53 protein-coding genes and 1 tRNA gene (2 of these 54 cut by a window edge) are annotated in these 55,889 nt (G+C 64.3%); 31 read left to right on the forward strand and 23 right to left on the reverse strand.

The genetic code is table 11. The annotated features are described in order from the left end of the window. The 7 genes from PQR02_RS16965 to PQR02_RS16995 form a co-directional block, all read left to right on the forward strand. On the forward strand, positions 1-504 hold the 3' portion of the coding sequence (locus PQR02_RS16965) for a VOC family protein (protein ID WP_408232977.1). It extends 201 nt beyond the left edge of the window; the window shows 504 of its 705 coding nt (coding positions 202-705); the start codon falls outside the window, past its left edge; it ends in the stop codon at positions 502-504. A 76-nt stretch (positions 505-580) separates the two neighbouring features. Then, positions 581-1,777 (forward strand): aminotransferase-like domain-containing protein, encoded by a 1,197-nt coding sequence (locus tag PQR02_RS16970; RefSeq protein ID WP_408232980.1) that lies wholly within the window; start codon positions 581-583, stop codon positions 1,775-1,777. A 66-nt stretch (positions 1,778-1,843) separates the two neighbouring features. Further along, positions 1,844-2,308 carry a RidA family protein gene (locus PQR02_RS16975; RefSeq protein ID WP_121316893.1) on the forward strand — a complete coding sequence of 155 codons (465 nt, stop codon included), beginning with the start codon at positions 1,844-1,846 and terminating at the stop codon, positions 2,306-2,308. A gap of 212 nt (positions 2,309-2,520) precedes the next feature. Beyond that, the gene (locus tag PQR02_RS16980; RefSeq protein WP_408232983.1) at positions 2,521-3,441 is read left to right on the forward strand and encodes a PhzF family phenazine biosynthesis protein; all 921 of its coding nucleotides are present in this window, start codon (positions 2,521-2,523) and stop codon (positions 3,439-3,441) included. 63 nt (positions 3,442-3,504) lie between these two features. Continuing rightward, entirely contained in the window at positions 3,505-3,963 is a 459-nt protein-coding gene (locus PQR02_RS16985) for a hypothetical protein (protein ID WP_408232986.1), read from the forward strand. Continuing rightward, a complete protein-coding gene (locus PQR02_RS16990; protein WP_408232989.1) occupies positions 3,960-6,317 on the forward strand; it encodes a bifunctional diguanylate cyclase/phosphodiesterase in 2,358 nt (785 codons plus the stop codon). Before PQR02_RS16985 ends, PQR02_RS16990 begins: the two co-directional genes overlap by 4 nt. A 144-nt stretch (positions 6,318-6,461) precedes the next feature. Next, positions 6,462-7,670: a chromate transporter gene (locus PQR02_RS16995; protein WP_408232992.1), complete on the forward strand. Its 1,209-nt coding sequence runs from the start codon at positions 6,462-6,464 to the stop codon at positions 7,668-7,670. Positions 7,671-7,752: 82 nt separating this feature from the next. Here PQR02_RS16995 and PQR02_RS17000 read toward each other — a convergent pair whose 3' ends face one another. From PQR02_RS17000 to PQR02_RS17010, 3 genes are all read right to left on the reverse strand, one after another. Further along, entirely contained in the window at positions 7,753-8,211 is a 459-nt protein-coding gene (locus PQR02_RS17000; RefSeq protein ID WP_408232995.1) for a CopD family protein, read from the reverse strand. Between the two features lie 267 nt (positions 8,212-8,478). Next, positions 8,479-10,803 (reverse strand): DNA topoisomerase IV subunit A, encoded by a 2,325-nt coding sequence (gene parC, locus PQR02_RS17005; RefSeq protein ID WP_408232998.1) that lies wholly within the window; start codon positions 10,801-10,803, stop codon positions 8,479-8,481. Between the two features lie 60 nt (positions 10,804-10,863). Next, a complete protein-coding gene (locus tag PQR02_RS17010; protein ID WP_408233001.1) occupies positions 10,864-12,849 on the reverse strand; it encodes a DNA topoisomerase IV subunit B in 1,986 nt (661 codons plus the stop codon). A gap of 54 nt (positions 12,850-12,903) precedes the next feature. Between PQR02_RS17010 and PQR02_RS17015 the strand changes: the two genes are divergently transcribed. Then, positions 12,904-13,107, forward strand: coding sequence for a hypothetical protein (locus PQR02_RS17015; protein ID WP_408233004.1), 204 nt, complete (start codon positions 12,904-12,906; stop codon positions 13,105-13,107). Between the two features lie 175 nt (positions 13,108-13,282). Here PQR02_RS17015 and PQR02_RS17020 read toward each other — a convergent pair whose 3' ends face one another. Next, complete coding sequence (locus tag PQR02_RS17020) at positions 13,283-15,223, reverse strand: ATP-binding cassette domain-containing protein (RefSeq protein WP_408233007.1); 1,941 nt, start codon at positions 15,221-15,223, stop codon at positions 13,283-13,285. A gap of 256 nt (positions 15,224-15,479) precedes the next feature. Continuing rightward, a complete protein-coding gene (locus PQR02_RS17025) occupies positions 15,480-15,881 on the reverse strand; it encodes a DUF4399 domain-containing protein (RefSeq protein WP_408233010.1) in 402 nt (133 codons plus the stop codon). Positions 15,882-16,217: 336 nt separating this feature from the next. Between PQR02_RS17025 and PQR02_RS17030 the strand changes: the two genes are divergently transcribed. Together PQR02_RS17030 and PQR02_RS17035 are read left to right on the forward strand one after the other, a co-directional pair. Then, the gene (locus PQR02_RS17030; protein ID WP_408233014.1) at positions 16,218-16,409 is read left to right on the forward strand and encodes a rubredoxin; all 192 of its coding nucleotides are present in this window, start codon (positions 16,218-16,220) and stop codon (positions 16,407-16,409) included. Between the two features lie 185 nt (positions 16,410-16,594). Continuing rightward, positions 16,595-16,669, forward strand: a tRNA-Arg gene (locus PQR02_RS17035). 246 nt (positions 16,670-16,915) lie between these two features. Here PQR02_RS17035 and PQR02_RS17040 read toward each other — a convergent pair. The 3 genes from PQR02_RS17040 to PQR02_RS17050 all read right to left on the reverse strand — a co-directional run bounded on the left by PQR02_RS17040 (position 16,916) and on the right by PQR02_RS17050 (position 18,696). Next, positions 16,916-17,623: a glutathione S-transferase C-terminal domain-containing protein gene (locus tag PQR02_RS17040; RefSeq protein ID WP_408233017.1), complete on the reverse strand. Its 708-nt coding sequence runs from the start codon at positions 17,621-17,623 to the stop codon at positions 16,916-16,918. Positions 17,624-18,005: 382 nt separating this feature from the next. Continuing rightward, a complete protein-coding gene (locus PQR02_RS17045; protein ID WP_149671461.1) occupies positions 18,006-18,227 on the reverse strand; it encodes a hypothetical protein in 222 nt (73 codons plus the stop codon). Between the two features lie 277 nt (positions 18,228-18,504). Then, entirely contained in the window at positions 18,505-18,696 is a 192-nt protein-coding gene (locus PQR02_RS17050; protein WP_408233020.1) for a CsbD family protein, read from the reverse strand. On the opposite strand from PQR02_RS17050, the gene PQR02_RS17055 reads away from it, so the two are divergent. The 6 genes from PQR02_RS17055 (at position 18,695) to PQR02_RS17080 (ending at position 23,531) form a co-directional block, all read left to right on the forward strand. Then, a complete protein-coding gene (locus tag PQR02_RS17055) occupies positions 18,695-18,835 on the forward strand; it encodes a hypothetical protein (protein WP_408233023.1) in 141 nt (46 codons plus the stop codon). The genes PQR02_RS17050 and PQR02_RS17055 overlap by 2 nt on opposite strands. A 35-nt stretch (positions 18,836-18,870) precedes the next feature. Beyond that, on the forward strand, positions 18,871-19,185 hold the full coding sequence (locus tag PQR02_RS17060; RefSeq protein WP_408233026.1) for a hypothetical protein: 315 nt from the start codon (positions 18,871-18,873) through the stop codon (positions 19,183-19,185). Positions 19,186-19,452: 267 nt separating this feature from the next. Continuing rightward, positions 19,453-20,733 (forward strand): DNA (cytosine-5-)-methyltransferase, encoded by a 1,281-nt coding sequence (gene dcm / locus PQR02_RS17065; RefSeq protein WP_408233029.1) that lies wholly within the window; start codon positions 19,453-19,455, stop codon positions 20,731-20,733. Positions 20,734-20,791: 58 nt separating this feature from the next. Beyond that, the gene (locus PQR02_RS17070) at positions 20,792-21,238 is read left to right on the forward strand and encodes a very short patch repair endonuclease (RefSeq protein WP_408233032.1); all 447 of its coding nucleotides are present in this window, start codon (positions 20,792-20,794) and stop codon (positions 21,236-21,238) included. Positions 21,239-21,410: 172 nt separating this feature from the next. Then, positions 21,411-21,914, forward strand: a complete 504-nt coding sequence (locus tag PQR02_RS17075) for a YbhB/YbcL family Raf kinase inhibitor-like protein (RefSeq protein ID WP_149671466.1) — start codon at positions 21,411-21,413, stop codon at positions 21,912-21,914. Between the two features lie 171 nt (positions 21,915-22,085). After that, the gene (locus tag PQR02_RS17080) at positions 22,086-23,531 is read left to right on the forward strand and encodes an MFS transporter (protein WP_408233035.1); all 1,446 of its coding nucleotides are present in this window, start codon (positions 22,086-22,088) and stop codon (positions 23,529-23,531) included. 139 nt (positions 23,532-23,670) lie between these two features. On the opposite strand, the gene otsA is transcribed toward PQR02_RS17080, so the two are convergent. The 6 genes from otsA to PQR02_RS17110 all read right to left on the reverse strand — a co-directional run bounded on the left by otsA (position 23,671) and on the right by PQR02_RS17110 (position 28,365). Continuing rightward, positions 23,671-25,104, reverse strand: a complete 1,434-nt coding sequence (otsA, locus tag PQR02_RS17085) for an alpha,alpha-trehalose-phosphate synthase (UDP-forming) (protein ID WP_408233038.1) — start codon at positions 25,102-25,104, stop codon at positions 23,671-23,673. A 231-nt stretch (positions 25,105-25,335) separates the two neighbouring features. After that, on the reverse strand, positions 25,336-25,548 hold the full coding sequence (locus PQR02_RS17090; protein ID WP_408233041.1) for a hypothetical protein: 213 nt from the start codon (positions 25,546-25,548) through the stop codon (positions 25,336-25,338). Between the two features lie 151 nt (positions 25,549-25,699). Next, positions 25,700-25,936 (reverse strand): hypothetical protein, encoded by a 237-nt coding sequence (locus PQR02_RS17095; RefSeq protein WP_408233044.1) that lies wholly within the window; start codon positions 25,934-25,936, stop codon positions 25,700-25,702. An 89-nt stretch (positions 25,937-26,025) separates the two neighbouring features. Beyond that, positions 26,026-27,426, reverse strand: a complete 1,401-nt coding sequence (locus PQR02_RS17100; protein WP_408233047.1) for a sigma-54-dependent transcriptional regulator — start codon at positions 27,424-27,426, stop codon at positions 26,026-26,028. A 302-nt stretch (positions 27,427-27,728) separates the two neighbouring features. Then, positions 27,729-27,992 (reverse strand): hypothetical protein, encoded by a 264-nt coding sequence (locus PQR02_RS17105; protein ID WP_408233050.1) that lies wholly within the window; start codon positions 27,990-27,992, stop codon positions 27,729-27,731. A 55-nt stretch (positions 27,993-28,047) separates the two neighbouring features. Then, positions 28,048-28,365, reverse strand: a complete 318-nt coding sequence (locus PQR02_RS17110; RefSeq protein ID WP_408233053.1) for an ElaB/YgaM/YqjD family protein — start codon at positions 28,363-28,365, stop codon at positions 28,048-28,050. Between the two features lie 352 nt (positions 28,366-28,717). On the opposite strand from PQR02_RS17110, the gene PQR02_RS17115 reads away from it, so the two are divergent. The 3 genes from PQR02_RS17115 to PQR02_RS17125 all read left to right on the forward strand — a co-directional run bounded on the left by PQR02_RS17115 (position 28,718) and on the right by PQR02_RS17125 (position 31,280). Continuing rightward, positions 28,718-29,776, forward strand: coding sequence for a sigma-54 interaction domain-containing protein (locus PQR02_RS17115; RefSeq protein WP_408233056.1), 1,059 nt, complete (start codon positions 28,718-28,720; stop codon positions 29,774-29,776). Positions 29,777-30,135: 359 nt separating this feature from the next. Next, positions 30,136-30,714 carry a hypothetical protein gene (locus PQR02_RS17120; protein WP_408233059.1) on the forward strand — a complete coding sequence of 193 codons (579 nt, stop codon included), beginning with the start codon at positions 30,136-30,138 and terminating at the stop codon, positions 30,712-30,714. Further along, positions 30,711-31,280 carry a hypothetical protein gene (locus PQR02_RS17125; RefSeq protein ID WP_408233062.1) on the forward strand — a complete coding sequence of 190 codons (570 nt, stop codon included), beginning with the start codon at positions 30,711-30,713 and terminating at the stop codon, positions 31,278-31,280. The genes PQR02_RS17120 and PQR02_RS17125 overlap by 4 nt, the downstream gene beginning before the upstream one ends. Before the next feature lie 75 nt (positions 31,281-31,355). On the opposite strand, the gene PQR02_RS17130 is transcribed toward PQR02_RS17125, so the two are convergent. After that, on the reverse strand, positions 31,356-32,702 hold the full coding sequence (locus PQR02_RS17130; RefSeq protein WP_408233065.1) for an ABC transporter ATP-binding protein: 1,347 nt from the start codon (positions 32,700-32,702) through the stop codon (positions 31,356-31,358). A gap of 18 nt (positions 32,703-32,720) precedes the next feature. Continuing rightward, positions 32,721-34,472 (reverse strand): ABC transporter permease, encoded by a 1,752-nt coding sequence (locus tag PQR02_RS17135; RefSeq protein ID WP_408233068.1) that lies wholly within the window; start codon positions 34,470-34,472, stop codon positions 32,721-32,723. A gap of 724 nt (positions 34,473-35,196) precedes the next feature. On the opposite strand from PQR02_RS17135, the gene PQR02_RS17140 reads away from it, so the two are divergent. Both PQR02_RS17140 and PQR02_RS17145 read left to right on the forward strand, forming a co-directional pair. Continuing rightward, on the forward strand, positions 35,197-36,888 hold the full coding sequence (locus PQR02_RS17140) for a sensor domain-containing diguanylate cyclase (RefSeq protein ID WP_408233071.1): 1,692 nt from the start codon (positions 35,197-35,199) through the stop codon (positions 36,886-36,888). A 185-nt stretch (positions 36,889-37,073) separates the two neighbouring features. After that, positions 37,074-37,340 (forward strand): double-stranded DNA-specific endonuclease, encoded by a 267-nt coding sequence (locus tag PQR02_RS17145; RefSeq protein ID WP_149671481.1) that lies wholly within the window; start codon positions 37,074-37,076, stop codon positions 37,338-37,340. A 90-nt stretch (positions 37,341-37,430) separates the two neighbouring features. Here PQR02_RS17145 and PQR02_RS17150 read toward each other — a convergent pair whose 3' ends face one another. Then, positions 37,431-38,747 (reverse strand): ATP-binding protein, encoded by a 1,317-nt coding sequence (locus PQR02_RS17150; RefSeq protein WP_408233075.1) that lies wholly within the window; start codon positions 38,745-38,747, stop codon positions 37,431-37,433. Further along, positions 38,731-39,456 (reverse strand): response regulator, encoded by a 726-nt coding sequence (locus tag PQR02_RS17155; protein WP_012432166.1) that lies wholly within the window; start codon positions 39,454-39,456, stop codon positions 38,731-38,733. Before PQR02_RS17155 ends, PQR02_RS17150 begins: the two co-directional genes overlap by 17 nt. A gap of 219 nt (positions 39,457-39,675) precedes the next feature. Between PQR02_RS17155 and PQR02_RS17160 the strand changes: the two genes are divergently transcribed. After that, on the forward strand, positions 39,676-40,203 hold the full coding sequence (locus PQR02_RS17160; protein WP_408233078.1) for a Spy/CpxP family protein refolding chaperone: 528 nt from the start codon (positions 39,676-39,678) through the stop codon (positions 40,201-40,203). A 201-nt stretch (positions 40,204-40,404) separates the two neighbouring features. Here PQR02_RS17160 and PQR02_RS17165 read toward each other — a convergent pair whose 3' ends face one another. Continuing rightward, positions 40,405-41,115: a pirin family protein gene (locus PQR02_RS17165; RefSeq protein WP_408233081.1), complete on the reverse strand. Its 711-nt coding sequence runs from the start codon at positions 41,113-41,115 to the stop codon at positions 40,405-40,407. A gap of 606 nt (positions 41,116-41,721) precedes the next feature. On the opposite strand from PQR02_RS17165, the gene PQR02_RS17170 reads away from it, so the two are divergent. From PQR02_RS17170 to PQR02_RS17190, 5 genes are all read left to right on the forward strand, one after another. After that, positions 41,722-42,510 (forward strand): ABC transporter substrate-binding protein, encoded by a 789-nt coding sequence (locus tag PQR02_RS17170; RefSeq protein ID WP_408233084.1) that lies wholly within the window; start codon positions 41,722-41,724, stop codon positions 42,508-42,510. Between the two features lie 343 nt (positions 42,511-42,853). After that, positions 42,854-43,543, forward strand: a complete 690-nt coding sequence (locus PQR02_RS17175; protein ID WP_408233087.1) for an ABC transporter permease — start codon at positions 42,854-42,856, stop codon at positions 43,541-43,543. Then, complete coding sequence (locus PQR02_RS17180) at positions 43,540-44,253, forward strand: ABC transporter permease (RefSeq protein ID WP_408233090.1); 714 nt, start codon at positions 43,540-43,542, stop codon at positions 44,251-44,253. The genes PQR02_RS17175 and PQR02_RS17180 overlap by 4 nt, the downstream gene beginning before the upstream one ends. A 48-nt stretch (positions 44,254-44,301) precedes the next feature. Continuing rightward, a complete protein-coding gene (locus PQR02_RS17185) occupies positions 44,302-45,081 on the forward strand; it encodes an ABC transporter ATP-binding protein (protein ID WP_408233093.1) in 780 nt (259 codons plus the stop codon). 591 nt (positions 45,082-45,672) lie between these two features. Continuing rightward, the gene (locus tag PQR02_RS17190; protein WP_408233096.1) at positions 45,673-46,824 is read left to right on the forward strand and encodes a porin; all 1,152 of its coding nucleotides are present in this window, start codon (positions 45,673-45,675) and stop codon (positions 46,822-46,824) included. Positions 46,825-47,081: 257 nt separating this feature from the next. Here the strand turns inward: PQR02_RS17190 and glnK are convergent, their stop codons facing one another. Next, positions 47,082-47,420 (reverse strand): P-II family nitrogen regulator, encoded by a 339-nt coding sequence (gene glnK / locus PQR02_RS17195; protein ID WP_149671490.1) that lies wholly within the window; start codon positions 47,418-47,420, stop codon positions 47,082-47,084. A 134-nt stretch (positions 47,421-47,554) separates the two neighbouring features. After that, on the reverse strand, positions 47,555-49,243 hold the full coding sequence (locus tag PQR02_RS17200; protein WP_408233100.1) for an NAD+ synthase: 1,689 nt from the start codon (positions 49,241-49,243) through the stop codon (positions 47,555-47,557). A gap of 133 nt (positions 49,244-49,376) precedes the next feature. On the opposite strand from PQR02_RS17200, the gene PQR02_RS17205 reads away from it, so the two are divergent. Beyond that, positions 49,377-50,546, forward strand: a complete 1,170-nt coding sequence (locus PQR02_RS17205; protein WP_408233103.1) for a GNAT family N-acetyltransferase — start codon at positions 49,377-49,379, stop codon at positions 50,544-50,546. Between the two features lie 9 nt (positions 50,547-50,555). Continuing rightward, positions 50,556-50,876, forward strand: a complete 321-nt coding sequence (locus PQR02_RS17210; protein ID WP_408233106.1) for a GIY-YIG nuclease family protein — start codon at positions 50,556-50,558, stop codon at positions 50,874-50,876. 22 nt (positions 50,877-50,898) lie between these two features. Here the strand turns inward: PQR02_RS17210 and PQR02_RS17215 are convergent, their stop codons facing one another. Both PQR02_RS17215 and ppa read right to left on the reverse strand, forming a co-directional pair. Further along, the gene (locus PQR02_RS17215; protein WP_408233109.1) at positions 50,899-52,989 is read right to left on the reverse strand and encodes an FUSC family protein; all 2,091 of its coding nucleotides are present in this window, start codon (positions 52,987-52,989) and stop codon (positions 50,899-50,901) included. A 322-nt stretch (positions 52,990-53,311) separates the two neighbouring features. Then, positions 53,312-53,839 carry an inorganic diphosphatase gene (gene ppa, locus PQR02_RS17220; protein ID WP_408233112.1) on the reverse strand — a complete coding sequence of 176 codons (528 nt, stop codon included), beginning with the start codon at positions 53,837-53,839 and terminating at the stop codon, positions 53,312-53,314. A 270-nt stretch (positions 53,840-54,109) separates the two neighbouring features. On the opposite strand from ppa, the gene PQR02_RS17225 reads away from it, so the two are divergent. Both PQR02_RS17225 and PQR02_RS17230 read left to right on the forward strand, forming a co-directional pair. After that, positions 54,110-55,549 carry an aldehyde dehydrogenase family protein gene (locus PQR02_RS17225; RefSeq protein WP_408233116.1) on the forward strand — a complete coding sequence of 480 codons (1,440 nt, stop codon included), beginning with the start codon at positions 54,110-54,112 and terminating at the stop codon, positions 55,547-55,549. Between the two features lie 59 nt (positions 55,550-55,608). Next, on the forward strand, positions 55,609-55,889 hold the beginning of the coding sequence (locus PQR02_RS17230) for an SDR family oxidoreductase (RefSeq protein ID WP_408233119.1). 478 nt of this gene lie beyond the right edge of the window; only the first 281 of its 759 coding nucleotides appear in the window; it begins with the start codon at positions 55,609-55,611; its stop codon lies beyond the right edge, outside the window.

A 55,889-nucleotide genomic window follows, 5' to 3' on the forward strand; every position in this document is an offset into this window, starting at 1 on the left:
GCCATGCCGGACGCCGCCGCCGCCGACGGCGGCACGCCGCGCCCGCGCCTGTTCGCCCTCGACGACCCGGCGACGCACGCGCGGCTCGAAAACGGCCCGTACCTGTCGCATTGGGTCGCACGCGTCGAGCGGCCGAAGCGGCTGTCGCTGTGGCAGGCGCAGTACCCGCAGCGCATTGCGCCGATCGTGCCGATGGCGCGCGGCGATTTCACGTGGGGCCTGTCGGTGCCCGACGACGGCGCTTTCCCCGGCTGGGAAGGCGCGGGCGACGGCGTGCTGCCCTCGCTGATCCAGTGGGACTCACCCCGCCATCCATCGGACGCGCTGCCGGCCACCGGCATCGCGCTGAAAGCGTTGAAAGCCGTGCATCCGCAAGCCGCGCGGATCGGTGCGCAATTGCAGTGGCTCGGCGCGGCGCATCTGCTCGATTTGCAGGCCACCGAGGGCGCCCCGGCGCTCGTCGCCGAGTTTGAAACACCTGATGGTCTACGGACCCTCAAATAAGCCAGCGCGCGCGGGTCGCCGACTCGCGCGATAATTACAGTTTTGCCCAGTTCCACAGATACCAGCCGAGGAGACCATGGACCAAAGCGACTTGAAAGCCCCTACGTGGCAATTGTCCGAACGCGCGCGCAAGCTCACCAGCTCTGCGATCCGCGAGATTCTGAAGGTCACGGAGCGGCCCGAAGTCATTTCGTTCGCCGGCGGCCTGCCTTCGCCGGCCACCTTCCCGGCCGAGCGCATGCGCGAAGCCGCCGACCGGATTCTGCGCGACAGCCCCGCCGCGGCGCTGCAATACAGCGCGACCGAAGGCTATGTGCCGCTGCGCGAATGGATCGCGCAGCGCTATTCGGTGCAGGGCGCGCAGATTCGCGCAAGCCAGGTGCTGATCACCACTGGCTCGCAGCAGGCGCTCGATCTGCTCGGCAAAGTGCTGGTGTGCCCGGACAGCGCGGTGCTGGTCGAAACCCCGACGTACCTCGGCGCGCTGCAATCCTTCTCGATGTACGAGCCGCGCTACGTGCAGGTGGCGACCGACGACCAGGGCCTGATCCCCGCCGCGCTCACGCCGGAGCTGACAAAGGGCGCGCGCCTCTTGTACGCGCAGCCGAACTTCCAGAATCCGACCGGCCGCCGTCTGCCGATCGAACGCCGTCGCGCGCTCGCCGAATTTGCGAAGACCGCGCCGTTCCCGGTGATCGAAGACGACCCGTACGGCGCGCTCGACTACGCGGGCGAACCGCTGCCCACCATGCTGTCGATGGCGCCGGATCACATCGTCTATCTCGGTTCGTTTTCGAAGGTGCTCGCGCCGGGCCTGCGCGTCGGCTTCATCATCGCGCCCGAGGAGCTGATCTTCAAACTCGTGCAGGCGAAGCAGGCCACCGACCTGCACACGCCGAGCTTTACGCAGCGCATCGTGCACGAGGTGATCAAGGACGGCTTCCTCGACACGCACGTGCCGACCATTCGCGAGCTGTACCGCGATCAATGCGCGGCAATGCTGGCTTCGCTCGAACGCTACATGCCCGAAGGCGTAAGCTGGAACCGTCCGGAAGGCGGCATGTTCATCTGGGTGAAGCTGCCCGCGCAGATCGACAGCATGAAACTGCTGGAAGAGGCTGTCGCGCAGAACGTCGCGTTCGTGCCGGGCGGTCCGTTCTTCGCGGACCAAGCGCAACACAACACGCTGCGTCTGTCGTTCGTCACGGTGCCGCCGGCGAAGATCGATGAAGGCGTCGCGCGTCTGGGCGCGCTGATCCGCGCGAAGATCTGAGCGCTCGTCGCGCGATCTTCACGCGGCTCGCGTGAGCGAATTCCACTACTGAATCGAGGACACACCATGGCTCAAACGAATGTGTACGACAAGCTCAAGGAACTGGGCATCGAACTGCCCGTCGCCGGCGCGCCCGCAGCCGCCTATGTGATGAGCGCGCAAAGCGGCAACACGGTGTACCTGTCCGGTCACATCGCGAAGAAGGACGGCAAGGTGTGGACGGGCAAGCTCGGCGCCACGCTCGGCACCGACGAAGGCAAGGCCGCGGCGCGCTCGATCGCCATCGACCTGCTCGCCACCCTGCACGCGCATGTAGGCGATCTGAACCGCGTGACCCGCATCGTCAAGCTGATGAGCCTCGTCAACTCGACACCCGAGTTCACCGAACAGCATCTGGTCACCAACGGCGCGTCCGAACTGGTCGCCGACGTGTTCGGCGAACGTGGCAAGCACGCGCGCTCGGCGTTCGGCGTCGCGCAGATCCCGCTCGGCGCGTGCGTCGAGATCGAGATGATCGCTGAAGTCGAGTAACGGACTCGCAACAGCAAAACGCATAGAAGAATCGGCGCCGGCAACTCAATCAGCATCGCTGGCGGTGTAACCCGGCAGTTCGTTCAGAACGCGTCGCGAAGTGTTGGCCACTCGCGGCGCGTTTTGCATTTGTGCAAAGGTGGATCGTTGCCGCGCCAGCGGATAGAATCCGCGAATCCCGTTCAACCGTTTGATTCGCTGGACCGAGCCCCATGCCTGCACGCACTGTTCGCTTCAAACAAGTCGACGTGTTCACGTCGGTGCCGCTCAAAGGCAATCCGCTTGCCGTCGTATTCGACGCCGACGCGCTCGATGCGCAACAGATGCAGGCCATCGCACACTGGACCAATCTGTCCGAAACGACTTTTCTCCTGAAGCCGACCGACCCGGCCGCCGACTATCGTGTGCGGATCTTCACCACGCACGGCGAATTGCCGTTCGCGGGTCATCCGACGCTCGGCACAGCGCATGCATTGCTCGAAAGCGGCTATCAGCCGAAACAGTACGGCAAGATGGTCCAGCAATGCGGCGTGGGACTCGTCGAACTCGAAGCGCTGACCGAAGCGGCCAATACGACCAACACGGCCGATCAGGCACACGGCACGTGGGCCTTCGCCGCGCCGCCCGCACGGGTCACGCCGCTCGCGGCGGATCGCTACGCGGCGCTGTCTACGGCTTTGCGTAGCGACGCGATCGACTTCAGCGCCGCGCCCTGCGCGGTCGACAATGGTGCGCCCTGGCTCGTGGTCCGTCTGAATTCGGCGCGCGATTGCCTCGCGCTCCAACCCGACAGCGCGGCGCTCGCCGAACTCGTGTACTCGGTCGACACGCATGGGCTCGCGGTATACGGCCCGCACGACGCCGATGGCCCCGCGACCTTCGAGGTGCGCTGCCTGATGGCGGGCGGCAGCTTCGGCATGGGTGAGGACCCTGTCACCGGCAGTGCCAATGCCGCGCTCGCCGGCCTTCTGAGCGCGCAGCAGCGGCGTCCGGGCAAACGCTACACCGCGCGTCAGGGCACCGTGCTGGGCCGTGCCGGACAGGTCTCGGTGCATTACGACGACGCACGCGGCAAGACGTGGATCGGTGGCTCGTCGGTGACGATTATCGACGGCACGTTTTTGCTGCCGTGACTGCGAAGAATCGCAAACAGCATCGATGAGATGCAATCAGCGCGGCGCGCGCAATGAATGCATATGCGCCCGCTGCTTGAGCCTGCGGATTCGAATACCGCGCGCCGCATCTCGCCGCGCTTGACCACAAAAAGCCGCATCGATTTAACGATTGATGCAACCGGCATTACAGCGGACCTTCGAGACTTGGCACACCTGAACACCGAACCCGATGAAATATTCAAAACGAGTGTCATGTCGCGAGCGCAAGACAGCTCGCGCCGCCTGCAAATCCAATCGCAGCGGGCGATCCGCCGCGCCAGCGTATACCCGATGCCCGGACCCTTCCTTAATCCAGTGGCATTAAGTAATATCGAAACGTACCCGATGACCTGTGGACGGTCAGGCCAGGCATGGCACCACGCCTGCTCCTTGCGCAGCAGTTCCGGCACCTTGGTCACCATGCAGCCATCCATGAAATCAGCGCAGTCGCAACACGTGTGTTTGCAGCCTGCTGGCACTCAGGTACGGACCGCCCAATGAGCCCATCCCCCCGCTTCGCCGACCAGCGCGAGGTCAAACCTCGCCGCGATCCGGTCGTGACGCGCCGGCGGGCTTTGCTCGTCATTCCCGCACTCGGCGTGCTTGTCCTGATCCTGCTTTGGACCGTGATCTTCGCGCGCCTGTCGGTCGAAAAAGAAGCGACCTATCGTGAAGCAATGGCCTCCGCTGCCATTCTGTCCGCGGCGCTGGAGCAACACACGATCAAGGCCATTCACCAGGTCGACCAGATCACCCGCTTTGTCAAATACGAGTTCGAGAAAACGCCGGATCAATTCGATCTGTCCAGCACGGTCGAAAAAGGCGTCGTGCAAAGCGAGACTCTGGTGCAGGTTTCGTTGATCGATGAGCACGGCAAGCTGATCGCCAACACGGCCGAACTCAACCCCAAGCACATCGACCTGTCCGACCGCGAACACTTCAAGGTCCACGAACACGAGAACGACGACCAGCTGTTCATCAGCAAGCCGGTGCTCGGCCGTGTGTCCGGCCACTGGACCTTGCAGATGACGCGGCGTCTGAATCATCCGGACGGCTCCTTCGCCGGCGTCGTGGTGGTCTCCGAAGACCCGAGCTACTTCACCTCCGACTTCTACAACAACGCGGCGATCGGCCGCGAAGGCGTGATCGCGGTGATCTCGGACAACGGCACCGTGCTCGCGCGGCGCACCGGCAGCGCTGAAATGGCCCACGGCACATTCTCGGCGAGCGGCTCGTATCCGACCTCGGAACATGTATCGGGCACCTATGTCGATTCGATCGACAACGTCGCGCGCATCGTCTCGTACCGGCACATCGATGGCTATCCGCTCGGCGTGCTGGTCGGTCTTTCGCAAGCCGAAGAATTCGCGGACTACAACCACACGCGCAACGTCTATCTGCTGATGGCGGGCTTCATCTCGCTCGCGATGCTGAGTTTCTTCGCGGTCGCGACCGGCTTGATCGGCAAACTGCTCGGGCGCGAGCGCGAGATGACGCATCTGGTCGAATACGATCTGCTCACCGGCTTGCGCAATCGCTATGCGACGCTGCAATCGCTGCGGCACGACGTGGCGCAACCGGCCAACCTCGGCCACCTCGCGATCCTCTTCATCGATCTCGACAACTTCAAGACCGTCAACGACACGCTCGGCCACAACGCCGGCGACATCGTGCTGCAAATGACCGCCTCGCGGCTCGCCACCGCGGTTGGCGACGGCGGTGCGTTAAGCCGCATCGGCGGCGACGAGTTCGTCGTCGTGATCAAGGGCGATGACGTCGAGAAGCGCGCGGTCACGCTGGCCGAGGCCGCCGCCGAAGCCTTCGCGAAACCCTTCGAAGTACGCGGCAGTTCGTTCGTCCTGCATGCGAGCATCGGCATCGCGCTGTATTCGGTGGCCAACGAGAGCGAGATCGACCTGCTGAAAAAAGCCGACCTGGCGATGTACAGCGCGAAGGACGCGGGCAAGAACTGTTACCAGTTCTATTCGCCGCACCTGTCGCATCGCGCGGATCATTTGATGAAGTGGGAGCAGCAGCTGCGCGTGGCGCTCGCCGAAGGGCAACTGTTCCTCGCCTATCAGCCCAAGATCGATCTGACCGCGCGCTGCATCACCGGCTTCGAGGCACTGGTGCGCTGGAATCATCCGCAACACGGCCTGATTCCGGCGAACGAATTCATTCCGGTTGCTGAATCGACCGGCCTGATCGTGCCGATCGGCGACTTCGTGATCGACACCGCCTGCCGCCAGCTGGCGCTCTGGCAACAGCAGGGCTACGATACATTGTCGCTCGCCGTGAACATCTCGGCGGTGCAGTTCTGGCGCGGCGATCTGTACGAAACCATCTCGCATGCGATCGAGGAAACCGGCATCTCCGCGCGCCGCCTCGAACTCGAAATCACCGAGACGGCGATGATGGAATATCCCGAACTGGTGTCGGAGAAAATCTTCGCGTTGAAGCGCCTCGGCGTGCGTATCGCGCTCGACGACTTCGGCACCGGCTATTCGTCGCTGTCCTATCTGAACCGCTTTTCAGTGGACACGCTGAAGGTGGATCGTTCGTTTGTCCAGGCAATTCCCGGCGACCGCAGCGTCTGCGTGATGGTCACCGCAATCGTCAATCTGGCGCGTTCGCTCGGACTGACAGTGGTGGTCGAAGGCACCGAAACCGAGGAGCAGATCGCATGGCTCGCCGCGCTGGGTCATATCGAGGCGCAGGGTTTCCTGTTTTCGCGCCCGGTGCCGGTGGAAGCGATCCCCGCGCTGCTCGACCGCTTCGGTGTATGCGGGATGACGGGCCGCCGCGCCGCGCATGAAACCGACCGCACCCGTAGCGTCTCGAGCACCAACGACTAGCGCGGCCCCGCTCGCCCTTGCGCCGGAAAACCGGCTACGTTCGCGCTGTACTACGTCACAGTGTGATGCCGGCCGCGAGCCGCATCATGCCAGACACCAATCATCCAGAAGGCGGGCGCCCGCGTGCCGGGCCCCCGTGGCGCCATGCAGACGATCACGAGCCAGGATGCTGTCAGACGAGGAGAACGAGAACCGCTATGGACGCTGTTTCGGGTCGTGTTCGGCCTGTCGGCGTTGTCGTGGGGCGGTCTCGCGCTGATGGCGCAACTCGAACATCACTACGTCGAACGGGAGGGGCGGCTCTCGCGGGTCGCGTTCTCCGATCTGATCGCGCTGGCGTGGATGGTGCCCGGCCCGGTAGGATGCAACGTCGCCGTGCAACTGGGACACGCGCTGCGCGGACGTTCCGGCGCATGGGTCTCGGGCATCGCCAGCGTGCTGCCCTTCTTCATGCTGATGACGCTGTTCGCGATCTTCTACCGCTCGCCGCTCGTACGCGTAGCCGCTTCGCAAACGCTGCTCAATCACTTCAGCGTGGTGCTGGCCACGCTGATCGCGATCACCTGGTACAAGCAGACGCGCGCGCTGGTGCGCGGCAAGCTCGAATGGATCGCGGCGGTGCTGGGCTGCGTGGCGCTCTTTTATGCGCACAGCGCCGCCGCTTATGTCGTGATGCTGGGCGCGGCCTTCGGCGCCGGATGGTTCGTGAGCCCGGTGCGCGACAGCCGCCTCGTGGTATCGCTGCGGCGCGGCGACTGGCAGATGCTGAGCGCGCTATGCGTGTTGCTGATGCTGTTCGCGCTGCCGTTGCCGAATCGCTATGAACTGGCGCTATTGTGGCCGCGCCTCGCCGGTGCCGGCATGACCTTGTTCGGCGGCGGCTTCTCGGCGTTGCCGGTGCTCAAGACGCTGTTCGTCACGCCGGCGGTCGGCATATCGGATAACGACTTCACGCTGGCGTTTTCTCTGTCACCGCTCTCGCCCGGACCGCTGTTGAACGTGGTGCCGTTCTTTGGCTACCTGGTGGACGGCTGGGCCGGCGCGGTGCTTGCGACGCTCGCGCTGTTCGTGCCGTCGGGCTGCCTCGTCGTGCTGGCGCAGCGGCATCTGCATCAGTTAAAGGCGAATCCGCGCTTCGAGCACGGCATGAGAGTTCTGCGTGCGATGACCACCGCGTTCCTCGTGGTCGCGGTGCTGCGCCTTGCCGCGCATGTGCCGTTCAAACCGGTTTATCTGCTGACCGCGCTGTTCTCCGCGATGTGCTTCGGCAAGCTCAAGGTGCCGGTGTACATCGTGTATGGAACGGTGGCGGTGGTGTGCGGGCTGTGGCTGGCCTATGGCGCGCTGCCGTGAATAGCAGCGGCGTTAGCAGTGACAGAGACAGCGGCAGCCAAAGCCAAAGCGGCAATGGCAACGCCCCCGCACAACCCCAGCCTCAGAACCCGCGCGACAGCACCGCGACGCCGATCGTCACGACGCCGAGCACGATATTGATCAGCACCAGACGCCGCACCGTGCCCACCGCCCGCGCGCCGTCGGGCCATTTCTGCGCCTGCACCGCGCGGCGAATGCGCGGGAAAACCGCAAAGCGGATATGCCCGAAGATCAGCATCATCACGATGCCGAGGCCAGCCATGGCGTGCAACGGCCAGGTGGCGTGACCGCCGCCGAACTGCATCAGCAGAAAGCCGCCGCTGAGGAGAATCACCAGCACCGCCGCGGCGACCCAATTGAAGAAACGGCCGAACACCGACTCCCACAACGGCAGGCGCAACTGCGGCGAAAGATCGGCAATGGCCGGGCGCAAGCAGAAATGCGCGAACACCATGCCGCCCACCCACACCGCAACCGCGAGCAGATGCAGAAAGAGTGCGAGTTCGATAGCCTTGATCATGTTGTTTTCCTCTCCCGACGACGCCGCACCGCCTCGGCGATTGCTATGGATTGGCAGCGGCTGTTGAGCGCGTTCGACCGCGCACTGTGCACGCAGTTCCGGGCGCCCGCGGCTTTCCCGTCGATTTGTAGTTGTTATTGCAGCGCGCCCGATGCCGCGACGCCACCGCCCCCCGCTCTTTTACTACGCACCACGCTCTTTATCTACCGCGCATGACGAGCGCCTTGCATGCTATCAGACGCTCGCCGCGCACCAGCATCAATTTCGTCAAGCCGCCGGTACCGGACGCATGCCGTCGAGCTTCATCTTGCTCTCCGGCGCACGACCCTTGCGCGCGCGCTTACCGACATGCGGCGCGAGCGCGGCGCCGCTCAGCTTCTCTTCGTCCACGCGGCCGCCGCGGCGCGTGCCGATCAGCATTACGCCCGCCTGGTTGATCGCCAGCGCCTGCAGCAGCGTTTCGTTGTCGTCGAGCGCCATCAGCGTGACGCCGCGTCCGCCGCCCGACAGCGTCTTCATCTCGTCGAGGCCGAACACCAGCAAACGCCCGCCCGACGACAGACACGCGATCTGCACGGCGTCGGGCAGCATCGGCATCGGCGCGAGCGGCGCGGCGCCGGCGTCGATCGTCATGAACGACTTGCCGGCCTTCACACGGCTCACCATGTCGCCGACCTTCGCGACAAAGCCGAAACCGTTGCTCGACGCGAGCAGCAGCGCCTGCTCCGACGAGGCCGCGTAGTAGTGCATCAGGTGGCTGCCCGACTCCAGTTCGATCAGCGACGTGACCGGCACCCCGTCGCCACGTCCGCCCGGCAGCAAGGCCACCGCGACCGAATAGACGCGCCCATTGCTGCCCCACGCGACCAGCGTGTCCGGCGTGCGGCACTGAAACGCCGCGTACAGCCCGTCGCCGGCCTTGAACGTGAAGCCCGCCGTATCGAGCCCGTGGCCCTTCAACGCGCGCACCCAGCCCTTTTGCGACACCACCACCGTGACCGCTTCGTCGACCACGCGCGCTTCGAAGGTCGCGCGCTTTTCCTGCTGGATCAGCGTGCGGCGCTCGTCGCCGTATTGCTTCGCGTCGCCCTCGATTTCCTTGATGAGCAGGCGCTTCATCGCCGATTCGCTGCCGAGCAGTTCTTCGAGCCTGGCTTTCTCGTCGCGCAGTTCGGCCAGTTCCTTCTCGATCTTGATCTTTTCGAGCCGCGCCAACTGACGCAGGCGAATTTCGAGAATATCCTCGGCCTGGCGATCGGACAGCCCGAACGCGGCCATCAACGCCACTTTCGGCTCGTCCGACTCGCGAATGATGCGGATGACTTCGTCGATATTCAAAAAGACGATCATCCGGCCTTCGAGGATGTGAATCCGGTCGTCGACCTTCGACAGACGATGACGCGTGCGGCGCGTGACCGTGGCGAAACGGAACGCGATCCACTCGTGCAGGATTTCGCTCAAGCCCTTCTGACGCGGACGGCCGTCGCCGCCGACCATCACCATGTTCAGCGACGCGTTCGACTCCAGGCTCGTATACGCGAGCAGCGAATTGACGAACTCGGTCTGATCGATGCGGCTCGACTTCGGCTCGAACACGAGACGCACCGGCGCGTCCTTGCCGGACTCGTCGCGCACCGCGTCGAGGAGGGCCAGCATGGTCTGCTTGGTCTGCAACTGCTCGGGCGTCAGCGTCTTCTTGCCGAGTTTGATCTTCGGATTGGTCTGCTCTTCGATTTCCTCGAGCACCTTCTGCGCGGCCGTATTCGGCGGCAGTTCGGTGATCACCAGTTGCCACTGGCCGCGCGCGAGGTCTTCGATCTTCCAGCGCGCGCGCACTTTCAGACTGCCGCGGCCGGATTCGTAGGCCGCGGAGATTTCCGCCTCGCTCGAAATGATCTGGCCGCCGCCGGGGAAATCCGGCCCCGGAATGTGTTGCATCACCTCGGCATGCGAGAGCTTCGGATTGCGGATCAACGCAACCGCCGCCGCGGCGACTTCGCGCAGATTGTGCGACGGGATTTCCGTCGCCAGCCCGACCGCGATGCCCGACGCGCCGTTCAGCAGCACGAACGGCAAGCGCGCCGGCAGCGTCTTCGGCTCCTGGAACGAGCCGTCGTAGTTCGCCATGAAATCGACCGTGCCCTGGTCGATCTCATTGAGCAGCAGTTTCGCGATCGGCGTAAGACGCGCTTCCGTGTACCGCATGGCCGCCGCGCCGTCGCCGTCGCGCGAGCCGAAGTTGCCCTGGCCGTCGATCAGCGGATAGCGCATCGAAAAGTCCTGCGCGAGACGCACCAGCGCGTCGTATGCCGACTGATCGCCGTGCGGGTGATACTTGCCCAGCACGTCGCCGACCACGCGCGCGGACTTGACCGGCTTCGCGTTGTCGCCGAGACCCATCTCGTTCATCGCGAACAGGATGCGGCGCTGCACCGGCTTCTGGCCGTCGCAGACGTCGGGCAACGCGCGGCCCTTGACCACGCTGACCGCGTATTCGAGGTACGCGCGTTCCGCGTAGTTGCCGAGCGTCAGAAAGTCGCCTTCCGGGGGGGGCGGCTCGGTGAAAAGGTCGAGAGTGTTGTCGTCGTCCATCTAGATTCCGTATCCGTGTTTGGCTTGAAGTGTGTGCGGAGGCAGAGCGCGATGGCGCGCTCAGATGTCCGCTTCCACCTCGTTGCCCTTTTCTTCCAGCCAGCTGCGCCGCGACGCCGCTTCACCCTTGCCCATCAGCATCGTCATGCGCGCGACCGTGGCGTCGTAGTCGAGCTCGCCCAGCGCGACCGGCTGCAAGCGCCGCGTGTCGGGGTTCATCGTGGTGTCCCACAGTTGCTCCGCGCTCATTTCGCCGAGGCCCTTGAAGCGGCTGATCGACCATTGCGTGTCGCGCACGCCGTCCTTGCTCAGCTTGTCGAGAATCGCTTCGAGTTCGCCTTCGTCGAGCGCGTACAGCTTCTGCGCCGGCTTCTTGCCGCGCGCGGGCGCGTCGACGCGAAAGAGCGGCGGACGCGCGACGCACACATGGCCGCGCTCGATCAGTTGCGGAAAATGTTTGAAGAACAGCGTGAGCAGCAACACCTGGATGTGCGAACCATCGACGTCCGCGTCCGACAGAATGCAGATCTTGCCGTAACGCAGATTCGACAGGTCGACCTTGTCGTCCGGGCTGTGCGGATCGACGCCGATCGCCACCGAGATGTCGTGCACCTCGTTGTTCGCGAACAGGCGGTCGCGCTCGGTTTCCCACGTGTTCAGCACCTTGCCGCGCAGCGGCAGGATCGCCTGGTATTCCTTATCGCGGCCCATCTTCGCGGAGCCGCCCGCCGAGTCGCCCTCGACGAGGAACAGTTCGTTGCGGCCGATTTCCGTCGACTCGCAATCGGTCAGCTTGCCCGGCAGGACGGCGACGCCGGAGCTCTTGCGTTTCTCGACCTTCTGCCCGGCGCGCGTGCGCGCCTGCGCCTGCTTGATGACCAGGTCCGCGAGTTTCTTGCCGTGCTCGACGTGCTGATTGAGCCACAGCTCGAGCGCCGGCCGCGCGAACGACGACACCAGCTTGACCGCGTCGCGGCTATTCAACCGCTCCTTGATCTGCCCTTGGAATTGCGGATCGAGCACCTTCGCCGACAGCACGAACGACACGCGCGCGAACACGTCTTCCGCGAGCAGCTTCACGCCCTTCGGCTGGAGGTTGTGCAACTCGACGAAGCTCTTGACCGCCTGATACAGACCGTCGCGCAAACCCGACTCGTGCGTGCCGCCCGCGGGCGTCGGAATCAGGTTCACATACGACTCGCGCATCAGCGTGCCTTCCTCGCTCCACGCGACCACCCAGGCGGCGCCCTCACCTTCGGCAAACGTCTCTTCGCTCGCGCGGGAGTTTTCGACGTAACGCTCCCCCTCGAACAGCGGGATCAGCAGGTCGCTGCCGTTCATCCCTTCGAGCAGATAGCCGCGCAGGCCGTCCTCGTATTTCCAGCTTTGCTGCTCGCCGGTTTTCTCGTTGATCAGCGTGACTTCGACGCCCGGCAGCAGCACCGCCTTCGAGCGCAGCAGACGTTGCAGTTCGCCGAGCGGCAGGTTCGGCGAGTCGAAGTATTTCGGGTCGGCCCACGCGGTGACGCGCGTGCCGGATTTCTTGTCGCCCTTCGCGGCGGCCCGCACTTCGAGCTGCTTCGCGACGTCGCCGTGGGCGAAGCTCAGTTCGGCGACCTTGCCGTCGCGCCACACGGTGACGTCGAGGCGCGTGGACAGCGCGTTGGTGACCGACACGCCGACACCGTGCAAGCCGCCCGAGAACGTGTATGCGCCGCCGGCGGCCTTGTCGAACTTGCCGCCCGCGTGCAGGCGCGTGAACACGATCTCGACGACCGGCACGCCCTCTTCCGGATGCAGGCCGAACGGAATGCCGCGGCCGTCGTCTTCGACCGAAACCGAATGGTCCGCGTGCAGCGTGACCGTGATTTGCCGGCCGTAGCCGCCGAGGGCTTCGTCCGACGCGTTGTCGATGACTTCCTGAATGATGTGCAGCGGATTCTCGGTGCGGGTGTACATCCCGGGCCGTTGCTTGACCGGCTCCAGGCCCTTCAACACCTTGATCGACGCTTCGCTATACGCGGCGTTTGGCTTTTTCGTAGACATGGTTGACTCGGGTGCGTCGGTTCATCGTTGTCCACAGGTCCTGTGGACAGGTCCGTGGACAATGCGTTGAGTTTTCAAAAAAAGCGAAACGAAACAACGGGGTTAGGTGGAGTGCCCGCAGTGCGGGCAAGCTGTTTTGTCGCGCGGCTTCCCGTTGGCGCGCCCGACGGCGCTCACTGCCACCACAAGGCCGTTGCGAACGCGGGGGGAAGCCTGTTCGCGGGGTATTTTACTGATTTCGATAACGGCGGCAATTGACCATTCGGGGGATTGGCCGTCTGGATAAGGTTCGGCGGGCGCTATGCACGGACGGGCGGCGGCCGGCGCGACACGACTCGTTACCTGCCGCGCCGCTATGCTGCCCGATGCTCCGCATGGCTTTTGTACCTGTGATTCAGCTTGCTGTCGCGGCGCGCCGAGCCCGCGCCGCGCTTCACTTGCGCCGGTTTTCCAGCTCGTCCCAACGCTCGAGCGCGATCAGCAGCTCTTCTTCGATCTCGGCGTAGCGCTCGGTTAGACGGGTACCTTCGCGCGGGTCTTTCGCGAACACCGAACCGTCTTCGAGTTGCGCGCCGATGGCTTTCTGCTCGGCTTCGAGCTCGGCAATCGCCTTCGGCAGCGCATCCAGTTCGCGCTGCTCCTTGAACGACAGCTTGGCCGCGCGTTGCTGTGGGTTGCGGGCCGCGGAATTGTCTTTGGCCAGCGCCGCGTCTTTGGCCGCTTCCTTGCCGGCCGCTTTCTGCGCGTCCAGCGCGAACTGCTGCGAGCGGTCGCGCTGGATCTGCCAATCCGTAAAGCCGCCGACGTACTCGCGCCACTTGCCCTCGCCCTCCGACGCGATCACCGAGGTCGCGACGTTGTCGAGAAACGCGCGGTCGTGGCTGACCAGCAGCACCGTGCCGTCGTATTCGGTCAGCAGTTCTTCGAGCAGTTCGAGCGTGGGAATGTCGAGGTCGTTGGTCGGTTCGTCGAGCACCAGCACGTTGGCCGGACGCGCGAACAGACGCGCGAGCAGCAGGCGGTTGCGCTCGCCGCCCGACAGCGACTTGACCGGCGAACGCGCACGCTCCGGCGCGAACAGGAAGTCGCCGAGGTAGCTCATCACGTGCTTCTTCTGGCCGTTGACTTCGACCCACTCGCTGCCCGGGCTGATGGTGTCGGCAAGGCTCTTTTCCAGATCGAGCTGCGCGCGCATCTGATCGAAATACGCGACCTGCAGATTGGTGCCGACGCGCACCGTGCCCTCGTCCGGCGCGAGTTCGCCGAGGATCATCTTGAGCAGCGTGGTCTTGCCGGCGCCGTTAGGACCGACGAAGCCGATCTTGTCGCCGCGCATGACCGTGGCCGTGAAGCTGTCGACCACCGTGCGCGAGCCGTAGCGCTTGGTCACGTCGGTCAGCTCCGCGACGATCTTGCCGGACTTCTCGCCCTGGCCGACGTCGAGCTTGACGTTGCCCTGCACGTTGCGGCGCTCGGCGCGCTCGTTGCGCATCTGCACGAGCCGCGCGATCCGGCCGACGCTGCGGGTGCGGCGCGCTTCGACGCCCTTGCGGATCCACACTTCTTCCTGCGCGAGCAGCTTGTCGGCCTTGTCGTTTTCGACGCGTTCAATTTCCAGTTGCTGCGCCTTGCGCGTCTGGTACGCGGAGAAATTGCCCGGATACGACAGCAGACGCGCGCGATCCAGTTCGACGATGCGCGTCGCGACGCGGTCGAGGAACGCGCGGTCGTGGGTGATGAACAGCAGGCCCGCGCGCAGCGAGACGAGCAGTTCTTCGAGCCAGCGGATGCCGTCGAAGTCGAGGTGGTTGGTCGGCTCGTCGAGCAGCAGCACGTCCGGCTGCACGACCAGCGCGCGCGCCAGCGCGACGCGTTTTTGCATGCCGCCCGACAGCGAGCCGACCCGCGCCTCGCCGTTCAGGCCGATCTGCTGCAGCGTGGTGGCCACGCGGGTGCTCCAGTTCCACGCGTCCGACGTGTCCAGCGACGATTGCAGCGTGTTCATGCGCGCCATCAGCGCGTCGTGCTGCGCGCCTTCGGGCTCATCGGCGAGCTGGTTGGCGACCGCGTCGTATTCGTCCAGCAGCGCGCGCGCGTGCGTGAGGCCGGCGGCGACCGCATCGAACACCGTGTCGTCAGTGTCGAACTCGGGCTCCTGCGGCACGTAGACCGTGCTCAGATTCTGCTGACGCGAGATGAGGCCGTCGTCGGGCTTCGTGAGGTCGGCGACGATCTTCAGCAGCGACGACTTGCCCGCGCCATTGCGTCCGATCAGCCCAACGCGTTCGCCCGCTTCGAGAGAGAAATCCGCGTGATCGAGCAACGCGACGTGACCGAACGCCAGTTGGGCGCCGGTAATGGTGTAGAGCGACATGGAGAATTGGAGAAGACAGCGATGAGTCGGAACTGCCCATTGTACCGGGCGCGCGGCCGGGTGCCTGTCTGCCGGAAGAGATAGGCCGAATGGTCGGCTTGTGCGGCACGCACGCGGCAGTGGTGAACGTCGGCGGCGGGCTCGGCGGCGGACTGAGGGCGAACCTCGCGCCAGCCGCCCGGGACGCCGACTGGCCTAACGGACGGCTGGCTGTCGCCGCGCGCGCCCGGTTGGTGATCCAGGGCAGCGAGGCAGCTTACTTCACGTGCACCGTGATGGTCTTGCTCATTTCCGGACCGTACGACCGATGCGCGCCGTCGCCGAATTGCAGCGTCAACGTATGGTCGCCCGGCGGCAGGGTTAGATCGGTCGCGGTCTGGCCCTTGCCGAAGTGCAGCGACTTGTCGTTGGCGGGAATCACCTCGCCCTTGGGCAGCGGCTTGCCGTCGATCAGCAGATGATGATGGCCCGTGCCTTCCGTCATCGTGCCCGCCGGAGCGATCTTCATGCCCTCCACGCCGAACACGACGTGCACCGGATTGCTGACGCTCGCGCCATCCGCCGGCTGCACGAAGGACACGCTCGCGGCCTGTGCCACGCCCGATACGGCGAGCAATCCGGCCAATGCGGCACCAGCCAGCCACTTGTGGTTGAACATCGTTGTTCTCCTTTCAGGAAACGGGAGCCAGACGCGGGATCTGCCGGTGATGGCAAGCGCGACGCGCCTGTTGCGGTCGACTGAGACCGATCGTCGCATTTCATGCCGGATGCGATGCGCGCCTGTCTATTCACTTAGCTGCGGATCACAGCATACATCCTGTATGCGACGTGGTCCGTCCAGTGGGTGCCGGAGGGTTCCAGACCCGTTGCGGCGGCGCCGCAACGGTCGCTCAAGGGCGGATTGACAAACTCCGGTAATATTGCAGGTTGCCGCGCTGCCTAAAAAAGGGGCAGATTGAGCGGAACATTGCATTGAATTATAGAAGAGTGCGTCGTGAACGAAGTAATTGAAGTGACAGAGTACAAGAGCTGGGTCTGCCTGATTTGCGGCTGGATCTACAACGAGGAAGAAGGCCTGCCCGAAGAAGGCATCGCGCCGGGCACGCGCTTCGCCGCGATTCCGGAAGACTGGCGCTGCCCGTTGTGCGATGTCGGCAAGGCCGAGTTTACGGTTGTGGAGTTTTGAGGTGGGTTGATTGGAATGGGAGTGGCAATGCCGCCGGGCCGTTTGCCCGGTAGAACGGCCTCGCCGCCCTCCTCGCGGGCGGGCGTGTTTGATATACTCTGCGCTCGCTGGCGAATTTGGGCTCGCCCAATCTGCGCGGACCTCGTCCGGTTGCAGGGTTGCCGCGAATAGTCCGGTTCGGTCCTCTCCCTGTAGTTCAATGGATAGAACAAGTGCCTCCTAAGCGCTAGATACAGGTTCGATTCCTGTCAGGGGGACCAACCCACCACCCTCTCAACGTGCGCTGACGCATCTAAGCCTTGCGCCATGCCGTGTCGCGATCGGCGCAACCCAAAAATCTCACCAAAAACCGGTCCGCACACGTAGACCGCGCCGCGAATGCAAGACTCGCAACAGGTCAGCGCAGTTCAGGCAAGAACGCCTCAGCTTCCTTGAGCAACTTGCAAGCAGCGCGACCGGCCCTACCAAGTCACCTCATCCGGCCACGCCACCCCGTCAGGACATCATCAAGACGGCCGCTTCGGAATATTCAGCCCCCTCTCCACCGCCGGACGCGCAACGAATGCAGCCAGCGCGCGCGTCACATTCGGAAAGTTCTGAATGCCGACGAGTTCACCCGCTTCATAGAAGCCGGTTAGGTTGCGCACCCACGGAAAAGTGGCGATATCCGCAATCGAATACGAGTCGCCGAGAATCCAGTCACGCCCTTCGAGCTGCTGTTCCAACACACCTAGCAGCCGCCTCGCTTCGGCGACGTAGCGGTCGCGCGGACGCTTGTCTTCGTATTCCTTGCCGGCGAACTTATGGAAGAAGCCCACCTGGCCGAACATCGGGCCGATGCCGCCCATCTGGAACATCACCCACTGGATCGCTTCATAACGGCCCGCGGCGTCGTGCGGAATGAACTGGCCGCTCTTGTCCGCGAGGTAAATCAGAATCGCGCCGGACTCGAACAGCGGCAGCGGTTTGCCCTCCGGGCCATGCGGATCGAGGATCGCCGGGATCTTGTTGTTCGGATTGAGCGACCGGAACTCCGCCGTCATCTGATCGTCGCTGTCGAAGCGCACGAGATGCGGTTCATACGGCAGACCGGTCTCTTCGAGCATGATCGAAATTTTCACGCCATTGGGTGTCGGCAGCGAATAGAGCTGGATCCGGTCAGGATGCTCGGCGGGCCATTTCCTGGTGATCGGAAAAGCGGATAAATCGGTCATGGAACGGTGTCACCCTTGTGCGTGAGTCGTGCGAGTTGGAACGCGGAACGGGCGCGAGGCAAACGTCGTCGTGGGACGACCGGACTCGCAGAGCCGAACGCGGGACCGCCCAATATAAACCGACTCGCGTTCGCGCGTGCGAGGCCGCGTCAGCGGGCGCGAGGCGCGCACGCGAGCAGGTTGTGCTTCGCCGCCGCCTTCCGTCGAGGCCGATGAACGGGCCTCACAAAGGCAGCCCATTGACGCGATTGGACGACTCAGCAGTTCACCCAATCCGGCGCCTGAATCCGGCGCCTAACCCAGGCGGCTCAGCTACACCCCTCGCCCACACGGCCGAAAATCCCGCCTCGCTCGGCCGCAAATCGCACCCGGCCAAAAACGCTCACCACAGATCCTTGGTCGCCGTGCCGGCGCGCAAGTTATACCCTTCACGCCACAATGCCGCGCCGACCGTCAACAGCAACGTCTTCTGCTCACCGTCGAGCAATTCCCACGCGGTCGCGAGCCAGGTGGCAAAACTCGCGCAGGTGGGTTCGAGGTCGGCGGGTGTTTTGCCTTCCAGGTACTGCCGTTCGAACATCGAAAGTATCTTTTCGGGTGTCATTGGCGCTACCTCCGTGTGGGATGCGCCAAGTCTAAAGGCGACACCCGACACACGGAATGCCTTACAACGCCGATCGCGGGTTACTCCCAGGCGAAAACCGCCAGGCATCCACCGCTAGGCACCGCAAGCGACAGTAGTGTCCTCATGCATCCGCCACCCGCCCACAGAAAGCGGAAAGACAACCGGAAAACGAAAATGCCAAACAGAAAGAGGCGCCGAAGCGCCTCCTTCCGCCACCGGGCAACCAACACGCCGGCAGCAGCAATCGCGACCGCCCTTACGGCATGTTGCGCTTGGCATTGTCCTTGGCGTCTTCCTTGGCATCGCCATAGGCCTTCTGCACCTTGCCCGCGCCTTGCTGCAGGTCGCCCTTCGCTTCTCTCGCCGGGTTATTGGTAGCCTTGCCAACGGCCTCGTTGATCTTGCCCTTGACCTGTTCGCCCACACCCTTCACCTGGTCCTTGTTCATGTTCGGCTCCACTTTTCGGAATGCCGGCGCGACATTACGCCAGTATCCGTATTCAGCAACGGGTATGCCCGAGGTCGTCGGCGGCCCGATTGGCAACCGCAGCCGTCGAAAAAAAATTAATAAAACACCTAAAGTCTGACGAAACGGTGCCGTAAACGGTCCCATGGAGGAGCCATGGACCGCACACCCACTATGCTTTCCGGATCATCTCAAGCCACGCTGCACGATCGCGACATCGCGCATATTGCGCGTGTGATGGGGATATCTTTACGCGGCGACCTTGCCGGGCCGATTTTGCCGCCCGGATATTGGCGCAAGCGGCTGCACCAGTTGCTCGACAGCGGCCATCTTTCCAACGCGCAGCTCTGCACAGTCGACAGCCTCCTGCTGCAGCTCCACCAGTTCGAGATCGCGGCGCAACCCGCATTGGACGAGCCGGCGCCGAGCGCCACCGCGCTCGCGTCGCCGTACCCTTCCCGCGCCGGCTGACGCTCGCCGGGCATTTGCGCGCCGGGCTGACCGGCTGCCATTGCATCGGTCAAAAAAAGCCGCGAATGACATCGCGGCCTCAAACACACGTCGCAACGCGGAGAATTCGCGTCACGCCGACAGTCTCACATTCCGCTGTGACAAACAGATTTACCTGCCGAAATGCCCGATGCGGCGGGAAATATTCCGCCCGTGCGCGGTGAAAAACAGGAAATACGGGACGACCTTAGGTCATAATGTCCGCAAAAATTCCCAGCAAGGACGCCTGTGACACTCGCCGCATCGCTCAACCTGCTCCGGCAGGCGCGCGCCCGCTTCACTCAACGCGAAATCGCCGCGCATGTCGGCAAGGACATCAAGACGGTGCGCCGCTGGGAAAAAGGCGAAACACCCTGTCCGGCCATGCTGGAGCCGGCCTTGCGCGATCTGCTGCAGCAAGGCGCGCGGGCGACGGGCGGCGCCGCGGCCGACGCGCAGTTTCGCTTCACCGATCTGTTCGCCGGAATCGGCGGAATCCGGATGGGCTTCGAAGCGTACGGCGGCGATTGCGTGTTCACGAGCGAGTGGAACGATTTCTCCATCAAGACGTATCGCGAAAACTATCCCGGCGGCGACGCGCACACGATGATCGGCGACATCGTCTCCTTCCCCGCCGAAGACGTGCCGAATCACGACGTGCTGCTGGGCGGCTTCCCGTGCCAGCCGTTTTCGATCGCCGGCGTCAGCAAGAAGAACGCGCTGGGGCGGCCGCACGGTTTCGAATGCGCGACGCAAGGCACGCTCTTTTTCGACGTCGCGCGGATCATCGCGGCCAAGCGCCCCGCCGCGTTCCTGCTGGAGAACGTGAAAAATCTGCTGTCGCACGACAAGGGCCGCACGTTCGACGTGATCCTGCAAACCTTGCGCGACGAACTCGGCTACGAGGTGCATTACCGCGTTGTCGATGGCCAGCATTTCACGCCGCAGCATCGGGAGCGCATCATCATCGTCGGCTTTCGCGGCAAGACGGCGTTCTCTTGGGACGACCTGCGGCTGCCCGAACAGGGCCCGCGGCTCGGCACGATCCTGCATCGCACGGACGGCAGCGAACCGGTGCTGCCGTGGGACCACGACCGCTTCTTCGACCACACCGCCCAACGCGTGCAGCCGAAGTACACGCTCACACCGAAGCTGTGGGCCTATCTGCAAAACTACGCGGCGAAACACCGCGCGGCGGGCAACGGCTTCGGCTTTGGCATGGCATATCCGGATAGCGTCACGCGCACGCTGTCGGCGCGTTATCACAAGGACGGCTCCGAGATTCTGGTCTATCAGGGCGAGGCGCTGCGCCCGCGCCGCCTCACGCCGCGCGAATGCGCGCGGCTGATGGGCTTTCCCGACACCTTCAGGATTCCGGTCAGCGATACCCAGGCCTACCGGCAATTCGGCAATAGCGTCGTCATGCCGGTGATGCGCGAAGTGGCGCGCATCATGCTGCCGCATGTGCAGACTTTGCTCGCCGAGGACAACCACCATGGTTCGAAGCAGGCCGTTTCCCTGTACGCGTGAGCGGCGCCGCGCGATGGCCGCCCGGCGTCGCGGCCACCGCGCATTGCGGCACTGACACATGGTCGATATCGTCGATAGCGCGACGCGCAGCCGGATGATGTCCGGCATCCGGGGCCGCAATACCAAGCCGGAGATCCTGATCCGCAGCCTGCTGCATCGGCAGGGCTTTCGCTTCCGTCTGGACGCGCGCGATCTGCCGGGGCGCCCCGACATCGTGTTGCCGCGTTATCGCGCGGTGGTGCTGGTGCACGGCTGCTTCTGGCACGGCCATGACTGCCATCTCTTCAAATGGCCACAAACCCGGCCCGAGTTCTGGCGCGAGAAGATCGGCCGCAATCGCAGCAATGACGACAAGGTTCGCGACGCGCTGCTCGCCGGCGGATGGCGCGTGGCCGTGGTATGGGAATGCGCATTGCGCGGCGCCAATCGCGACATCGGCGGCGTGTTGGAGCGGCTTGTCGAGTGGTTGAAGAGCGACGCGCCGAGCTTCGAGGAACGCGGCTGAAAGGCGCTGGTAGCGTTGCCCGGCGCGAACGAATCCGACAGCCGCTGGTGATACACTCGACGAGCTAACCCGGAGTCTCTTTGCGTGCGGTCACGCCCGCGCAGGCCGCATGGTCCGCAGCGAAATCACCCGCTGCGACGATCCCAGAACCAATCAACAAGGGAGGCACATCATGGCTGATTTCCGTCTCTGGTCCGACGACTTTCCCACCAACGGCTTCATGCCGAAAGCTCACGAATATAACGACAAGGCGTTCGGCGTGGACGGCGAAAACATCTCGCCCGCGTTGCAGTGGGACGCGCCGCCGTCCGACACTCAAAGCTTCGCGCTCACCGTGCACGATCCCGACGCGCCGACCGGCAGCGGCTTCTGGCATTGGGTGGTGGTGAACATCCCGGCCGACGCCCGCTCGCTGCCGCGCAACGCCGGCAAGGCGGACGGCTCGCTGCTGCCGCAAGGCGCGCTGCAGGTGCGCAACGACTACGGCACGGTCGGCTTCGGCGGCGCCGCGCCGCCGCGCGGCGACCGCACGCATCGCTACATCTTCCGGCTGCATGCGCTGAAGGTGCCGCATCTGCCCATCAACGCGGACACCACCAACGCGGTCGCGCGCTTCATGACGCATCTGAACGAGATCGACTCGACGACCCACACGGGACTATACGAACTCAAATAGACGATCGGCAGCGCTGCCGGCGCGCGGTCCGGCGCCGGCGGCTTCGCCGGTCCGGTTCGCCGGTTGGCGGTTCGAGAGCGCCCAACGCAGTCTTTCGACTACGGCTTGCAGCGCGCGTGAGCCATCTCATCACCCGAGCGTCGCGCCGTCCCCCTACAAATCAAACAAGCGATGCACGTCAAACCCTCGCGCAACGACAACCCCAAGCCGGCCGAAACAGCCGGAGCGGTTCCCCCCGACGCCCCCGCGCACGCGGCCGAACAAGGCCTGCCGATTCCGCAGCGCTACTGGGCGATGCTGGTCATCGCGCTCGCGCTCACGCTCGCGGTGCTCGACAGCGCGATCGCCAACGTGGCCTTGCCGACCATCGCGCGCAACCTGCGCGCGAGCGCGGCCGGCTCGATCTGGGTCGTCAACGCGTATCAGCTCGCGATCACCATTTCGCTGCTGCCGCTCGCCTCGCTCGGCGACCGCATCGGCTACCGGCGCATCTATCTGAGCGGGCTGATTCTGTTCACGGTGGCTTCGTTCGGCTGCGCGCTGGCCACGTCGCTGCCGACGCTCGCGCTGGCTCGCGTGATCCAGGGCTTCGGCGCGGCGGGCATCATGAGCGTGAATACCGCGCTGGTGCGCATGATCTATCCGCCCACCCAACTCGGGCGCGGTGTCGCGATCAATGCGATGGTGGTCGCGGTGTCGTCGGCGGTCGGTCCCACGGTAGCCTCCGGCGTGCTCGCGGTCGCGTCGTGGCCGTGGCTGTTCGCGATCAATGTGCCGATCGGCATCGCGGCGATCATCGGCGGCTTCAAGGCGCTGCCGATGAACCCCGGCCACGAGTCGCCGTACGACTACCTGAGCGCGGTGATGAACGCATTCGTGTTCGGCCTGCTGATTTTCGCGGTCGACGGCCTCGGACACGGCGAGCGGTTCGGCTATATCGCGCTCGAAGCGATCGGCGCGCTGGTGATCGGTTACTTCTTCGTGCGCCGCCAGTTGACGCAGCCCGCGCCGCTGCTGCCGATCGATTTGCTGAGGATCCCGGTGTTCGCGCTGTCGGTCGGCACGTCGATCTGCTCGTTCTGCGCGCAGATGCTGGCCTTCGTGTCGCTGCCGTTTCTGCTGCAGGAAACCCTAGGCCTGTCGCAAGTCGAAACCGGTCTGCTGATGACACCGTGGCCCGCGGTCATCATCATCGCGGCGCCGCTTTCGGGCGTGCTGTCGGACAAGGTATCGGCGGGATGGCTGGGCGGCGCCGGACTCGCCGCGCTGACGGTCGGCCTGCTGCTGCTCGCCACGCTCGGCGCGCATCCTGAACCCATGCAGATCGCGTGGCGCATGGCCTTGTGCGGCGTGGGCTTCGGCATCTTCCAGTCGCCGAACAACCGCACCATGCTGTCCGCCGCGCCGCGCGAGCGCAGCGGAGGCGCGAGCGGCATGCTCGGCACCGCGCGCCTGACCGGGCAGACGCTCGGTGCGGCGCTGGTCGCGCTGATCTTCGGCGTTGCGCCGCAGAATGGGCCGACCGTTGCGCTATATGTCGCCGCGGGATTTTCGGCGGTCGCGGCGGTGATCAGCACGATGCGGGTGATGCAGCGAGTGACCACGCAAGCGGCCTGAGGCACCCCGCCACGCAAAGACACGAAGGGCGCGCATCGCATGATGCGATCCGCGCCCTTCGTGCTTCATTATCTACTCGACGCTGCGCAGACGTGACAGCAAGCGCGCCTCTCGCCACCTGGCAACAGGCGCTGACCGGCTACGACGACGATGACGCCGTCACGTCAGCGAGCTTTACCGCTTTGGCCGTCACCGAAGATGCCGTCGCGACATTGCGCAGATCGGCGAGGAAGGTATCGCGCCACACTGACAGATTGTTCTCGCGCATCGGCGCCATCATGTCGGCATGGCGCGCCTGGCGCTCGGCGAGCGGCATCGACAGTGCACGCTCCAGCGCTTCGGCCATCTGCGACAGATCGAACGGATTGACGACCAGCGCGCCCGGCAATTGCTCGGCGGCGCCGGCGAACTGCGACAGCACCAGCACGCCTGGATCGGCCGGATCCTGCGACGCCACATACTCCTTCGCGACGAGATTCATGCCGTCGCGCAGCGGCGTCACGTAGCCAACCTGCGATTGACGGAACAGCGCCATCAGCAGATTGCGTTCGTACTTGCGGTTCAGGTACTGAATCGGTGTCCAGTCGAGCTGCGCGAACCGGCCGTTGATGCGGCCCGCCTCGCCCTCCAGCGTCTGACGAATCCGTTGATAAGTCTGAACGTCCGCGCGCGTCGGTGGCGCGATCTGCACTAGCGAGACGCGTCCGTGCCATCCCGGCGCATTCAGCAGCAAACGCTCGAATGCCTGGAAGCGCTCCACCAGCCCCTTCGAATAGTCGAGCCGGTCGACGCTCATGATCAGCTTGCGCCCGCGCATTCCGTCACGCAGGCTGCGCACCGGCTTGCGGTCGGTGAACTGCTCGGCGGCTTTGGCGATCGCGTCCGGATAGATGCCGATCGGATATGCGCCGACTTTGAGGAAGCGGTTGAACGCATGCACCATACCGTCTTCGCTCGACGTGCCATGCTGGCCGCGTTCGACATAGTCGACGAACGACTGGCGATCGGCCTCGGTCTGAAAACCGATCACGTCGTAGCTGCACATCGCCTTGACCAGTTCGTCGTGCGGCGGAATCGTGCGCAGCACTTCCGGCACCGGAAACGGAATATGCAGGAAAAAGCCGATCGGATTCTTCACGCCAAGCTCGCGCAGGCAGCGCGCAAACGGCAGCAGGTGGTAGTCATGCACCCAGATGATGTCGTCGGGTTTGAGCAGTTCCTTCAGCTGCTTGGCGAGCGTCGCATTGACACGCTGATAGCCCGCGTATTCCTGCCGGTCGTAGCGCGAGAGATCGTTGCGATAGTGGAACGTCGGCCATAGCGTCGCGTTGGAAAAGCCGCGGTAATACTGGTCATAGTCGCGCTTGGTGAGGCCCACCGTCGCGTAGGTCACGTTGCCCTGCTTCTCGATGACCGGCGCGGACGGCTCGCTCACCGTCTCGCCGTTCCAGCCGAACCAGACGCCGCCGGTTTCCTTCAGCGCGTCCAGCACGCCGATCGCGAGGCCGCCCGCTGCGGGACGCCCTTCCTGGATTGGTGCGACACGGTTCGATACCACGATCAGTCTGCTCATTGGGTCTCCACCTAGTTCAGTTGTTTCGTTGCATCCGGATATGTGCCGAAAAGGTGCACGCAAGTCGCGTGCCGTTTTTTGAGATGCTGGAAATAAAAATGTATGTAAATGTGACAGGCGAGTAAAAACCCGCGATGAACTCGCATCGCGAAGGACTTTCTACTGCCTCATGCGACAAAACCGGAATAGATGCTACGGCCGTCAAATTGCTCGAATGGGGTTCGAACGAACTCAGGCATCCTGTTCCGAACCCAGATCGCGCTGGTATTCCAGCCCTTCCTGGCGCACGCCGCCCTGGTTGTGCTCGCCATCGGGCGGCGCATCGGGGGCTACGCGATTTTGCGCCGCCGGGTCCGGCGAGGCCGCCGGTTCGGCCTTGCTGCTGCCCGGCCGGGCATCGCGCTTCGAATGGCGCGCGGAACGTCGCAATGCGGGATGTCTCATGATCGATGCCTCCGGAGGAAGCCCGCCGCCAACCGGCGGCATCCCTACAGTCTAGGGTTCGTGAAGGTAAATTGCCGGTAAAAGATGCGCCGGCTTTGTAACAAATACATCAATTCGCTGCACCGGACCGCGGTGCGGCGCACAGCGGAGGTCAGAGTTGCATTCGCCGCTGCGCGCGCTCCCCCGCTTGCGGTGTTTGGGTGGGCTGGGGCGGCGGATCGCCGATCGGCGGCGCCACCGGCTCCACCGGTTCGATTGGCTGCGGAGCTGGACTGGGGATGGTGTCGGGCTCCGCAGGGTTCGGCGGAGGCGAAGGCGGCTCGATCGGCTCGGGACGGTGAGCGTGCCGCGGTGGCGGAAGATCGGAAGCGGCGGCGTATCGCGGCATGTCGGTTATCCTCGTATGCGTTCCGGCGGATAGCAGCAAGGCTTGTGCCGTTGCGCGTTACACCGCGCCCCCTTTGCTCGCGCGCGGCGTCAAACGCCGGCGTCGCCCAGCGCGCGCGATTCGTCGGCGGCGTCGCTCTCTTCACGCGCGTCGTTGCCGTACTCCACCAGGCGGTTGTACAACGTCTTCAAACTAATGCCGAGAATCTCGGCGGCGCGGGTCTTCACACCGCCGCATTGCTCGAGCGTGGCCAGAATCAATTGACGGTCTGCTTCGGCGAGCGACGTGCCGAACGGAATGGTGATGGCCGTGCCGGCGGCGGGCTTCGACAGCGTGATCTGCAACGGCACCGTCGCGGTGCTGTCGGAATCCGTACCGGACATGATGTGCGCGCGCTGCACGTAGTTCTTCAGTTCGCGCACATTGCCCGGCCACGGATACGACATCAGCATTTCCTTCACGGCGCCCGGGAAATGCTTCTTCGTGCTGTGGCGCTCGTTGAGTTCGTCGAGGAACGCCTGCGCAAGCAGCTCCACGTCCTTGCCGCGGTCGCGCAGCGGCGGCAGGCTGATCGGGAACACGTTCAGCCGATGGTACAGGTCGAGCCGCAGCTTGCCTTCCAGCACCGCCTGCTCGGGGTCGCGGTTGGTGGCCGCGATCAGGCGCACGTCGGTCTCGATTTCCTTGGTCGTGCCGACCCGCATGAACATGCCGGTTTCCAGCACGCGCAGCAGTTTCACCTGCAACTCGATCGGCATTTCGGTGATTTCGTCGAGGAACAGCGTGCCGCCGTTCGCCCGTTCGAAATAGCCCTTGTGCTGACGGTCCGCGCCGGTAAACGAGCCGCGCTCGTGGCCGAACATTTCCGATTCGATCAGATTCGGCGAGATCGCCCCGCAATTGACCGCGAGGAACGCGTGCTTGCGGCGCAAGCTCAGTTGGTGCAGCGTCTGCGCGGCGACTTCCTTGCCGGTGCCCGACTCGCCGACCAGCATCACCGAGGCCGCCGTCGGCGCGACCCGGCCGATCTGGTCATAGACCTCCTGCATCGCGGGCGAATTGCCGAGCATCAGGCCGAAGCGGCCCATGCGGCGCAACTCGCCACGCAGCGTGCCGATTTCCGCCTTGAGGTCACCGGCGCGCGGCAGGCGCGACAGGATCGCCTTCACGCGCTGCATGTTGATCGGCTTCACGAGATAGTCGGTGGCGCCCATTTTCAGCGCGTTGACCGCCGATTCCACCGTCGCGTGGCCGGTAATCACGATCACTTCCACGCCCGAGCGGGGATCGAGATCTTCGAACAGGTCGACCCCGCTGCCATCGGGCAGCTTCAGGTCGGTAAAGACGACATCCGGCATCTGCCGGACCAGTTGAATACGCGCTTCGCGCAAATCGCCCGCGGTGGCGGTGGTCAGGCCGTCTTCCCCGATGATGGCGGAAAGCGCCTCGCGGGTACCGGCATCGTCATCGACTATCAGTACATGTGGCATCGCGTCTCGAAAGCCTGCAAGCGTGGTGGGGAAACATGCGAACGCGCATGCGGAAAAGCGAAACCGGCGGCATCGTGCGGTGCTGCGGCGCGCCCGGTTATGGAAGCGCATCTCACTGCTCGCAAACGCGATCCGCCGGTCACTTCATACAATATTGCAACAATGCCCGGTTAATCACCGGCCATTACCGCGCCATTGTTGTGCATTTACCTATTATACGGCCATCCAAACACAAAATTAACAATCGAGGCCAACCGGTGCCCGCCAACGCGCTGCATCAGCGGCGCGCCCCCGGCCGTGCTTCAGCTACGCGGAAACGGCCACGCGCGCCCATCGCCATTCGAGTGTGCAGAGCCGTTGGTCCCCTGCGCGCCCGGGCTTGCGCCGCCCGCGCCAAGCGCGCCGGCCGGCGCGGCGGGGGTTGCCACGGCGCCGCCCTCGCCTTCCCAGCGGCTCAATTCGCGCGCCGTTGGAAGCTGGGTCGCGCGCTTGTTCTGCACGTAACGGACCGCCAGAAAGCCGCCGAGTGCCATCAAGACACCGAAGATGCCAATTGGTCGTGCCATCGTGAACTCCTTATCGTCGTGAAGCGGATGGGATGCCGGATCGCGCGCCTACCTCTCAGCGCGCGCTCAGGACGCCCAGCAGAAAGCCTATACCCGCGGCGATCGCGATCGAACTCCACGGGTTGTGCCGCACGTAGCGCTCCGTGCTGGCGGTGGCCGCCCGATAACGCCGCTGCGCGTTCTGCTGCGCGTCGCCGAGTGCCGATTGCAGGCTTTCGACATGCGTGCCCAGCTTGTCGCGCAAGGCGTCGACGCCTTCGCCCGGCACGCTGGCGGCGAGCCTCAGCATTTCTTCCGAGTCTCTCAGCAGCACTCGCAGGTCCTCGACGATCTTCTGGCCGCCCAGTGCAATTTGTTGCGTGGTGTCAGTCATCATTCACTCCTCATCCAGGTTCGGCGTTCGCGTGTGTTCGGGTGCCCCCTCGGTGCGGCTTTCGCTCCAGTCTAGACTCGCCGACGCTGACCGCGCGAAAACCACATGCGTGTCGGGCTTGTGGCGCAAACGGCATGCCCGGTAAATTCGCCGCATTTACTCAACAGAGCGCCCCTGCGCGGCACTTTCGACCGATCGTGCGCCCGCGCAATTAGCCGCCCGTCACTTCGATTGCCGCAAACCGCGCCGAAGTGGTTAAATCGAGATTTGTGGGATGTTGGCGCACCAGCCAATATCGCTCCCAAGGCCTGCGCGCCGCAACAACACACTCATTTGCACAGGACCCCCGCATATGGCGTCAATCGATCTGGACTCGCCCACCGTCTCCGCCGGCGGCACCGCTTCGGCTCAGGCGAAGCAGCGCGTCGCAGACGGCATCGCGGGACTGAATTCGTATGGGCTGCTGTACGGCTCGTCGCCCGTGATGCTGGATCTGTACGAGCAGATCGAGCGCGTCGCCAGCACTGATGCGACCGCGCTGATCATCGGAGAATCGGGCACCGGCAAGGAGCTGATCGCCCGCACGATTCATGATCAAAGCAGCCGCAAGGACGCCGCGTTCGTCGCGGTGAACTGCGGCGCGATTCCCGACGAACTGATCGAAGCCGAGCTGTTCGGCCACGAAAAAGGCAGCTTCACCGGCGCGGTCCAGGGCCGCGTCGGCTACTTCGAACATGCGAACGGCGGCACGCTGTTTCTCGACGAAATCACCGAAATGGCGCCGGTGCGCCAGGTCAAACTGCTGCGCGCGCTCGAAACCGGCACCTTCTATCGGGTCGGCGGCAACGAGCTGATCAGCGGCAACGTGCGCGTGATCGCCGCGACCAATCGCGATCCCGCGGTGGCCGTGAAGGAAAACGGCTTGCGCGAAGATCTGATGTACCGGCTCGCGGTTTTTCCGTTGCGCGCGCCGCCGCTGCGCGAGCGCGAGAACGATCGCGAGCTGCTCGCGCAACACTTTCTCGCGCAGCTCAACCAGCAGGAAGGCACGAGCAAGAGCTTCAGCAAGCGGTCGCTCGAAACCCTGCGCACCTGGTCGTGGCCGGGCAATGTGCGCGAGCTGAAGAACGCGGTGTATCGCGCGTTCATTCTCGCGGAGAAGACCGTCGAGCTGCCGCATCCACATCTCGCGTCGCGGGTCAAGAAAGCGGTCACGCAAGGCGATGCGATGAGCGTCTGGATCGGCACGCCGCTCGCCGACGCGCAAAAGCAGATCATTCTGGGCACCCTCAAGTATTGCGGCGGCGACAAGCGGCGCGCGGCCAAAGCGCTCGGCGTGAGTCTGAAAACGCTGTACAACCGCTTGAGCGCGTACGGCGACGAAGGCGCGGAAGAAGAAGCGGAACAGTAGGCGCAACACACTCGAAACCGGACGGTCAGTTTTACTTCACGCTCACGCGAGGTCTTCGCGTGCGCGCATCGCACCCTCCCGCTATCGCGACAGTGCGCGCTCCGCTGCGAGAATCGGCTCACACGAGATGCTTCGCGCATTGCTTCGCGAATTACCTGGCATTGCCAAGCAAATGCAACGTGCCGTCAAACAGAAACCGATTTGCGACGCATCATGTTTTGCAATTTCTTGCATTTTTTCGCTGCCAATTACAAAACGCATGCTGCAAAATGCGGCAGCGTATTGGGAAGACGCGGCGCTTGTTCACAAGCTCGCTGCACGCGTGAACGAGCGGTATCGGCAAGAGCAGAGAAAGGGAAATGCAAAAAAACAGGGTGTGGGCCGACATGACAAAACAACCGGCCAGATGTGGACGTCACGGTGCAACGGCGCTCGTCGCATTCGCGCTAGTCGTGTCGTCGGCGTTGAGCGGCTGCAGCTCGCTTTACTCCGAAGGCGCCGTGGCCGGCGCCGGTATCGCGGGCGCGGCGGTCGCGACGAAAGTCACCAGCAATGCGGCGGTCGCCACCGGCATCGGCCTTGGCGCGGTAGCCGCGGCCCGCGCCGGCGTGCAGTACTCGGAGCGCGTGGTCCATAGAAATACGCAGGACAGCATCGCCAGAGTGGCCGGCCCGCTCGAGGTGGGCGCGGTCGCGCCGTGGAGCGTGACCCACTCGTTCCCGATCGAAGACGACGAGCATGGCCGCGTCACCGTCAGCCGCGCGATCAGCACGGGCGCGCTCGACTGCAAGGAAATCGTTTTCTCCGTCGACCAGACCGCCACCAAAAACGTCCCGGCGAGCAGCGCGTTTTTCGTCGCGTCGGTCTGCCGTGACGGCGACAACTGGAAATGGGCGTCGGCCGAACCGGCCACCGAACGCTGGGGCGCGCTGCAATGAAGACGCTTTGGCTTGGCGTCTCTCGTGCGGCGGCTCGCACACGTGTCGTGCGATTTTCCGGCAACCGTCTGCGGCTCCTCGCGGCCGGCGCGCTATGCGTCGGCGCGAGCCTGCTGACGAGCGGCTGTTCGTCGGTCGGCGCAGCGAGTGGCGCGGCGGCGGGCATTGCATCGGGACTCGTGACCTCGAATCCGGCTGTCGCGATCGGCGTCGGCATTGCCGTGCAGGCCGCGACCGACGAAGCCGTCGGCCGCTACATGCGCAGCATGCACAAGGACCAGCAGGATCTGATCGCCGCGCTGGCGGGTGCGATGCCGGTCGGCGAGACGCGCCCGTGGTCGGTCAAGCACACGCTGCCCATCGAGAACGGCCACGGCCAGGTGCGCGTGACGCGCGCGTTCGGTTCGACGCTGGCGCTGTGCAAGGAATTCGTGTTCTCCGTGCAGGACGGCGACGGCCCGAACGCACCGACGGCCTGGTTCACGGCGAGCGCGTGCCAGCAGGACAAAGGCTGGAAGTGGGCTTCCGCCGAGCCGGCCGTCGCACGCTGGGGCAATCTGCAATAAAAAAGCGGCAGGGTCTGCCCTGCCGCTTGATGCCTGAACGGTCTGTCCTGGCTAGCCAAACCACCCGGCTACGCTTTAAGACTCAACGTCTTCCAGGCTGAAGATTTCGGTCTGGTCGTTATACGAGAAAATCTCGCCATAGCGGCCCCAGTTGATGACCGCGTCGAGCGTCTCTTCCGCCGCGCTGTCCGACAGAAAATCCTCCAGTTCCTGCTCGAAGCGCACGCGCGGCGCGCGATGTCCCGGCCGCTCGTTCAGCACTTTCTTGATCCGCGCCGCGAGCGGCACGTGCCGCAGCAGATGCTCGGCGAACATCATCTTGCGCTCCTGAGTACCGAATTCGGAGAACACGCGCGCCGGCGGCGTCAGGAAAATATCGCCTTCGCGCACGTCGGCGAACCCCAGATGCTGCAGCACTTCGGCCACCGGGAACAGGTCGTCCACCTCCAGATGCAGCGAGCGGGCGATTTCCGGCATGTCGGCGCGGCCGTGGTACGGCGCCGCGGCCAGCGTCTCGATCAGACCCGCCATCAGGTTGGTCGACACATGCGGCAACCAGCTGTGCAGCTCCAGCCCCTTCTTGGTCTTTTCGTCGGTCTGACGCGCGGTCATCTTCGCGTAGATCTCGTCGACGAGGCGCCGGAACGCCGGGTCCAGCCGGTTGCGCGGATGCTTGAACGGCACCTTGATCTCGGCGATCACGCGGCCCGGATTCGACGACAGCACCAGGATCCGGTCGCACATGAACACCGCTTCCTCGATGTTGTGCGTGACGATCAGCACCGCCTTGATCGGCATGCGGCCTTGCGTCCACAGGTCGAGCAGGTCGGTACGCAAGGTTTCGGCGGTCAGCACGTCGAGCGCGGAGAACGGCTCGTCCATCAGCAACAGCGTGGGGTCGACCACCAGTGCGCGCGCAAAGCCGACACGCTGACGCATGCCGCCCGACAGCTCGCGCGGATAGGCGTTTTCGAAACCGTCCAGACCGATCAGGTCGATTGCCGCGAGCGCGCGCGTGCGCCGCTCGCTCGCGCCGACACCTTGCGCTTCGAGTCCCGCTTCCACGTTTTGCAGCACGGTCAGCCACGGGAACAGCGCGAAAGTCTGGAACACCATCGCGACGCCCTTCGCGGGGCCGTCGAGCGGCTTGCCCATATACGTGACTTCGCCATCGGTCGGCTCGATCAGACCGGCGATGATGCGCAAAAGCGTCGACTTGCCCGAGCCCGAACGGCCCAACAAACCGACGATCTCGCCTTCGCGCAACGACAGATTCGCGTCGTCGAGGACGAGCAGCTCGCCCTGCGACTTGTTGAAACCGCGGCACACGTCCTTGACGCGCAAGATCTCTTCGCCGAGGCGCGGCGGCTTCGGCGGTGTCTGGATCGGCGCGGCGGTCATAGCAGCTTTCGGATTTTGCATCGCTTAGGCCTTCATTTCTCAATCGAGCCGGAGCTTGGCTTCGGCGTAGGCGTACATCGGACGCCACAGCAGGCGGTTGAACAGGGTGACGAACAGGGACATCACGGCGATGCCCACGATGATCTTCGGATAGTCGCCCGCCGCGGTGGTCTGCGCGATGTACGCGCCCAGTCCGTGCGCCGCCACCTTCGTATCGCCCCACTGAACGAACTCAGCCACGATACTTGCATTCCACGCGCCGCCCGACGCAGTGATCGCGCCGGTCACGTAATACGGGAAGATGCCCGGCAGCATCGCCTGACGCCACCATTGCCAGCCGCGGATGTGGAAATTCTTGGCCGCCTCGCGGTAGTCGTTCGGGTAGGAACTCGCGCCGGCGATCACATTGAACAGGATATACCACTGCGTGCCGAGCACGATCAGCGGCGACAGCCAGATATCCGGGTTCAGATGGAAGCGCACGATCACGATCACGAACACCGGGAACAGCAGGTTCGCCGGAAACGCGGCGAGGAACTGCGCGAGCGGCTGGATCTTTTCCGCCAGTGCCGGCCGCAGGCCGATCAGCACGCCGACCGGCACCCAGATCACCGAGGCGATCGCGATCAGCACCACCACGCGCAGCAGCGTGATGAGCCCGAGCACCAGCACGTGGCCGACCTCGTCGAGCGTCACGCCGGTGCGCACATACAGAAACACGCGATACACCACGTAGACCGTGGCGACCAGCACCAGCGCGGCCCACAAGGTGTCGCCGAGCTTCGAGTTCTTCTCGCGCTGAGGAATCTGGAAGCGCGGCGCGCTGAATGCCGGCAACTGGAAGCGCACCCGCGCCGCCCTCGCGAACATCCAGCCGATCGGCACCAGCAGCCGGTGAATCAGACGCGTGCGGCGAATCAGATCGAGCAGCCAGGACTCGGGCGCGTCGCCCGAACTGGTGGTTTCCATGCGGAACTTGTCGGCCCATGCGACGAGCGGGCGGAACAGGAACTGGTCGTACGCGAGGATCACGACCGTCATCGCGAGGATTACCCAGCCGATTGCGTGCAGGTTCTTCTCCGAGATCGCCTGCGCCAGAAACGCGCCGATGCCCGGCAGCGTGATGGTGTTGTTGCCGACCGTGATCGCTTCGGAGGCGACCACGAAGAACCAGCCGCCCGACATCGACATCATCATGTTCCAGATGAGGCCCGGCATCGAGAACGGCACTTCGAGCTTCCAGAAGCGCTGCCATGAAGTGAGATGGAAACCGCGCGACACTTCGTCGAGATCGCGCGGCACCGTGCGCAGCGACTGATAGAAGCTGAACGTCATGTTCCACGCCTGGCTCGTGAAGATCGCGAAGATCGCCGCGAGTTCGGCGCCGAGCACGCGGCCCGGGAACAGCGCGAGGAAGAACGTCACCGTAAACGAAATGTAGCCGAGCACCGGCACGGACTGCAGAATGTCCAGGATCGGCACCAGCACGAGCCCAGCGCGCCGGCTCTTGGCCGCCATCGTGCCGTAAACCAGCGTAAAGATCAGCGAGGCGACCATCGCCGCGAGCATGCGCAACGTGGTGCGCATCGCATATTCAGGCAGGTTCGCCGGGTCGAGCGAGATCGCCTGGGTCTTGAGCGTCGACATCGGCGCGAGCGTCTCGTGAAAGCCGATCGCCGCCATCGCGATGATGCAGATGATCAGCGGAAAGGCCACGAAGTCCCAGCGGTTGGGCAGCACCCGCCATGCGGACGCATTGGCGGTGCGCTTCAGGTCGAAACTGAAATCCATTAGATACCCTCCCCTTCGACGCGGATGTGGGTTTGCTCGAAGGAGGCCGCGGCTTCGGCGCTGCGGTCGGAAGATCGGTCCGGAAAGCGGAAATCAGACATGGCAAAACGCGTGTGCGCGGTAAATCGTTAGCGTTGGAAACACGTGGACCGGCAACGGAGGTGTCCGCGGACGCGCCGTCCAGGACCACCACCATCACGCCGGACTCCTGTCGCCGCAGGCGCCGCCCGAAGGCTGGCGAGCTTTCCTCGTTTTGGACGGCACGACACTACACCATCCTATGTTTCAGGCACAACCTTTCGCGCCAAATCGCGATAATCAGCGGCGCGGGCACGACGAATCGGACCGCAGCGGCGTCGCCGCCAGACTACGCGAGTCGCGGAGCGTGGCGCATGAACCACAACGCCGCTGTTCGCGACAGCGGCCGGGATCGTGAAAAACCGCCGGAAAAACCCGTATAGCTATCAAGAATTCCGGCTAGCTTGCCGTTAAGAACCCGATGGGCGCGGCACATGCAGTTCGCATTCCCGCAATAACGGTGGCGTCTGGCCCCATGCCGGTTAAAATCAGGGAACGACGCGCATGTTTGTGCATGTTTGTTAGCGGTTTATCCCGGGCCACAGCGGCGGCAAATCGTCAGCCGCTTCGAAACGGTCGGCACAGCGCCGGTGCGCTGCCACGAATGAGCTAGTTGCATGTCACAGCCAGACGGATCAGAGGGTCGATGAACAGGACAACCTTGCGCCAGGCAACCTTGCCGATCAGCTTCTTGCTGATCGTGCTGGTTTGCTGGTTCGTGGCGGGCATCGTCGCGGACCGGATGGTACAGCAAGAGCTGGACGCGGCGCTGCGCGCGCAGCGTCAAATGTCTGCGTCGATCGTCGACAACATGGCGGAAGTGATCGCCAGCGACCTCGCCATGTCCCGCGCCATCCCCGCAACCATGGCCGAACTGGACGTGGTCCAGCGCGCCCTGGTGCAATCGCAGAATTATGCCGCGAACAGCGAGGCGGCGGAACCCGCCCTGCGCGCCGCGTTGCTGAAAGACGCGCAAATGCGCTCGGTGAGCAACTTCCTGCACGACGCCCAAGGCTTCTCCGGGCTCGACCAGATCTGGCTCGTCAATACGAACGGCGTGTGCGTGGCGTCGAGCGACTCGGCCAACAATCCGTACGCGGCGGAACATTCGTTCATCGGCGTCGACATGCGCACGCGCACGTATCTGACCAACGCGCTGCTCGGCGCGTTCTCGGAGGCCTACGGCGTGGGCCGCCTGAGTGGCGAGCCGGGCATCTTCATCGCCGCGCCGGTGTATGCGGACGGGCTTTTGGTCGGCGTGGTGATCGCGAAAGTCGGGATCGCGCGGCTGCGCCACTGGGTCGCGCACGCGGGCACCTTCGTCGCCGACGACAACGGAGTAATCATCATGGCGCACAACAGCGAGCTCGAAGGCCACGCGCTGCCGAACTCGCGCGTCGCGCAGATGAGCTCCGCCGAGCGCACGACCGTCTATCACCGCGACACGTTCCCCGACATGCGGATTCGCCTCAACACGGCAGTGCGCGAGCAGGCGCCGTGGTTGCCCACGGCCGTCGCCGGCCAGCTGTTCGGCATGTCCGAGCAGCCGGCGCCGTCGCTCTACCAGGACCGCGTCGGCCTGAATTCGGGGCTGTCGGCGCATCTGGTCGATCCGCTCGCGGCGTGGCCGGAACTGCTGCGCAATCACAAGCGCGATCATCTGCTGGTGTTTCTGACGCTGGCCGGCACGGTCGCGCTGGCGTGGGTGATCACCGTGTCGTATGTGCGCGAGCGGCGCCATCATCGCGCGACGCGCGATCTCGCCGAGCAACTGCAGGCGGCCAATACGCTGCTCTCGGCCGAGGCGCGCCACGACGCGCTGACCGGCGCGCTGTCGCGACGCTACTTCCTCGACCTGCTGCGCCACGAGATCGAACGCGCGCGTGCAAACCACGAGCCGCTGTGCATGGCGATCGCCGACCTCGACCACTTCAAGCAGATCAACGACCGCTTCGGCCACGCCGCCGGTGACCGCGCGCTCGAACACTTTGTCGACACTTGCCGCGCCGAACTGCGCGGCGCCGACGCGATCGGCCGGCTCGGCGGCGAAGAGTTCGGCTTGCTGCTGCCCGCCACCGATCTGGCCGGCGGCCGCGAAGTGGTCGAACGCTTGCGCCTGCGTTTGAAAGCGGTGCCTTCGCCGAAGTTGCCGCCTTCGGTGAACCTCAGCGTAAGCATCGGGATCACCCAGCTATCGCCCGACGATCTGCCCGAGCGGCTCATGAGCCGCGCCGACACCGCGCTCTACGCGGCGAAGAGCGGTGGCCGCGATCGCACCGAAGCCCTGCCCCCCGACGACACCGCGCCGCCCGCGCGCACGGTAGCGAATGCCTGGTAAAGCGTAAAGGCGCGCGCCATACGCATCCCTTCCCGCCTCGCATCGACCGCGACGCCCATGACGCCCGTATTCGATGCGCGCGCAACCTCCACTCAATGCAAGCGCGCCTCGGGCTTCCCGTAACGAAGCAGGTATGATCGAACCTGATATCAAGGTTGCCGCTACCGCTCTAACGGGAGATTCGCATGAAGGGAAATCTGGTCATCGTGTGTCGCGATCAGGATGCTGACGCATTCGACCATCTGCTGGCTGAATATGGCGCGTTCCAGACACGCCTGTCGTCTACCGCGTGGTATCTGAAACTGGCGGTCGCGCCGGAACTGATTCAGGAGGAGATACTGGCGCGTCTGGGCAAATACACCACGCATTACATTTTCGAGGCCGAAACGGTAACCTGGAATACGGTGGATAGCGAAGCGGCGAATGCGCTGAATACGCTGTTCTCGGACTAGCGCGCCGGGTTGCCGCCCCCCTCCGGACGTTGCGTCCGGATTTCAAGCCAGTCATGCAGACGCGTCGCATGCGCACACACCACGTAGCGCCTACCAGGCGCTCTCCGAGGCCGCCGCAGCCTTCGGCAAGACCTCGAACGGAAAGCTCATCAAGACGCGCAAGCCACGGCCGCCGTGGTTGCCGATCTCCCACTCCCCGCCCGCACGCCGCACCAGCCGCTCGACGATCGCGAGCCCGAGCCCGCTATGGCCGTTACCGCCGCGCGCCGGATCGAGCCGCACGAAAGGCCGGCTTGCGTTGATCAGATCCTGCGCGGCGATGCCGTTGCCGGTATCGCTGACCGACAGCGTGAAGCCTTGCGCGGTGCGCGCGGTGGCGACGGTAATCGGCGGTGCGCCGTATGCGTGGGCGTTGTCCAGCAGGTTCGACAGAATGCGGTCGAGCGTGGCGGCGGGCAGCAGGAACGCCGGCCCCGCGCCGAGCTCGGTCTGCACGGTGGATGCACTGGCGGCCACCGCGCGATACGTGCGCACGATCCGCTCGCACTGCGCGTCCACTTCGACCGCTTCGCTGCGATCGGCGCCGTCGTGCGCGAACACCAGAAACTGCTCGACGATATGTGTCATGGAGTCGACGTCGCGCACTACCCCGTCCCGCATCTTCGGCTCGTCCATCATTTCGGCGCGCAGCCGCAAACGCGCAAGCGGCGTTTTCAGATCGTGCGCGACGCCGGCGAGCATCACGGCGCGGTCGTTTTCGGTGCGCGCCACTTCCTGAACCATCTGGTTAAAGCCGTGGGTCAGCTGCCGCAGCTCGCGCGGACCACGCTCCGGCACCGGCGGCACCGGCAGGCCGCGGCCGAAGCGCGACACCGCCTGCGCGAGCGAGCGCAACGGCTGCTGCAACGCCCACGCGGCAAACAGCGCCGCCATCACCGCGAACGAGAAGATGATCGCGAGCCACAGCACCGTGCGGTCGAGCGAACGCGGCATGCGCAAAGGCTGCACCGGCACGACGATCCAGCTGTGATCGGTGGCGGCGCGCACCCATAGCGTGGGTGGGTGGCCCGGCATGCCGACCCGTACCTGCGTGCCGGACGGCATCCGGTCGCGCACGTCTTCGACGAAACGTTCGAGCGGCGGCGGCATTTCCGTGCTCTCGGGCGGCACGTCCGTGCTCGCCGGGTCCACCAGCTTGACTCGCGACGGCAACGGCTGATCCGGAGTGCGGGCGACGTGCTGGCGCACCGCGTCGACGAGGAAGGTGGCTTCCTCGACCGCATAGCGCGTTTGCAGCTGGCTGCGTTCGAGCCGCATCAGCGCGTACCACGCGAAATGCGACAGCATCAGCACCGCGACGACTAGCAGCGCCAGCCGCCCGAACAGCGAATCAATGGGCCGGCGCATGTTGCTCGCCGTCCGGCACGAACACGTAGCCGCGTCCGCGCACGGTCTGAATGAAGCGCGGTGTGGACGGGTCGGTTTCGAGAATGCGGCGCAGGCGCCACACCTGCACGTCGATGCCGCGGTCGGTGCCGTCGTATTCGGGACCGTGCAGCAGTTCGAGCAGACGTTCGCGCGTGAGCGTGCGCATCGGGTGATTGACGAAGATCTTCAGCAACGCGAACTCGCTGCCCGACAGCGTGAGCGGCTTGTCTTCCAGATGCAGCGTGCGCGACTGGAAATCGAGCGTGAAGCGGCCGAAGTTGAACGGCTCGCGCTGCTCCGGCGCCGCCGCCGACGGCAGCGTGCGGCGCCGCCGCAGCACCGCCTGCACGCGCGCCAACAACTCGCGCGGATTGAACGGCTTGCCGAGGTAGTCGTCCGCGCCGAGCTCCAGCCCGACGATGCGGTCGACGTCGTCCGCACGCGCCGTGAGCATGATCACGGGAATGTCGTCGCCCGACGCGCGCAGCTTGCGCAGCGCCGTGAGTCCGTCGACACCCGGCATCATCAGATCGAGCACGATGAGATCGGGGCGCTCGCGTTCGAGCCTGCGTTCGAGCGAGCCCGCGTCATGCAGCACCGAAACTTCGATGCCCTGACGGGCCAGATAGTCGCGCAGAAGATCGCGCAATTCGACGTCGTCGTCGACAACAAGGATTTGAGTAGCCATGGAATGAAGTTTAACGCGCAGCAGGAAGGGTTTTCGTTAACCGATGCCCCTCAAGGGTTACCGGGTGTTACGGTGAAAGGCGCGCGTAATGCTCGGTAATAGCCGCATCAAGACGCGTAACACAGCAACCGGCCGGCTTCTCTACGCTGTGTCTTACCGAATGCAGGCAGTCCACATGACCGGTTGCATCGTCGGCTATTCCATTACAAGGAGCCTTATATGTCCACCAAAAAAATGTCGCGCGTCCTCGCCGTTGCCGCCACCGCTCTCGCCATCGGCGCGGGCGCCGCTTATGCCGCACAACCCGCCACGCAAGGCGGTCCCGGCGGCTGGCACGGCCACTTCATGAAGCAACTGACGCAACTGCACGACCAGTTGAAGCTGAACGCGGATCAGGAAAAGCAGTGGCAAGCCGCGCTCGACACGATGAAGCAAGGCCACGAAGCCATGCGCGCGAATCACGAGCAGATGAAGAACCAGTTCAAGGCTGCGCAGCAACAGCCGATCCTGGATCTGAACGCAATGGCCGCGGCGCATCAGCAAATCGAGCAGAAAGACGCGCAGTTGCGCCAGCAAACCACCGACGCATGGCTGAAGTTCTACAACGGCTTGAACGACCAGCAGAAAACCACGGTCAGCACGGCGCTGAAGCAGCGCTTCGCGAAGATGGAATCGCGTCACGAGAAGATGCGCGAGCACTGGGAGCACCACAAGGGCGCGGCGTCGGCACCGGCCGCCAATCAGTAAGCGGCGCGCCGTGATGACGAGGCGGGCCTGTGCGCCCGCCTCGCGGATGCGAAAACGCCACGAAGTTTTCCGTGGCGTTTTCGCGTTTTTGCATGGACTGCGCGGTTGACGTTGCGGCACGCGGGCCGCGTTGGATCAGTGTGGCCTGCTCGTTGCACCGTCATCCTTCACTGAAATGAGCGCGCGCGAACGATCCGGCAGTCAGCCGTTGAGTTGTCCGAGATCAAACAGCAGCACTTCGGCGTTCTCACCGTGGTCCAGCGTCACCGTATCGGTGTCGCTGAGCTTGGCGGCGTCCCCCGCCTTCAGCGCCTGGCCGTTCACGCTCAGCGCGCCGCGCGCCACGTGCACATACGCGAGCCGCGCTTTCGGCAACGCGAACGTCACCGCTTGCGCACCGTCGATCAACCCGGCGTAAATGGATGCGTCGGCATGGATCGTCACCGAACCGTCGCGGCCGTCGGGCGAGGCGACCACGCGCAGACGACCGCGTTTGTCGGCGGCGTCGAAATGTTTTTCCTCGTAGCCCGGCTGGTCGCCCGCGCGTTGCGGGATTACCCAGATCTGCAGCAGATGCACGGGTTCGTCCTGCGACGCGTTGAACTCGCTATGCTGCACGCCGGTGCCCGCGCTCATGCGCTGCACGTCGCCGTGGCGGATGGTCGAGCCGTTGCCCATGCTGTCACGGTGAGCCAGCGCACCTTCGAGCACGTACGTGACGATCTCCATATCGCGATGCCCGTGCGTGCCGAAACCCTCGCCGCCGGCGATGCGGTCTTCGTTGATGACGCGCAGCGGGCCGAAATGCACGTGTTGCGGATCGCGGTAATCGGCAAACGAGAAGCTGTGATACGAGTCGAGCCAGCCGTGGTTGGCGTGGCCGCGTTCTTCGGAACGGCGAATCTCGATCATGAAGGTACTCCCGGTGAATAAATAGCGATGCTCGGAATGTATGGGCGGCGCGGACGAGAAACAATCGGCATGGGCGCACCGGATCGTTCCATAAATGCGCGCAATGGGGCGTGGATGCGGCGGGCCGGCGCTCGCGCCCTTTGAGAATGCGCCGCGCCACCTCCTGCGACCCGCGCAAAGCGAAAGAAAAAGCCACGCAAATGCAAAACACGCATCGCGCCGTCACGCGACCACCGCGCTCCAACGCAGCCGGGAAAACCATGCCACAGCGTCGCGCCCGCACAACGCCTGCCGCCCTCAGTGCGCCTTCGCCAAGGCGGCGGACTGGCGCCTCGCCGGTGTTCGGGTAAAATACCGCGCTTTTTGAACACGCGTGGGCGCCAGGGCGCGCCGACGGGCCTGGACAGCCGGCCGCGATGAATCGCGGCGAACCTCACAACCTCGGGCTCGCGCCTGGCTTCCTCGATGCGTCAACCTGGCCGTCGGCCGGCCCGACGCACCAGAGCGCGCGGCGCAACAATTTTGACCGCCTAGAATAGCGACCGTCGGCCGCGAGCCGATAGTCGCCGGGTCGAACCACGACGATCAGTTTGATCCAGGAGAAACATGAGGAAGTTCGCACTGTGCGTGGCCCTTGCAGTCATGGCCACCAGCGCGCTGGCGAAAGAGTGGAAAACCGTGCGCATCGGGGTGGACGCCAGCTACCCGCCGTTCGAATCGAAAGCGCCTAGCGGCGAGATCGTCGGCTTCGACGCCGACCTGACCCGCGCGCTATGCGCGAAGATGAACGTGAAGTGCGTCTGGGTCGAACAGGATCTCGACGGCATCATTCCGGCGTTGAAGGCGAGGAAGTTCGACGCGATCGTGTCGTCGCTGACCATCACCGACCAGCGTCGCGCGCAGATCGACTACTCCGACAAGCTGTTCGACGCTCCCGCCCGCATGATCGCCAAGGCAGGCTCGCCGCTCCTGCCCACGGTCGAATCGCTGAAGGGCAAACGCGTCGGCGTCGAGCAGGGTTCGACCCAGGAAGCCTATGCAAAGACCTGGTGGGAGCCCAAGGGCGTGACCGTGGTGCCCTATCAGAACCAGGATCAGGTGTACGCCGACCTCGCTTCGGGCCGCCTCGACGCCGCGTTGCAGGACGAAGTGCAAGCCGATGCCGGCTTCCTGAAGACGCGGCGCGGCAAGGGCTTCGGCTGGGCCGGCCCGGAAGTGAAAGACCCCAAGACGATCGGCGAAGGCACCGCGATCGGCCTGCGTAAAAGCGACGCCGACCTGAAGGCGATGTTCAACCAAGCGCTGGCGCAGGTCCACGAGGAGGGTACGTTCAGGAAGCTCGAGAAGCAGTACTTCGACTTCGACATTTATCCCGGACGGCCGGCAGCGCGCTGAGGCGGACACCGGCCCGGATGCCGCGCAAGCGGCCGGCACCATGCAACACGCAATACGCAATACGCAACACGCAGCATTCAGGAGACTCGGGGCTCGCCCGCATGGGCATTCCCGGGGCTTCGTAATACAGTCGCCAGTAGTCTCAACGCAGTAGATTCACCATCGTTTCGAGACGAGAGTCCCAAAAAGCGCGCTGCAAGGCCGGCAACGTCCATGCAGTCTGATTTGCACAGCGGTGCGCTGTGCGCCGCAGGTCACAGCGAGCTCAGGCTCGCGGCAAACGCGGTGCAGAGCTGGCCGCGTCTTTTGCGGTGCGTCGCAAACGCATCGTCAAGGACCCCATATGTTCCTTCAAGGCTACGGCCCGCTGCTTCTCAACGGCACCTGGCAAACCGTCAAACTGGCGGTGTTGTCGCTGGTGTTCGCTTTCGTGCTGGGTCTGCTCGGCGCGGCGGCGAAACTGTCGAAGAATCGCATCTCCTACGGCGTCGGCACGGTGTACACGACGCTCGTGCGCGGCGTGCCCGACCTGGTGCTGATGCTGCTGCTGTTCTACAGCATCCAGATCTGGCTGAACGACCTCACCGACGTGCTCGGCTGGGAACAGATCGACATCGATCCGTTCGTGGCCGGCGTCGCCGTGCTCGGCTTCATTTATGGCGCGTACTTCACCGAGACTTTCCGCGGCGCGTTTCTCGCGGTGCCGCGCGGCCAGCTCGAAGCGGGCGCGGCGTACGGCATGACGGGCTGGCAGGTGTTCTCGCGCGTGATGTTCCCGCAGATGATGCGCTTCGCGCTGCCGGGCATCGGCAACAACTGGCAGGTGATGGTCAAGGCCACCGCGCTGGTGTCGATCATCGGCCTCGCTGATGTCGTCAAGGCCTCGCAGGACGCCGGCAAGGGCACGTTGCGGTTCTTCTTCTTCACCCTGCTCGCAGGGGCGATCTATCTCGTCATCACCACAGTGTCCAACTTCGTGCTGATGTACCTCGAAAAGCGTTACTCGACCGGCGTACGAAAGGCGGACCTATGATCGCGATCATTCAGGAATACTGGCGCAACTATCTGTTCACCGACGGCTACCGCTTCACCGGTCTCGCGATCACGATGTGGCTCCTGGTCGTGTCGATCGGGCTCGGCTTCTGCCTGTCGATTCCGCTCGCGGTGGCGCGGGTGTCGAAGAAGAAGTGGCTCGCCAGATCGGTGTGGCTATACACGTACATCTTCCGCGGCACGCCGCTCTACGTGCAGCTGCTGCTCTGCTACACGGGCCTCTACAGCCTCGAGATCATCCGCAATAACGAGCTGACCAACGCGTTCTTCCGCGACGGCATGCATTGCACGCTGCTCGCATTCACTTTGAACACCTGCGCGTACACCACCGAGATTTTCGCCGGCGCGATCAAGGCGACCGCATACGGTGAGATCGAAGCGGCACGCGCCTACGGGATGTCGTCGTTCACGCTGTACCGGCGCGTGATTCTGCCGTCGGCGCTGCGCCGCGCGCTGCCCTACTACAGCAACGAAGTGATCCTCATGCTGCACGCCACCACGGTCGCCTTCACCGCGACCGTGCCGGACATCCTCAAGATCGCCCGCGACGTGAACTCCGCGACGTATCAGTCGTTCAACGCGTTCGGTATCGCCGCGCTGCTCTATCTGTGCATTTCTTTTGCGCTCGTGTGGCTGTTCCGCCGCGCCGAGCGCCGCTGGCTCGCTTACCTGCGGCCGCAAGGCAAGTAACTCCGGGCGCCATCGCGCCCCTGGCAAGCAAGCTCGTCAAGGATCCTGATGAACACCAAGAAGCAGAAGCTCTTCGTCGACGAGCTTCACAAACAGTACGGCGACAACGAAGTTCTCAAAGGCGTCTCGCTGAATGCCAACGCCGGCGACGTGATCAGCGTGATCGGCTCGTCCGGTTCGGGCAAGAGCACCATGCTCCGCTGCATCAACTTCCTCGAACAGCCGAACGCCGGCCGCATCTTCGTCGACGGCGAGGAAGTGCGCACGCAGACCGGCAAAAACGGCGCGCTGCGCGTGTCGGACCCGAAACAGTTGCAGCGCGTGCGCACCAGACTGTCGATGGTGTTCCAGCATTTCAATCTGTGGTCGCACATGAACGTACTCGAGAACATCATCGAGGCGCCGCTCAACGTGCTGGGTCTGAAGCGCAAGGAAGCCGAAGAGCGCGCGCGTGAATATCTGGAGAAGGTCGGCCTCGCGCCGCGCCTGGAAAAACAGTATCCGTCGCATCTGTCGGGCGGGCAGCAGCAGCGTGTGGCCATTGCGCGCGCGCTGGCGATGCATCCCGACGTGATGCTGTTCGACGAACCCACCTCCGCGCTCGATCCCGAGCTGGTCGGCGAAGTGCTCAAGGTGATGCAGACGCTCGCCGAGGAAGGCCGCACCATGATCGTCGTCACGCACGAGATGGCGTTCGCGCGCAACGTTTCGAATCACGTGATGTTCCTGCATCAGGGACGCGTCGAAGAAGAAGGCCATCCCGACGAAGTATTCAGGAACACGAAAAGCGAACGTCTCAAGCAGTTTCTTTCGGGAAGTCTCAAATAATTAAAAGCGCCCAAAAACCTAATATTTGGGCTGCATTCGAAATAGCATTACAAGGCGCTTACGATCGCCTTTTTTGTTTTCTCACGTGCGCTTTGCGGCCATCGAGTCCGCGAAAGCCGCTCCAGGCGGGGCTCCGGTCTTTTACGACGGCCCTACTCCGTCACTTCCAAAGCGTCAATAGTGGCAATCCTTAAGAGCGCCTGCTTCAGACCTTGATTCCCTTGTCGGATAAGGATTTGCGCGCTTTCCCGGGGTGCGGCAACGGGTCATTGCACACATTCTTATTGCAATTTGGAGACACCCGGTTAAGCAGGTACTAATTTCTTCTCCCACTGAATGTTATTTTTGATAAATTAGTAACCAAAGTAGCAAAACAAAGTTGATTAAAAGTAGTTTCACTTCAAAGCACAGAGGAGAACCGGTCGGCGAGGGATCGGCATGACGAGCGGATAGCCGTAGGTTACGGCGTCACGGCAGGAGACCCAATCCACCCGCTAATCTCCCTGGTACCGATTTCTGTTCGGCACGGCTCGTGTCCGAACACCATTCGCAGTACTGGGTTTCACTTTTTGACAGGGTATGGAGGAGAAGATGAAGAAAGCTTTGCTCGCCGCTGCGCTGATGTCGGCCGGCGTTGTTGCACACGCTCAAAGTAGCGTCACGTTGTACGGCCGCCTCGATGCGGGCATCGAATACATGTCGGGCGTCCCGTCCGGTGCCAATGTCAACGGCGCGGCAACCCAGAGCAACAACCGTTTCAGAGCGGAAAGCGGCGACTGGGGTACCAGCCTGTGGGGCTTGAAGGGCGTTGAAGACATTGGTGGCGGCAACAAGGTCCTGTTCCAGTTGGAAGGCTCGTTCAATACGATGACGGGCGCGGGTCCTGGCGGCGGCGGTCTCTTCAATCGCTGGGCAACGGTTGGCCTCGCAAACGACCAGTACGGCACGTTCACGATGGGCCGTATGCTCTTCATCTCGAACGGCGTGTGGGACTTCGATCCGTTCGGTCAGTCGAACTGGTCGTCGGCATCGCTGGTGCGTGGCCGCAACTGGCCGCAGTCGAGCAACAACTTCGCGTACCAGTCGCCGAAGATCGCGGGCTTCGACTTCTACGGTCAATATGCGCTGTCGAACGCAACGAACTGGAACGGCAACGGCACGACCCCGCAAGGTCGTGAAGCTGGCGCACAGATCACGTACACGAACTCGTTGTTCCAGATCCGCGGCATGTACGACGAAATCCGCAACCCGCTTAACGGCGGCCTGTACGGCCCGCAAGTCGGCACCATCAACACGGCCAACACGGATGGCGGCGTATTCTCGGCATCGCGTGAATACTCGGCCATGTTCAACGTGTTCCTCGGCCAGTTCAAGATCCAGGGCGCTTACCAAGCAGTCCGTTCGGCAGGTGCAACTGGCGTTCTGCCGGGCCAGCCGACCACCCTTGATCACGAATGGGGCGGTGTGACGTGGCAAGCAACGCCGGCTGCAGCGCTGATCGCAGCGGTCTACCACGTGAACGGCAACAATGGCGCAGGCAATGCGACGATCTACACGATCGGCGGTTCGTACAACCTGTCCAAGCGCACGCTGCTCGACCTCCAGGCAGCGACGGTGCGAAACAGCCGCAACGCGAACTTCGGTCTGAACGCGAACAACCCGGGGCTAGCCACTGCGACGGATAACCCGCTGCCAGGTCGCGCGCAATCCGGCGTGTACGCAGGTATTCAACACTCGTTCTAAGCGAACGGGGGGCCCCGAAGGGACTTTCTTCGGGGCCTACCTACAGGTTTCTGCAAGAGAATCTTTTTCACGCTGCTGCGAGAGGCGCGTATCGGTGCAATGTCCGCAAGGGTATTGCACCGTTTTTTATTTGAGGGCGCGTTTCTGCCGTGGCCCCGGCGCACCGTGCCGGTGCGTACGCGGCTCAGGATCGGATCAGATGGATGGGACGATACCGGCGCCAACCGTCGGCGCTCGATGTTGCGAAGCGGCGCGCGTTACACCGCTGCTTCGTTTTCTTCGCCGGTACGAATACGGATCACACGCTCCACATCTGCGACAAAAATCTTGCCGTCGCCAATCTTGCCGGTGCGTGCCGCGCCGATGATCGCGTCGATCACCTGATCACACTGGTTGTCCGCGATCACCACTTCGATCTTTACCTTCGGCAGAAAATCGACCACATACTCTGCACCACGATAGAGCTCGGTATGGCCTTTCTGCCGGCCGAAACCCTTGACCTCGGTAACGGTCAGCCCCGTCAGGCCGACTTCAGCGAGCGCCTCGCGCACTTCGTCGAGTTTGAACGGTTTGATGACTGCGGTGATGCGCTTCATGGCGAACCTCGTCTCGTGATGGGAAGAGTGAAAGGGAAATGGATGATTTTTATTCTACGCCGCGCCGGATGCATTGCGGCATTCCGGCGCGTGCTTCGAGCCTGCTTCGAATGAGGGCGGCGGCGCTGCGCCTCTCACTCCACCGGCTCGGTGTAGCGCGACGTGATCGGATAGCGCCAGTCGCGGCCGAACGCGCGATGCGTGACGCGAATGCCGATCGGGGCCTGGCGGCGTTTGTACTCGTTGACCTTGATGAGGCGCGTGACGCGCTTGACGTCGTCGACCGCATAGCCCGCGGCAATGATTTCGGCGAGCGAACGATCCTCTTCCATGTACATGCGCATGATCGCGTCGAGTACTTCGTATTCCGGCAAGCTGTCCTGGTCGGTCTGGTTCTCGCGCAGCTCCGCCGACGGCGCGCGCGTCAGAATGCGCTCGGGAATCACGTCCCGCCTGCTGAACGTGGCGGCCTGATTGCGGTAGCGGCACAGCCGGTACACGAGCGTCTTCGCGATGTCCTTGATGACCGCGAAGCCGCCGGCCATATCGCCATACAGCGTGCAATAGCCGACCGCCATCTCGCTCTTGTTGCCGGTGGTCAGCACGATCGAGCCGAATTTGTTCGACAGCGCCATCAGCAAGGTGCCGCGAATGCGCGCCTGGATGTTCTCTTCGGTCGCGTCTTCGGCGCGGCCCGCGAACTCCTGCGCGAGCGAGCCGCGGAACGCGTCGAACATCGGTGCGATGGCGATTTCGTCGTAGCGCACGCCGACGCGGCGTGCCATCTCGGCGGCATCGGTGGTCGATATGTCGGCTGTGTAGCGCGACGGCATCATCACTGCGCGCACCCGGTCCGCGCCGAGCGCGTCGCACGCGACCGCGAGCACGAGCGCCGAGTCCACGCCGCCCGACAGGCCGATCAGCGCCCCCGGAAAACCGTTCTTGTCGATGTAGTCGCGCACGCCCATCACGAGCGCCGCGTACACCTGCGCTTCGAGCGACAACTCCGGCGCGATCGCGGCGGGCAGCGGCTTGCCGTTGTCGAATTCGACGATCGCGGTGGCTTCCTCGAACTGCGCCATCTTCGCGATCAGCTGGCCTTGCGCGTCGAGCACGAACGAGCCGCCGTCGAACACCAGTTCGTCCTGCGCGCCGACCATGTTCACGTAGACCATCGGCAGACCGGTTTCGCGAATCCTGGCGCGCAGAATGTCGAAGCGCACCGCTTCCTTGTTCAGGTGATACGGCGAGCCGTTCGGGATCAGCAGCACTTGCGCGCCCGCCGCCTTCGCCATTTGCGCAGCCGACGCATGCCACGCGTCCTCGCAGATCACCACGCCGTACTTCACGCCGTCGAGTTCGAACACGAACGGCTGCGGGTCGGACGCGAAGTAGCGCTTCTCGTCGAACACTTCCGTATTGGGCAGATCCTGCTTGCGATAGGTGCCGGCCACTGCGCCGTCGACGAGCAGCGACGCCGCGTTGAACGTATCGACCGGCGGCACGCCGCGCTCGATCGGCGCGTTTGCATTACCATGGCCCTGCGTCACGTCGCGCAGCGGATGGCCGACGATCACATGCAAGCCGGTGAACGGTTTGAGTTGCGTGGCAAGATCGGCGAGCGCCGCCGCGCTCGCCGCATAGAAAGCGGGACGCAGCAGCAGGTCTTCGGGCGGATAGCCGGATAACGCGAGTTCGGGTGCGATCAGCAGCTTCGCACCATCGTTGTGCGCCGCACGCGCGGCAGCGACGATTTTCGCGACGTTGCCGGCGAAGTCGCCGACAGTGACATTGATTTGAGCAAGAGCGATTCGGGTCTTCATGGCAGGATCGACAGGCAAGCCGGCGTGGCTCGCGAGTACCGCGGCTGGTTGGCTGGACGGAACGGACAAATCGGATAAACAAACGACGCGGCGCTCACGGCGCAGCGCCGCTCATTGGAAACAGTCACACAGATTGAACCAGGAACGCTTTGATTATCGCACGGGCATTCTGGCATCGCCCTCCGAGGTGGACGCCGCCGAATGGAATGCCCTTCTCGCGCAGCAGGCGCAACCCACGCCGTTTCTGCGGCACGAGTTTCTGAGTGCACTGCATGCGACCCGCTGCGCGGTCGCCGATACCGGCTGGGCGCCGCAATTCGTCACGCTCGCCGACCCGCGCACGGGCAAGCTCGTGGCGGCCGCGCCGGTGTATCTGAAGGGGCACTCGTACGGCGAGTACGTGTTCGACTGGGCATGGGCCGATGCGTACAAACGCAACGGCTTGCCTTACTACCCGAAGCTGTTGTGCGCGGTGCCCTTCACGCCCGTGCAGGGCAGCCGGCTGCTGTCGGCGGACACGCATGCGTTGCGGCATCTGGCGGCCACGCTGATGGCGTTTGCCGAGCAGGCCGACGTGTCGTCGCTACACGTGCTATTCCCAACCGAGACGGAAGCGGACACGCTGACCGACATGGGCATGATGCAGCGTGAAGGCGTGCAGTTTCACTGGCTGAACGACGGCTATCGCGACTTCGACGATTTCCTCTCCACGCTCGAACAGAAGAAGCGCAAGAACATACGCGCGGAACGCCGCAAGGTCCGCGAAGCCGGCGTGACGATGCGCAGAATTCGCGGCGAGGATATCCGGGACGCCGACTGGCGCTTCTTCAGCAAGTGTTATCGGCAAACCTATCGTGAGCACTTTTCGAGTCCGTATCTGAACCTCGATTTCTTCCGGATGATCGGTGCTTCGATGCCGGAGAATCTGCTGCTGGTGATTGCCGAATACGAAGGCAAGCCGATCGCCAGTTCGCTGGTGGTGTATCAGCGCGATGCGAACACCGGCGGCACGTTGTACGGCCGCTACTGGGGCGCGTTGGAACACGTGCCGTGTCTGCACTTCGAAACCGCGTATTACCAGCCGCTCGAATTCTGTATCGAGGAGAAGCTCGGCGCGTTCGAAGGCGGCGCGCAAGGCGAGCACAAGATGGCGCGCGGTTTCCTGCCCACGGTGACGCGCTCCGCGCATTGGCTAGCACATCCGGCCTTCGCCGATGCGGTCGGCCATTTTCTCGACAACGAAAAGAACAGCATCCACGCATACGTGGACGAGCTGCGCGATCACAATCCATTCAAAGGCTGACGCGCGTTCATGGCGTGGTTTCTCTATCTGCTCGAATGCTCGGACGGCAGCGTCTATACCGGCATCGCGGTCGACGTGCAGGCCCGCTTCGACAAACACGTGAGCGGCGCGGGCGCGCGTTATACGCGCTCGCGCAAACCGGTGCGGGTGCTGGCGTCGTTCGAGCTGGCGGACCGGTCGAGCGCGTCGCGTGCGGAGTATTGGGTCAAGCGCTTGTCGCCGGTCGATAAGCGGGCGCTCGCGGCGGGGTTGCGTGCGCTGGAGTCGGTGTTGCCGGTCGCTGAGCCGCCTGCGGTTGATGAGACGCACGAAGAGACCGGAGCTTCGTGACGGACTCACCGGGAGGCACGCGCTATCCCCTCGCCTCCCGCATCCTCTCGCTCAACAGGCGATGCATCCGCGCCAGCTCGCCCACCGCGTCGGCCTCCAATGACGTCAGTCCCTTGCGTGCCGGAAGCTCGTGCCCGATCGGCCGCAACTTCCGGTCCAACGCCCCGTCGATATCGGCGCTCACCAGTTCGACCCATGCGCCGAGTTCGTCGTGCCTCTCGCGCCGGTTCGTACTCAGGCGCAACTGCGTCGCGGTCCCCGCCATTCTGCGCAACAGGCTCAGCACCGTGAGCGTCACGGTGTCGGCCATCGAGTCCTCCAGTTTTTCGAGGCGCATCCGGCCGACGGCCTCCTCCGCGTTGTTGCTGCCGAGACCCGCGGCGCGGCGCAAGCGCTCCATGTCCTTTTCGCTGCGACGGGGCGACTCCAACGCCGCGCGCAGATACGCGATGTTCGCGCGCACCGCGTCGCTCAGATAAGCGCGGTAGTCGATCTTTTCACGCGTCGGCCATAGATAGAACGTGGCGAGCAGCGCCAGCACGCAGCCGAGCACGTTGTTGCCGAGCCGCGTGAGCGCGAACGCGAACTGGTTGGCGCCCGGCGTCGCGAAGTCGGCGACCAGCACGAAGGTCGGCGTCAGGAACAGCACGAAGAGGCTGTAGCTGACGGGCCGCAGCGCCATCGTCGCCAGCACCAGCGGAAAGACCGCAAGCGAAATGCCGAGCGGCGAATGAATCGCGTAGCCGATCGCCGCCGCCAGCACCCCGCCGACAATGCTGCCCGCCGCGCGCTCGATGCTGCGCGGCCACGTCGCGGCAATCGACGGCTGCAGGATCAGCAGCGTCGCCATGGTCGCCCAGTAGCCGAACGGCAGCCCCAGCGCGCGGATCACCAGAAAGCCCGCCGTGGTCGTCACGCCGACGCGCGCCGCGTGGCGCAAGCCGACCGACTGGCTCGACAGGTTGGCCTTGAGCGTCGCCCACACGCGCGCCGCCAGACGGGCCGCGCTGTCGGTCCACCGTTCGGGCTGCGTAGAGAGCGGCGCGAAATCGACCAGTTCGAAGTCAGACTTCAGCTTCACGGGTTCCAGCAACGCGCTTTCGAGCCGCCGCGCGAGGCGCTGCAAGCGCAACTGCAAATCCGCGAGACGCTCCCAGCGCGAGTCGCCGGCCGCGGCGCCGATGCCGCGCAGCACCGCGCCGGTCGCGCCCAGCAAGCGGGCCGCGCGCTTCGCCCGCCATGCGTCGTCGGGGGCTTTTTCGCTCGCGCCGGACACGGCGATCAGATACGCGAACAAGGCCTCGCCGTCGGTCAGCAAGCCGAGCACCGTGTCGTAGGTCTGCCTGCCGCCGGTTCGCGACGCGGGCACGCTGGACAGCGCCTCGCGCGAGCGCTCCAGCGCGGCGCGCGCATCGGCGCGAAATTTCGCGGCATGCGTGGCCCACTCGCGCGAGCCGGCGCGATGTTCGAGCAGACGGGCGCTATCCAGCGCGATGTCGGCGAGACGCAGATACACGGCGCGCAACGTCGCGCGGCTCGCGCCGAACGGATGAATGCGCCACACGCTCAGACTCAGCGCGGTCGCAAACAGGCAGCCGATCAGGTAGACGCCGAGAAACGCGAAGCCGGCGCGCGCATCGTGCATCGGCCGGTCGACCATCACCACGCAGGCGGTGGCCGCGAGGATCGTCACTTGCGAGGTGGCGGCGCCCCAGACGCGGCCGAACGCGCCGAGCGTCGTGAACGCAAGCAGCGCCAGTGCCGCGAAGCCGGTGCCGGCGCCGGACGCGAAAGAAGTGAGTCCGCCGCATAGCGTCGACAGCAACGTGAAGCCCATCATCGACGCGAAGCGCGCGCGGTTGGAACCGGCGGCGTCGGCGAGACAGGTCCAGAACGCGCCGATCGCGGCCCACGCGAATATCGGGTCGTGCAGCAGGTTGCCCACCGCCAGCATCGCCGTGGATGCGCACGCCGCCCGCAAGCCTTCCGAGAGGTTGGCCTCGCTCGCCGCGAACGACACCATCCAGACCGGCCGCTTGCGATAGATCGCGGTGACGACCGCATACAGGCGGCTCGACCAGCGCGACGACGGGGGCGACTTGCGGTTCATCATCCGGACGGTGTGCTCCTGGGAACGCGTGCATTGGGCGCGCATTGAATGCGCATTGGGCGCGAGGTCCGCGCTTCGATTCGGCTCGTGCGGCGACTGCGAGGATCAAGCGGCAAATAATAGGGGTTTACACCTAAATATAAAAATGCCTTCGCTTCATCCGCGACATGCACCGCGCGCATAACCGCGCAGGCTCGTGGCCCGGCCCTCTCGCACAACCGTATGCGAACGCGTTGCAATCCCCATGAAAAAACCGCGCGGCCCTTGCGGGCTCGCGCGGTTCTGTTCAGGCAGCCGGTCTTTCAGGCAGCGGCGGGACGCACGCTTACTTCTTGTAGTTCGCGACGCCTTCGCTGATTTCCTTGTGCGCGGCTTCGATGCCCGCCCAGCCGTCGACCTTCACCCACTTGCCCTTCTCCAGCGCCTTGTATTGCTCGAAGAAGTGCTTGATCTGGTCTTTCAGGTAAGCCGGGACGTCGTCGATCGACTTGAGGTCGGCGGTCATCGGGCAGATCTTGTCGTGCGCGACGGCGATCAGCTTCGCGTCCACGCCCGATTCGTCGGTCATCTGCAGCATGCCGAGCGCGCGGGCGCGCACCACCGAGCCTGCCAGCAGCGGGAACGGCGTGATCACCAGCACGTCGACCGGGTCGCCGTCGCCCGACAGCGTTTGCGGGATGAAGCCGTAGTTGGCCGGATAGCGCATGCCGGTACCGATGAAACGGTCGACGACGAGCAGGCCCAGGTCTTTGTCGGCTTCGTACTTCACCGGATCGCTTTGCGCCGGGATTTCGATGATGACGTTGAAATCTTGCGGAAGGTCTTTGCCTGCGGGGACGTGATTGAAGCTCATGAGCGCTCTCTGATCAGGATGGAAGTCGGGACACGGCGTGCGGCGCGCCAGCTCGGGCGGCGTGCATCGTGGGCGGTTGCCCCGAGCTTGCCTTGCGATTGCCTCGAGCGGCTTGGCGGCCGGACAGTGCGGAATGGGCCATTATAGCCAATCGGCCGATGGCACCCGCGCCGCTATCGGCGCGATAATCGTCGGACGTCTCTCGATTATGCCTCTCGTTTGTGAACACCGCGTCGTCAGACCGGCGGCGCGCAACGTCAAGGAGCCTGCATGGAAGAAGCACGACACTTCATCGGCGGCGAGTGGTCCGCCGCATCCGGCGGCGACACGATCGCCGTGCTCGATCCGTCGGACGGCCAGCCGTTCACCCGTCTGGCGCGCGGCACCGAGGCCGATATCGACGCCGCCGTGCACGCCGCGCGCCGCGCGTTCGAAGGCACGTGGGGCGCGGCGAGCGCGGCTGAACGCGGCCGCGTGCTGTACCGGCTGTCGATGCTGGTCGCCGCCCGCCAGGAAGAACTGGCGCAGCTCGAAGCGCGCGACACCGGCAAGCCGCTCAAGCAGGCGCGCGGCGATGCCGCCGCCCTCGCCCGTTATTTCGAGTTCTATGCCGGCGCGGCCGACAAGCTGCACGGCGAGACGCTGCCTTATCAAAGCGGCTACACGGTGCTGACGATTCGCGAGCCGCACGGCGTGACCGGCCATATCGTGCCGTGGAATTATCCGATGCAGATCTTCGGCCGCAGCGTGGGCGCGGCGCTCGCCACCGGCAACGCGTGTGTGGTCAAGCCCGCCGAAGATGCGTGCCTCTCGGTGCTGCGCGTTGCCGAACTGGCCGCCGAGGCGGGCTTGCCGGCCGGCGCGCTGAATATCGTCACCGGCTATGGACACGAAGCAGGCGCGGCGCTCGCGCGGCATCCCGGCATCGACCACATTTCGTTCACCGGGTCGCCGGAAACCGGCAAGCTGGTCACGCAGATGGCCGCCGAAAATCACGTGCCGGTCACGCTGGAGCTAGGCGGCAAGTCGCCGCAAATCGTCTTCGCCGACGCCGACCTCGACGCGGCGCTGCCGGTGCTGGTCTCGGCGATAGTGCAAAACGCCGGGCAAACCTGTTCGGCGGGCAGCCGCGTGCTGATCGACCAGGCCATTTACGAACCCCTGCTCGATCGGCTGAGCGGCGCGTTCCATGCGCTGCGCGTCGGCCCTGCGCATGCCGACCTCGACTGCGGGCCGCTCATCAACGCGAAGCAGCAACAGCGCGTGTGGGACTTCCTCTCCGACGCTCAGCACGACGGCATCGCGATGGCGGCGCACGGCGAAGTGATTCCCGAAGCGCCGGAAAGCGGCTTCTACCAGGCACCCACGCTCTTGCGCGACGTGCCCGCGAGCCACCGCCTCGCGCGCGACGAAGTATTCGGCCCGGTGCTTGCCGCGATGTCCTTCCGCGACGAGGACGAAGCGCTCGCGCTCGCCAATGGCACGCAGTACGGGCTCGTGGCCGGAATCTGGACACGCGACGGCGCGCGGCAAATGCGGCTCGCGCGGCGGCTGCGCTCCGGCCAGGTGTTCATCAACAACTATGGCGCGGGCGGCGGCGTCGAATTGCCGTTCGGCGGCGTCAAGCATTCGGGTCATGGGCGCGAGAAGGGCTTTGAGGCGCTGTATGGCTTCACCGTGCTGAAGACCATCGCGATCCGGCACGGCTAGCGGGCATCCGGGTTCAATGCAGTCACGCAATACATTCCACAACAAGCAATGGAGACATCATGCGGTTGACAGGTAAAACGGCCATCGTCACGGGTGGCGGCTCGGGTTTCGGTGAAGGCATCGCGAAGACTTACGCCCGCGAAGGCGCAAATGTGGTGGTCAACGATCTGAACGGCGCGGCCGCTGAGCGCGTCGCGAGCGAAATCGCGCTGGCCGGTGGCAAGGCCATCGCGGTGCCCGGCAACGTCGCGCAGCGCGAGGACTGGCGCCGACTGCGCGAGGCAGCGCTGGAAGACTTCGGCAGCGTGCAGATCGTCGTCAATAATGCGGGCACGACGCA

The organism is Paraburkholderia sediminicola, assembly GCF_046026895.1.
GTDB classification, from domain to species: Bacteria; Pseudomonadota; Gammaproteobacteria; order Burkholderiales; family Burkholderiaceae; genus Paraburkholderia; species Paraburkholderia sediminicola_C.

Excerpts from the sequence above, each read along its gene's own strand:
- PQR02_RS16970 (WP_408232980.1), top strand. The coding sequence starts at position 581 with ATGGACCAAAGCGACTTGAAAGCCCCTACGTGGCAATTGTCCGAACGC.
- PQR02_RS16975 (WP_121316893.1), top strand. The coding sequence starts at position 1,844 with ATGGCTCAAACGAATGTGTACGACAAGCTCAAGGAACTGGGCATCGAA.
- PQR02_RS16980 (WP_408232983.1), top strand. The coding sequence starts at position 2,521 with ATGCCTGCACGCACTGTTCGCTTCAAACAAGTCGACGTGTTCACGTCG.
- PQR02_RS16985 (WP_408232986.1), top strand. The coding sequence starts at position 3,505 with ATGCGCCCGCTGCTTGAGCCTGCGGATTCGAATACCGCGCGCCGCATC.
- PQR02_RS16990 (WP_408232989.1), top strand. The coding sequence starts at position 3,960 with ATGAGCCCATCCCCCCGCTTCGCCGACCAGCGCGAGGTCAAACCTCGC.
- PQR02_RS16995 (WP_408232992.1), top strand. The coding sequence starts at position 6,462 with ATGCAGACGATCACGAGCCAGGATGCTGTCAGACGAGGAGAACGAGAA.
- PQR02_RS17000 (WP_408232995.1), bottom strand. The coding sequence starts at position 8,211 with ATGATCAAGGCTATCGAACTCGCACTCTTTCTGCATCTGCTCGCGGTT.
- parC (WP_408232998.1), bottom strand. The coding sequence starts at position 10,803 with ATGGACGACGACAACACTCTCGACCTTTTCACCGAGCCGCCCCCCCCG.
- PQR02_RS17010 (WP_408233001.1), bottom strand. The coding sequence starts at position 12,849 with ATGTCTACGAAAAAGCCAAACGCCGCGTATAGCGAAGCGTCGATCAAG.
- PQR02_RS17020 (WP_408233007.1), bottom strand. The coding sequence starts at position 15,223 with ATGTCGCTCTACACCATTACCGGCGCCCAACTGGCGTTCGGTCACGTC.
- PQR02_RS17025 (WP_408233010.1), bottom strand. The coding sequence starts at position 15,881 with ATGTTCAACCACAAGTGGCTGGCTGGTGCCGCATTGGCCGGATTGCTC.
- PQR02_RS17040 (WP_408233017.1), bottom strand. The coding sequence starts at position 17,623 with ATGACCGATTTATCCGCTTTTCCGATCACCAGGAAATGGCCCGCCGAG.
- PQR02_RS17045 (WP_149671461.1), bottom strand. The coding sequence starts at position 18,227 with ATGACACCCGAAAAGATACTTTCGATGTTCGAACGGCAGTACCTGGAA.
- PQR02_RS17055 (WP_408233023.1), top strand. The coding sequence starts at position 18,695 with ATGTTCGGCTCCACTTTTCGGAATGCCGGCGCGACATTACGCCAGTAT.
- PQR02_RS17050 (WP_408233020.1), bottom strand. The coding sequence starts at position 18,696 with ATGAACAAGGACCAGGTGAAGGGTGTGGGCGAACAGGTCAAGGGCAAG.
- PQR02_RS17060 (WP_408233026.1), top strand. The coding sequence starts at position 18,871 with ATGGACCGCACACCCACTATGCTTTCCGGATCATCTCAAGCCACGCTG.
- PQR02_RS17070 (WP_408233032.1), top strand. The coding sequence starts at position 20,792 with ATGGTCGATATCGTCGATAGCGCGACGCGCAGCCGGATGATGTCCGGC.
- PQR02_RS17075 (WP_149671466.1), top strand. The coding sequence starts at position 21,411 with ATGGCTGATTTCCGTCTCTGGTCCGACGACTTTCCCACCAACGGCTTC.
- PQR02_RS17080 (WP_408233035.1), top strand. The coding sequence starts at position 22,086 with ATGCACGTCAAACCCTCGCGCAACGACAACCCCAAGCCGGCCGAAACA.
- otsA (WP_408233038.1), bottom strand. The coding sequence starts at position 25,104 with ATGAGCAGACTGATCGTGGTATCGAACCGTGTCGCACCAATCCAGGAA.
- PQR02_RS17090 (WP_408233041.1), bottom strand. The coding sequence starts at position 25,548 with ATGAGACATCCCGCATTGCGACGTTCCGCGCGCCATTCGAAGCGCGAT.
- PQR02_RS17095 (WP_408233044.1), bottom strand. The coding sequence starts at position 25,936 with ATGCCGCGATACGCCGCCGCTTCCGATCTTCCGCCACCGCGGCACGCT.
- PQR02_RS17100 (WP_408233047.1), bottom strand. The coding sequence starts at position 27,426 with ATGCCACATGTACTGATAGTCGATGACGATGCCGGTACCCGCGAGGCG.
- PQR02_RS17105 (WP_408233050.1), bottom strand. The coding sequence starts at position 27,992 with ATGGCACGACCAATTGGCATCTTCGGTGTCTTGATGGCACTCGGCGGC.
- PQR02_RS17110 (WP_408233053.1), bottom strand. The coding sequence starts at position 28,365 with ATGACTGACACCACGCAACAAATTGCACTGGGCGGCCAGAAGATCGTC.
- PQR02_RS17115 (WP_408233056.1), top strand. The coding sequence starts at position 28,718 with ATGGCGTCAATCGATCTGGACTCGCCCACCGTCTCCGCCGGCGGCACC.
- PQR02_RS17120 (WP_408233059.1), top strand. The coding sequence starts at position 30,136 with ATGCAAAAAAACAGGGTGTGGGCCGACATGACAAAACAACCGGCCAGA.
- PQR02_RS17125 (WP_408233062.1), top strand. The coding sequence starts at position 30,711 with ATGAAGACGCTTTGGCTTGGCGTCTCTCGTGCGGCGGCTCGCACACGT.
- PQR02_RS17130 (WP_408233065.1), bottom strand. The coding sequence starts at position 32,702 with ATGCAAAATCCGAAAGCTGCTATGACCGCCGCGCCGATCCAGACACCG.
- PQR02_RS17135 (WP_408233068.1), bottom strand. The coding sequence starts at position 34,472 with ATGGATTTCAGTTTCGACCTGAAGCGCACCGCCAATGCGTCCGCATGG.
- PQR02_RS17140 (WP_408233071.1), top strand. The coding sequence starts at position 35,197 with ATGAACAGGACAACCTTGCGCCAGGCAACCTTGCCGATCAGCTTCTTG.
- PQR02_RS17145 (WP_149671481.1), top strand. The coding sequence starts at position 37,074 with ATGAAGGGAAATCTGGTCATCGTGTGTCGCGATCAGGATGCTGACGCA.
- PQR02_RS17150 (WP_408233075.1), bottom strand. The coding sequence starts at position 38,747 with ATGCGCCGGCCCATTGATTCGCTGTTCGGGCGGCTGGCGCTGCTAGTC.
- PQR02_RS17155 (WP_012432166.1), bottom strand. The coding sequence starts at position 39,456 with ATGGCTACTCAAATCCTTGTTGTCGACGACGACGTCGAATTGCGCGAT.
- PQR02_RS17160 (WP_408233078.1), top strand. The coding sequence starts at position 39,676 with ATGTCCACCAAAAAAATGTCGCGCGTCCTCGCCGTTGCCGCCACCGCT.
- PQR02_RS17165 (WP_408233081.1), bottom strand. The coding sequence starts at position 41,115 with ATGATCGAGATTCGCCGTTCCGAAGAACGCGGCCACGCCAACCACGGC.
- PQR02_RS17170 (WP_408233084.1), top strand. The coding sequence starts at position 41,722 with ATGAGGAAGTTCGCACTGTGCGTGGCCCTTGCAGTCATGGCCACCAGC.
- PQR02_RS17175 (WP_408233087.1), top strand. The coding sequence starts at position 42,854 with ATGTTCCTTCAAGGCTACGGCCCGCTGCTTCTCAACGGCACCTGGCAA.
- PQR02_RS17180 (WP_408233090.1), top strand. The coding sequence starts at position 43,540 with ATGATCGCGATCATTCAGGAATACTGGCGCAACTATCTGTTCACCGAC.
- PQR02_RS17185 (WP_408233093.1), top strand. The coding sequence starts at position 44,302 with ATGAACACCAAGAAGCAGAAGCTCTTCGTCGACGAGCTTCACAAACAG.
- PQR02_RS17190 (WP_408233096.1), top strand. The coding sequence starts at position 45,673 with ATGAAGAAAGCTTTGCTCGCCGCTGCGCTGATGTCGGCCGGCGTTGTT.
- glnK (WP_149671490.1), bottom strand. The coding sequence starts at position 47,420 with ATGAAGCGCATCACCGCAGTCATCAAACCGTTCAAACTCGACGAAGTG.
- PQR02_RS17200 (WP_408233100.1), bottom strand. The coding sequence starts at position 49,243 with ATGAAGACCCGAATCGCTCTTGCTCAAATCAATGTCACTGTCGGCGAC.
- PQR02_RS17210 (WP_408233106.1), top strand. The coding sequence starts at position 50,556 with ATGGCGTGGTTTCTCTATCTGCTCGAATGCTCGGACGGCAGCGTCTAT.
- PQR02_RS17215 (WP_408233109.1), bottom strand. The coding sequence starts at position 52,989 with ATGATGAACCGCAAGTCGCCCCCGTCGTCGCGCTGGTCGAGCCGCCTG.
- ppa (WP_408233112.1), bottom strand. The coding sequence starts at position 53,839 with ATGAGCTTCAATCACGTCCCCGCAGGCAAAGACCTTCCGCAAGATTTC.
- PQR02_RS17225 (WP_408233116.1), top strand. The coding sequence starts at position 54,110 with ATGGAAGAAGCACGACACTTCATCGGCGGCGAGTGGTCCGCCGCATCC.